This window comes from Pedobacter sp. MR2016-24 (assembly GCF_026239655.1).
GTDB lineage: Bacteria > Bacteroidota > Bacteroidia > Sphingobacteriales > Sphingobacteriaceae > Pedobacter.
This window is the reverse complement of sequence record NZ_JAPIVO010000003.1, coordinates 57,672-115,342: the sequence shown is the minus strand read 5'-3', so window position 1 is coordinate 115,342 and position 57,671 is coordinate 57,672. Positions and strand designations below refer to the sequence as shown.

General features: G+C 41.9%; 47 protein-coding genes and 2 tRNA genes (2 of these 49 cut by a window edge). 22 read left to right on the top strand and 27 right to left on the bottom strand.

What is annotated here, in order from left to right:
• The 6 genes from OQX62_RS08235 to OQX62_RS08210 all read right to left on the bottom strand — a co-directional run.
• On the bottom strand, positions 1–286 hold the beginning of the coding sequence (locus OQX62_RS08235) for a GumC family protein (RefSeq protein WP_265830991.1). 2,024 nt of this gene lie to the left of the window's left edge; only the first 286 of its 2,310 coding nucleotides appear in the window; it begins with the start codon at positions 284–286; its stop codon lies beyond the left edge, outside the window.
• A gap of 38 nt (positions 287–324) precedes the next feature.
• On the bottom strand, positions 325–1,080 hold the full coding sequence (locus OQX62_RS08230) for a polysaccharide biosynthesis/export family protein (protein ID WP_265830990.1): 756 nt from the start codon (positions 1,078–1,080) through the stop codon (positions 325–327).
• Between the two features lie 302 nt (positions 1,081–1,382).
• Positions 1,383–2,795: an efflux transporter outer membrane subunit gene (locus OQX62_RS08225; RefSeq protein ID WP_265830989.1), complete on the bottom strand. Its 1,413-nt coding sequence runs from the start codon at positions 2,793–2,795 to the stop codon at positions 1,383–1,385.
• A gap of 28 nt (positions 2,796–2,823) precedes the next feature.
• On the bottom strand, positions 2,824–6,039 hold the full coding sequence (locus OQX62_RS08220; protein WP_265830987.1) for an efflux RND transporter permease subunit: 3,216 nt from the start codon (positions 6,037–6,039) through the stop codon (positions 2,824–2,826).
• A 6-nt stretch (positions 6,040–6,045) separates the two neighbouring features.
• Positions 6,046–7,206: an efflux RND transporter periplasmic adaptor subunit gene (locus tag OQX62_RS08215; protein ID WP_265830986.1), complete on the bottom strand. Its 1,161-nt coding sequence runs from the start codon at positions 7,204–7,206 to the stop codon at positions 6,046–6,048.
• 254 nt (positions 7,207–7,460) lie between these two features.
• Positions 7,461–8,129 (bottom strand): GDSL-type esterase/lipase family protein, encoded by a 669-nt coding sequence (locus tag OQX62_RS08210; protein WP_265830985.1) that lies wholly within the window; start codon positions 8,127–8,129, stop codon positions 7,461–7,463.
• Between the two features lie 267 nt (positions 8,130–8,396).
• Between OQX62_RS08210 and OQX62_RS08205 the strand changes: the two genes are divergently transcribed.
• The 3 genes from OQX62_RS08205 to OQX62_RS08195 are packed head-to-tail and all read left to right on the top strand — an operon-like array spanning position 8,397 to position 10,981.
• Positions 8,397–9,203: an MlaE family ABC transporter permease gene (locus OQX62_RS08205; protein ID WP_265830984.1), complete on the top strand. Its 807-nt coding sequence runs from the start codon at positions 8,397–8,399 to the stop codon at positions 9,201–9,203.
• A 5-nt stretch (positions 9,204–9,208) separates the two neighbouring features.
• Positions 9,209–9,982 (top strand): ABC transporter ATP-binding protein, encoded by a 774-nt coding sequence (locus tag OQX62_RS08200; protein WP_265830983.1) that lies wholly within the window; start codon positions 9,209–9,211, stop codon positions 9,980–9,982.
• Complete coding sequence (locus tag OQX62_RS08195; protein WP_265830982.1) at positions 9,983–10,981, top strand: MlaD family protein; 999 nt, start codon at positions 9,983–9,985, stop codon at positions 10,979–10,981. It abuts the gene before it with no gap.
• Between the two features lie 235 nt (positions 10,982–11,216).
• Here the strand turns inward: OQX62_RS08195 and OQX62_RS08190 are convergent, their stop codons facing one another.
• From OQX62_RS08190 to OQX62_RS08175, 4 genes are all read right to left on the bottom strand, one after another.
• Complete coding sequence (locus tag OQX62_RS08190) at positions 11,217–11,747, bottom strand: ferritin (protein ID WP_265830981.1); 531 nt, start codon at positions 11,745–11,747, stop codon at positions 11,217–11,219.
• A 109-nt stretch (positions 11,748–11,856) separates the two neighbouring features.
• The gene (locus tag OQX62_RS08185; RefSeq protein ID WP_265830980.1) at positions 11,857–12,222 is read right to left on the bottom strand and encodes a hypothetical protein; all 366 of its coding nucleotides are present in this window, start codon (positions 12,220–12,222) and stop codon (positions 11,857–11,859) included.
• A 128-nt stretch (positions 12,223–12,350) separates the two neighbouring features.
• Positions 12,351–13,208 carry an SDR family oxidoreductase gene (locus OQX62_RS08180; protein WP_265830979.1) on the bottom strand — a complete coding sequence of 286 codons (858 nt, stop codon included), beginning with the start codon at positions 13,206–13,208 and terminating at the stop codon, positions 12,351–12,353.
• 80 nt (positions 13,209–13,288) lie between these two features.
• The gene (locus OQX62_RS08175; protein ID WP_265830978.1) at positions 13,289–14,191 is read right to left on the bottom strand and encodes a helix-turn-helix domain-containing protein; all 903 of its coding nucleotides are present in this window, start codon (positions 14,189–14,191) and stop codon (positions 13,289–13,291) included.
• Positions 14,192–14,418: 227 nt separating this feature from the next.
• Between OQX62_RS08175 and OQX62_RS08170 the strand changes: the two genes are divergently transcribed.
• The 5 genes from OQX62_RS08170 to OQX62_RS08150 all read left to right on the top strand — a co-directional run bounded on the left by OQX62_RS08170 (position 14,419) and on the right by OQX62_RS08150 (position 17,910).
• Positions 14,419–14,505, top strand: a tRNA-Ser gene (locus OQX62_RS08170).
• A gap of 285 nt (positions 14,506–14,790) precedes the next feature.
• Positions 14,791–16,002, top strand: coding sequence for an ImmA/IrrE family metallo-endopeptidase (locus OQX62_RS08165; protein WP_265830977.1), 1,212 nt, complete (start codon positions 14,791–14,793; stop codon positions 16,000–16,002).
• A 2-nt stretch (positions 16,003–16,004) separates the two neighbouring features.
• The gene (locus OQX62_RS08160; protein WP_265830976.1) at positions 16,005–16,499 is read left to right on the top strand and encodes a hypothetical protein; all 495 of its coding nucleotides are present in this window, start codon (positions 16,005–16,007) and stop codon (positions 16,497–16,499) included.
• Positions 16,500–17,230: 731 nt separating this feature from the next.
• Positions 17,231–17,485: a hypothetical protein gene (locus OQX62_RS08155; protein WP_265830975.1), complete on the top strand. Its 255-nt coding sequence runs from the start codon at positions 17,231–17,233 to the stop codon at positions 17,483–17,485.
• Between the two features lie 203 nt (positions 17,486–17,688).
• The gene (locus OQX62_RS08150) at positions 17,689–17,910 is read left to right on the top strand and encodes a hypothetical protein (protein ID WP_265830974.1); all 222 of its coding nucleotides are present in this window, start codon (positions 17,689–17,691) and stop codon (positions 17,908–17,910) included.
• Positions 17,911–17,931: 21 nt separating this feature from the next.
• Here the strand turns inward: OQX62_RS08150 and OQX62_RS08145 are convergent, their stop codons facing one another.
• Positions 17,932–18,633 carry a hypothetical protein gene (locus OQX62_RS08145; protein ID WP_265830973.1) on the bottom strand — a complete coding sequence of 234 codons (702 nt, stop codon included), beginning with the start codon at positions 18,631–18,633 and terminating at the stop codon, positions 17,932–17,934.
• A gap of 637 nt (positions 18,634–19,270) precedes the next feature.
• Between OQX62_RS08145 and OQX62_RS08140 the strand changes: the two genes are divergently transcribed.
• Genes OQX62_RS08140 through OQX62_RS08115 form a run of 6 tightly spaced genes read left to right on the top strand, consistent with a single transcriptional unit; the run spans position 19,271 to position 31,303 of the window.
• On the top strand, positions 19,271–22,390 hold the full coding sequence (locus OQX62_RS08140; protein WP_265830972.1) for a SusC/RagA family TonB-linked outer membrane protein: 3,120 nt from the start codon (positions 19,271–19,273) through the stop codon (positions 22,388–22,390).
• A 10-nt stretch (positions 22,391–22,400) separates the two neighbouring features.
• On the top strand, positions 22,401–23,936 hold the full coding sequence (locus tag OQX62_RS08135; protein WP_265830971.1) for a RagB/SusD family nutrient uptake outer membrane protein: 1,536 nt from the start codon (positions 22,401–22,403) through the stop codon (positions 23,934–23,936).
• A gap of 56 nt (positions 23,937–23,992) precedes the next feature.
• Complete coding sequence (locus OQX62_RS08130; RefSeq protein ID WP_265830970.1) at positions 23,993–25,072, top strand: glycoside hydrolase family 43 protein; 1,080 nt, start codon at positions 23,993–23,995, stop codon at positions 25,070–25,072.
• The gene (locus OQX62_RS08125; protein ID WP_265831614.1) at positions 25,002–26,117 is read left to right on the top strand and encodes a glycoside hydrolase family 43 protein; all 1,116 of its coding nucleotides are present in this window, start codon (positions 25,002–25,004) and stop codon (positions 26,115–26,117) included. The genes OQX62_RS08130 and OQX62_RS08125 overlap by 71 nt, the downstream gene beginning before the upstream one ends.
• A gap of 20 nt (positions 26,118–26,137) precedes the next feature.
• Complete coding sequence (locus OQX62_RS08120; RefSeq protein WP_265830969.1) at positions 26,138–27,211, top strand: cellulase family glycosylhydrolase; 1,074 nt, start codon at positions 26,138–26,140, stop codon at positions 27,209–27,211.
• A gap of 45 nt (positions 27,212–27,256) precedes the next feature.
• Positions 27,257–31,303, top strand: a complete 4,047-nt coding sequence (locus OQX62_RS08115) for a hybrid sensor histidine kinase/response regulator transcription factor (protein WP_265830968.1) — start codon at positions 27,257–27,259, stop codon at positions 31,301–31,303.
• A 37-nt stretch (positions 31,304–31,340) separates the two neighbouring features.
• On the opposite strand, the gene OQX62_RS08110 is transcribed toward OQX62_RS08115, so the two are convergent.
• Together OQX62_RS08110 and OQX62_RS08105 are read right to left on the bottom strand one after the other, a co-directional pair.
• The gene (locus OQX62_RS08110) at positions 31,341–31,952 is read right to left on the bottom strand and encodes a hypothetical protein (RefSeq protein WP_265830967.1); all 612 of its coding nucleotides are present in this window, start codon (positions 31,950–31,952) and stop codon (positions 31,341–31,343) included.
• The gene (locus OQX62_RS08105) at positions 31,943–32,452 is read right to left on the bottom strand and encodes an RNA polymerase sigma factor (protein ID WP_265830966.1); all 510 of its coding nucleotides are present in this window, start codon (positions 32,450–32,452) and stop codon (positions 31,943–31,945) included. The genes OQX62_RS08110 and OQX62_RS08105 overlap by 10 nt, the downstream gene beginning before the upstream one ends.
• Positions 32,453–32,617: 165 nt before the next feature.
• Here OQX62_RS08105 and OQX62_RS08100 point away from each other — a divergent pair, with 165 nt between their 5' ends.
• A complete protein-coding gene (locus OQX62_RS08100; RefSeq protein ID WP_265830965.1) occupies positions 32,618–32,980 on the top strand; it encodes a glyoxalase in 363 nt (120 codons plus the stop codon).
• Here the strand turns inward: OQX62_RS08100 and OQX62_RS08095 are convergent.
• The 5 genes from OQX62_RS08095 to OQX62_RS08075 form a co-directional block, all read right to left on the bottom strand.
• Entirely contained in the window at positions 32,973–33,362 is a 390-nt protein-coding gene (locus OQX62_RS08095) for a RidA family protein (RefSeq protein ID WP_265830964.1), read from the bottom strand. The two genes, OQX62_RS08100 and OQX62_RS08095, sit on opposite strands and share 8 nt — an antisense overlap.
• A 130-nt stretch (positions 33,363–33,492) precedes the next feature.
• A complete protein-coding gene (locus tag OQX62_RS08090) occupies positions 33,493–34,062 on the bottom strand; it encodes a Crp/Fnr family transcriptional regulator (protein ID WP_265830962.1) in 570 nt (189 codons plus the stop codon).
• A 46-nt stretch (positions 34,063–34,108) separates the two neighbouring features.
• Positions 34,109–34,891 (bottom strand): hypothetical protein, encoded by a 783-nt coding sequence (locus tag OQX62_RS08085; RefSeq protein ID WP_265830961.1) that lies wholly within the window; start codon positions 34,889–34,891, stop codon positions 34,109–34,111.
• A complete protein-coding gene (locus OQX62_RS08080; RefSeq protein ID WP_265830960.1) occupies positions 34,878–35,750 on the bottom strand; it encodes a hypothetical protein in 873 nt (290 codons plus the stop codon). The genes OQX62_RS08085 and OQX62_RS08080 overlap by 14 nt, the downstream gene beginning before the upstream one ends.
• Positions 35,751–35,809: 59 nt before the next feature.
• The gene (locus tag OQX62_RS08075; RefSeq protein WP_265830959.1) at positions 35,810–36,418 is read right to left on the bottom strand and encodes an alpha-ketoglutarate-dependent dioxygenase AlkB family protein; all 609 of its coding nucleotides are present in this window, start codon (positions 36,416–36,418) and stop codon (positions 35,810–35,812) included.
• A gap of 293 nt (positions 36,419–36,711) precedes the next feature.
• Between OQX62_RS08075 and OQX62_RS08070 the strand changes: the two genes are divergently transcribed.
• A tRNA-Ser gene (locus tag OQX62_RS08070) sits at positions 36,712–36,801 on the top strand.
• Positions 36,802–37,057: 256 nt separating this feature from the next.
• Here the strand turns inward: OQX62_RS08070 and OQX62_RS08065 are convergent.
• From OQX62_RS08065 to OQX62_RS08040, 6 genes are all read right to left on the bottom strand, one after another.
• Positions 37,058–37,615 (bottom strand): hypothetical protein, encoded by a 558-nt coding sequence (locus OQX62_RS08065; RefSeq protein WP_265830958.1) that lies wholly within the window; start codon positions 37,613–37,615, stop codon positions 37,058–37,060.
• Between the two features lie 285 nt (positions 37,616–37,900).
• Complete coding sequence (locus tag OQX62_RS08060; RefSeq protein WP_265830957.1) at positions 37,901–38,089, bottom strand: hypothetical protein; 189 nt, start codon at positions 38,087–38,089, stop codon at positions 37,901–37,903.
• A gap of 6 nt (positions 38,090–38,095) precedes the next feature.
• Entirely contained in the window at positions 38,096–39,496 is a 1,401-nt protein-coding gene (locus tag OQX62_RS08055; protein WP_265830956.1) for a radical SAM protein, read from the bottom strand.
• A gap of 3 nt (positions 39,497–39,499) precedes the next feature.
• Positions 39,500–40,234, bottom strand: a complete 735-nt coding sequence (locus OQX62_RS08050; protein WP_265830955.1) for a prolipoprotein diacylglyceryl transferase — start codon at positions 40,232–40,234, stop codon at positions 39,500–39,502.
• Positions 40,235–40,260: 26 nt separating this feature from the next.
• Positions 40,261–41,907, bottom strand: a complete 1,647-nt coding sequence (locus OQX62_RS08045; RefSeq protein ID WP_265830954.1) for a RagB/SusD family nutrient uptake outer membrane protein — start codon at positions 41,905–41,907, stop codon at positions 40,261–40,263.
• Between the two features lie 13 nt (positions 41,908–41,920).
• Complete coding sequence (locus tag OQX62_RS08040; protein WP_265830953.1) at positions 41,921–44,998, bottom strand: SusC/RagA family TonB-linked outer membrane protein; 3,078 nt, start codon at positions 44,996–44,998, stop codon at positions 41,921–41,923.
• A 306-nt stretch (positions 44,999–45,304) separates the two neighbouring features.
• Between OQX62_RS08040 and OQX62_RS08035 the strand changes: the two genes are divergently transcribed.
• Positions 45,305–47,413, top strand: coding sequence for a M48 family metallopeptidase (locus OQX62_RS08035; RefSeq protein ID WP_265830952.1), 2,109 nt, complete (start codon positions 45,305–45,307; stop codon positions 47,411–47,413).
• A 138-nt stretch (positions 47,414–47,551) separates the two neighbouring features.
• On the opposite strand, the gene OQX62_RS08030 is transcribed toward OQX62_RS08035, so the two are convergent.
• Positions 47,552–48,442: a glycerophosphodiester phosphodiesterase family protein gene (locus tag OQX62_RS08030; protein WP_265830950.1), complete on the bottom strand. Its 891-nt coding sequence runs from the start codon at positions 48,440–48,442 to the stop codon at positions 47,552–47,554.
• A 270-nt stretch (positions 48,443–48,712) separates the two neighbouring features.
• Between OQX62_RS08030 and OQX62_RS08025 the strand changes: the two genes are divergently transcribed.
• The 5 genes from OQX62_RS08025 (at position 48,713) to OQX62_RS08005 (ending at position 54,277) form a co-directional block, all read left to right on the top strand.
• Positions 48,713–50,125, top strand: a complete 1,413-nt coding sequence (locus OQX62_RS08025; RefSeq protein WP_265830949.1) for an NAD-dependent epimerase/dehydratase family protein — start codon at positions 48,713–48,715, stop codon at positions 50,123–50,125.
• Positions 50,103–50,531 (top strand): M67 family metallopeptidase, encoded by a 429-nt coding sequence (locus tag OQX62_RS08020; protein ID WP_265830948.1) that lies wholly within the window; start codon positions 50,103–50,105, stop codon positions 50,529–50,531. Before OQX62_RS08025 ends, OQX62_RS08020 begins: the two co-directional genes overlap by 23 nt.
• 27 nt (positions 50,532–50,558) lie before the next feature.
• The gene (locus OQX62_RS08015) at positions 50,559–50,837 is read left to right on the top strand and encodes a MoaD/ThiS family protein (protein WP_265830947.1); all 279 of its coding nucleotides are present in this window, start codon (positions 50,559–50,561) and stop codon (positions 50,835–50,837) included.
• A gap of 21 nt (positions 50,838–50,858) precedes the next feature.
• Positions 50,859–52,013, top strand: coding sequence for a molybdopterin-synthase adenylyltransferase MoeB (gene moeB, locus OQX62_RS08010; RefSeq protein WP_265830946.1), 1,155 nt, complete (start codon positions 50,859–50,861; stop codon positions 52,011–52,013).
• Between the two features lie 215 nt (positions 52,014–52,228).
• Positions 52,229–54,277 (top strand): M13 family metallopeptidase, encoded by a 2,049-nt coding sequence (locus OQX62_RS08005; protein WP_265830944.1) that lies wholly within the window; start codon positions 52,229–52,231, stop codon positions 54,275–54,277.
• 123 nt (positions 54,278–54,400) lie between these two features.
• On the opposite strand, the gene OQX62_RS08000 is transcribed toward OQX62_RS08005, so the two are convergent.
• Entirely contained in the window at positions 54,401–56,041 is a 1,641-nt protein-coding gene (locus OQX62_RS08000; protein WP_265830943.1) for a carboxylesterase/lipase family protein, read from the bottom strand.
• Positions 56,042–56,231: 190 nt separating this feature from the next.
• Positions 56,232–57,671: the 3' portion of a RagB/SusD family nutrient uptake outer membrane protein gene (locus tag OQX62_RS07995; RefSeq protein ID WP_265830942.1), read on the bottom strand. It continues 189 nt past the right edge of the window; 1,440 of the gene's 1,629 nt are visible here — the last part of the coding sequence; its start codon lies off the right edge, out of view; its stop codon occupies positions 56,232–56,234.

Sequence of the window (57,671 nt, the reverse complement as noted above, 5' to 3'; positions counted from 1 at the left end):
GTACTTCGGCCTCTGTCTCCACCGCTGTGCCCGAGCTGGTACTCAATTCTCCCAGCTTCTGCACATCGGAAGAGGCTGCTCCTTTTTTTGGATCATTGATCAGTACGGTGGAATGAATGACATGGACGGGTGTCTGACTATTTGCCAGATAAAATGCGAACGCTCCGCAGACAATAACAGCTATTAAAAACCAATACCATTTTGCACGGAATTTCTTCAGCAGATTTTCAAGTCCCAAATCCTCATCAAACTCATCCATAACCTGGTTATATTTATTTTTACTCATACTATTAGGTGTTGTTTAATGAAAAGCGCTACTGTGAATCAGTTCAGCCGCGTGAATATTAACACGATCGTTGATATCGCCGATATCAGTACCGCTGCAGTTGTTCTTGCCCCGGCATTTACAGAGATGACCTTAGCTTTATTCGGTTCTACATACACGATATCATTCTGCTTCAAATAGTAAAAAGGGTTATTAAAAATATCAGTTGTATTCAGGTTCAGCCGGCCAATTTCCTTTTTGTTATTCAGCTCCCTGATTACCGTGATGTTTTCCCTTTTACCATATATGGTTAAGTCGCCCGCCAAACTCAGCACATCCAGAATATTCACCTTCTCATTCGATACATTATATGATCCCGGCCGGTTCACCTCCCCCAGTACAGATACTTTGAAATTCGCGAACCTGACCGATACCGCAGGATCCTTTAACTCTTTACGCGCCAGCTTCGTAATTCGCTCACGTGCTTCAAATGTGGTCAGTCCGCCTACTTTTACTGTTCCCAGCTGTGTAATTTTGATTTCGCCATTTTTATCCACTATGAAACCCGTGATATCCTGCCGGAAGGTTCCATAGGTCAATATCGTGGTGCTGGGCTGGTTAACTATTGCCGTGCTTTGCGGATCTGTGGTGTTAATAGTAATCGACAAAATATCATCAGGCTGGATAATTGGCTCAGTAAATTTCGCCACAGTTTCCAGTTCTGAGCGTTTTGCGGGCGATAAATCCTGAAAATAGGTGACATTTTTTGTACTTACACAAGATGAAATGAGACAAATTCCCGTTATTCCTATCATTATTTCCCGGATTCTTTTCCTATTGAAGTCATGTATCATGCAATGCTGTATTTATATAAATGTTTGAGGTTAATTCTTCAATAAAAGGCCCTGTGTTTGCCGTTATTCGGTAAATATTAACTGTTATACTCTTTAAAATTAGGCACTACAGCACAGAGAAAAGAAGGAATAATGATTGTGATGACCAGATTGAGTAATGGTGGGAAATATTGAGAAAAATTCTGGCACATAAAAAAAACAGCTGATTCCTTTGGTTAAAATAACCCGGGAATCAGCTGTTTGAAAAGTACTTATAAAGAAGCTTACTGTTTCCAGCCACCTCCTAACGCGCGGTAGAGATTGACCACCGCCTGTAACTGCTGGAGTTTGTCACTCACGCTACTCAATTGTGCGGCAAGGAGACTTTGCTCGGAGGTCAGTACGTCCGTATAATTTGTTGCAGAACTGAAACGCAGTAATTCCTGCGTATAGTCCACCGCCTTAACCAAAGCCGCAATTTGTTTGGCTCTCGACTCCTGTTTTTCTACAGCTGTCTGGTATGCATACATCGCATTGGACACTTCCTGACCCGCTACGCGCAAACTTTGCTGAAAGTTATTCAGTGCCTGTAATTGCTGTGATTGTGCAGTGGTGAGCCTCGCTTTGTTCACACCCTGGTTAAATAAGGGCTGTGTTAAACCACCCACCAGGGAATAAAAAATAGAATGATCAAAAAAGTCCTTCAGCTCCAGATTGGAGAAACCACCACTTGCCGTCAATGTGAGGCTGGGGTAAAAATAAGTCCTGGCCAGGTTCGTATTTTCAAAAGATTCCCTGAAGGCAAACTCTGCCTGTTGTACATCAGGCCTGTTCTGTAACAGTTGCGCGGGAACACCTGTGGCCAGTGTTGCCGGAGCAACCTGATCCGCTAAGCTACTGCGGTCGATGCCCCCTGGTGCTTCTCCCAGTAAAATGCTCAATGCATTTTCAGTTTCACGAATGTCCCGTTTGAGGTCCGGAATGGAAACCTCTGCCGCATATCGGTTAGCCTCACTTTGCACCACAGCCGCTCCGGTAACCACAGCACCTTCTTTCAGCGCCTTCATGGTTTCTACACTCTCGATCCTGTTTTTGAGGGTTTCCTGCGTGATGGCCAGCTGCTTGTCCAAAGCCAGCAGATTATAATAGTTGTTGGCAATGTCTGCAATCAGCTGTGTTTGTACTGCTCTTTTTGCAGCGTCCGTCCCCAGGTAACTGGCCAGGGCAGCGCGTTTCGTACTGCTCAGCTTACCCCAGATATCTGCTTCCCAGGTAGTATTGAGCGCGAGTCTGTAGGTATTGGTCAGCGTATTGATATTAATTCCTGCCGGGAAGTTAAGACCTGCCTCCGACTGCTTATTGCGGGTTACATTCGCTTCCACTGCCAGTGTAGGCAGATAGGCCAGTTTTGACTGACGCAGGGTGGCTTGCGACTGTATAATATTCTGTATCGCGTTCTTCAGATCTACATTCTGGTCTATCCCACGCTGAATTAATGCTTTTAGTTTTGCATCAGCAAACAAACTCTGCCATGGCATATCTGCTATAGTCGTAGAATCTGCAGAGGCCTGATCACGGTATAGTCCCTCAGTTTTAACCTCCTCCGGCCGCCTGTAAGTTTTTGTCACCCCACAGGCACTTAAAAAAAGTGCGACGGTCAGCAGTGCAAAAACCTGTTTATTATATTTATGGGTCATCTTATTCTGTTCTAAATTTAAAAATCAGCTACGCTTTAGGCGGTTCAATTAATTTATGTTCCTCTGCTCCTTCGATCCTTTTGGTTTCTTTCACAGTATCATCTTCTTCCTCTTCCTCATCATCTATATCATAACTCGCTTTAGCCGGACCACTGATTTTTTCCTGCAGCGTCTGGAAGATCACAAACAATACCGGAATAATGAATACACCCAGTATTGTACCGATCAGCATACCACCTACTGCACCGGTACCAATTGATTTGTTACCCACGGCACCTGCACCGGTAGAGAACATCAGCGGTAAGAGACCGAAGATAAACGCGAACGATGTCATTAAGATAGGCCTGAAACGTGCTACAGCACCCTCAATGGCCGACTGTACAACTGGCATTCCCTTTCTTCTTCTGTCCAGTGCAAATTCCACAATCAGAATCCCGTTTTTTGCCAGTAATCCGATTAACATGATCAGTGAGATCTGCAGGTAGATATTACTGTTCAGTTTAAAGATGATAGAGAAGAAATAGGCTCCTGCCAATCCGAAAGGTAAGGACAGCAATACTGCAAATGGCAGAATATAACTTTCATACTGTGCACTGAGCAGGAAGTAAACGAAGATCAGACACAAGATAAAGATGAAGATCGTTTCGCTGCCCGAAGCTAATTCTTCCCGCGTCAGACCAGAAAATTCATAACCATAACCCGCTGGCAGTGATGTTGCCGCTACTTCCTGAATCGCTTTAATTGCATCACCGGAACTGAAACCCGGGTTCGGTGCACCCGTAATCGCAATCGAGCTGAATAAGTTGAACCTTGAAATAGATTCCGGGCCAAATACCCTGGTCATTTTCACAAACTCTGTAATCGGCGCCATGGCACCTGCACTGTTTCTCACGAATACCTTGTTCAATCCTTCCGGATTTTTCCTGTATTCCGGACCTGCCTGGATCATGACCCTGTATTGTTTACCAAACTTGTTAAAGTTGGAAGCATATAAACCCCCATAATAACCCTGCATGGTACTCAATACGGAGTTGACAGTTACTCCCGCATCTTTACATTTCTCCAGGTTGATGTCCATCATGTACTGAGGAAAGTTCGGGTTAAATGAAGTCGTACCATACTGGATTTCCTTACGCTCTGCCAGTTTAGCCAGAAAGGCGGTGTTTACTTTAAAAAACTCATCCGTAGTATGTCCACCTTTATCCTGCAACTGGAATTCGAAACCACCACTCTGTCCAAACCCCTGTAAGGTTGGCGGAGAGATGAAGAAAATACTCGCTTCGCGAATTCCTGCTGTTTTGATAAAAAGCTGCTGGATCACATCATCCACACTCCCTTTACGGTCATCCCAGGTTTTCAATTTCAGGATGACCATACTGTAGGCACTACCTGCACCTGCAGTAAAGTTTTGTCCCACGATACGTAAGGTATTCTGCACTTCAGGAATGGTATGCGCAATGCTGTCTACCTGTTTGGCAATCGCCGTAGAGCGCTCCATAGAAGCAGAGGGCGGCAAACTGATGTTTGCAAAAATGGAACCCTGATCTTCTGCCGGTACAAATGCGGAAGGCGTGGTTTTCATCATATAAAACAGCGCGAAACCTGCTATGGCTATTGAAGCCAGTACGATCCACTTTTTGATGGAAAGAAACTCTACCGAACGTTTATATTTATTCGTGATCTTATCAAATGATACGTTAAATGCAGTATAAAAACGCTGCAGGAAACTCTGGTGTTTATGGTCGTCCTTATGCGGTTTTAATAACAATGCACAGAGCGCCGGACTCAGCGTTAAGGCATTAACCGCAGAAAGGATAATGGCCACAGCCAGGGTAATCCCGAACTGCTTGTAAAATACCCCCGTAGATCCGGTGATGAAAGTTACCGGGATAAATACAGCCGCCATTACCAGCGTGATGGAAATAATTGCTCCGGAGATTTCATCCATTGCATCAATCGTTGCCTTTTTAGCAGATTTATAGCCATTATCCAGCTTGGCATGGACGGCCTCCACCACCACAATCGCATCATCCACCACAATACCAATCGCCAGCACCAATGCAAACAGCGTTAAGAGATTGATCGTAAATCCAAAGAGGTTCAGGAAAAAGAAAGTACCTACAATCGCTACCGGCACAGCAATAGCCGGAACCAGCGTTGACCTGAAATCCTGCAGGAAGATGAACACCACAATAAATACCAGTATAAAGGCCTCTATTAAAGTATGGATTACTTTATCGATAGAAGCATCCAGGTTCTCGTTCACATCTACCAGCGTGGTATATTTTACACCTACCGGGAAGCTTTTCGCAGCTTCTTCAATAATTTTTTTCGAATCATTGATCACATCCCTGGCATTGGAACCTGGTGTCTGACTTACCGCCATACCCACGGATTCCTTACCATTGGTACTGATGGTTGAAGAGTAACTTAATGAACCCAGTTCTACTTTAGCCACATCCTTTAAGCGTAACAGCTGACCATTCCCAACTGCTTTGACGATGATGTTCTCAAACTGTGTAGCCGTAGTCAGCCTTCCTTTATATTTGATTACATACTGAAATGCCTGGTCGCCATTTTCACCAAATTTGCCCGGAGCTGCTTCAATATTCTGTTCCGCTAAAGCTGCGGAGATATCACTCGGTATTAAACTGTACTGCTGCATCATTTCCGGTTTTAGCCAGATGCGCATCGAATAATCTTTGGAACCAAATACCGTAGCGTCTCCCACGCCTGTTACCCTTTGAATCTGCGGAACCAGGTTAATTTTCGCGTAGTTTTGCAGGAAAGTCTGGTCATAAGCCTTATCATCACTGTAAAGCGAGAAAATCAATAAGTTACTACTCTGACTTTTCGTTACCGTTACCCCAGCCTGAGTTACCTCAGCAGGCAGGAGGCTGGTCGCCCGCGAAACCCTGTTCTGCACATTTACTGCCGCAAGATCCGGATTGGTTCCTACCTTGAAAAAGATTTTGATACTCGCCGAACCATCATTGGTTGCAGTAGAGGTCATGTAGGTCATGTTCTCCACCCCATTGATCTGCTCTTCCAGCGGGATGACCACACTCTTTAAAACAACATCAGCATTTGCTCCTGTATAGGAAGCAGATACGTTTACTGTTGGTGGTGCGATATCAGGATATTGCGCTATTGGCAATGAAGTAAGTCCCAGTACCCCAAGAATCACGATAATCACCGAGATTACCGTAGAGAGTACTGGTCTCTGTATAAATATTTTAAACATCTGTTCTTATTTTAAATCGGCGTAAACACTCTCTGCCTCCTGCGGCGCTGCCTTGATCTGCGAACCATCTTTCAAAGTCGCCACCCCTTCCAGCACAACCTGGTCGCCCGCCTTTAATCCGCTCTCCACGACAAAGAAATTTCCCGCTGTATTTTGCATGACTGTTACGGTTACATTTTTTGTCTTTCCGTCTTTTCCGACTACCACAGCAAAACGTTTATCCTGTAATTCGAAAGTTGCGCTTTGAGGGATCAGTAAAACATCCTTTAAGTCGTTCGGAATCCTTACTGTCGCGCTGCTACCACTTCGGATAATTCCCTTTGGATTAGGGAAACCTGCCCTGATATTTGCGGAACCGGTTTCGGTATTAATTAAACCATTTACCGTTTCTATTCTGCCCTGCTCAGCATACAGCGAGCCGTCAGACAATAACAGGGAAACCTTTGGCAGTTTCGCTATTTTCTGTGCGAATGAAGTCCCGCTGCTATCCTTTGTGAAGCTCAGCAGTAATTTTTCATTGATTGCAAAATACGCAAATACATTACCTATACTCGATACGGTGGTCATCGGATCTGTGGTTGTTGCGCTCACCAGACTTCCCAGGCGGAAAGGAATAGATCCTACCACACCATTTACCGGACTTTTCACCGTAGTATAACCCAGGTTAGTTTTGGCATTCACCAGGCTGGCATTGGCCTGAGACAAACTTGCCAGTGCAGACTGATAGGTATACTGTGCCGATTCCAGTTCGTATTTACTGACGATGTCTTTTTCTACCAGTGGTCTTACTTTGTTCACCGCCAATTTTGCAGCACTTACTTCTGCCTGTGCACTTTTAATGCTCGCAGCAGCTGTTCTTACTTCCTGTTCGTATTCCGGCGCACTGATTTTAAATAAAGGCTGACCAGCTTTCACTACTGCACCTTCATCGACATATATTTTATCGATATAGCCCTGCACGCGGGGCCTGATCTCTATATTCTGTTGCCCCTGGATACTTGCCGGATAATCTGTGTTCAGTGTGGCAGATCTGGGCTGCAGTGTGAGCACTTTGTATTCCTTCACCTGAGCTGCAGCTCCAGCCTGTGCAGCTTTATCCTGATTATTGCCACATGAGGCAAGAGTTAGTCCTGCAAGCAGAACACCTAAATGTATTGTTGTTTTCATATTTACGCCGCTGGCTGATCTTTTACTTTAATACGTTTTAATGATGTTAACAGATTCTTTGAAAATTAAACCTGATTACCAAACGGCAAAATAGGTACAATTGTGTTCTTATTTGGAAAGAAATAGATGAGCAAGCCAAAATAACCGACGAAGCTCCGGTTTCTTTCGCCCGAATTAATGTGAAAAAGCCCCGGTTGCGGTCTACAATCGGGGCTTCATTATCATATGTATTACAAAGAATTTAATCAGGGGAATTAATCCTTCAGCAAATGCGGGATTAGCAGTTTGTTCCAGATTTTATATCCATCCGCATTCATATGTAACATATCTTCTTTAAATAACTCTGGTCGCATTTTTCCTTTTTTGGTTAACATCGGACGGTATACATCCAAAAAAACAATGTTGTCTGCCGTTTCAATATAGGTTTTGATCAGGGCATTGGCCTCTACTACTTTTGGTAAATGTTCTGCTCTGGAAGGACTGCCTTTGATCGCTATATAAATTACCGGCGTATTTGGCAATCCTGTTCTCAGATGTGTATAGAGTTTTTTGAAGTCTTCAAAGATCTCTGCACCGCCATTAGCCTTGATCACATCGTTCTCTCCTACATAGATCACCACCTGTTTTGGCTGGTAAGGAAAAACAAGATCCTCCAGGTAGCGGTCGGTATCATTAGTCACGGCTCCACCTATTCCCCTGTTCAGCACTACATATTTATTGAAGGTCTTCGCAAAATCTACCCATAAACGGATGGAAGAACTGCCGATGAATAAAATAGGATGCTGAGGCGGACTGTAAACTTTGTCATATCCTTTAATTGCCTGTACGTCGTCATAAAAAGGGGGCTTCTGCTGTGCGCCTGAACTGCCATGCAGGATAAATAATAATGCAGCAATCAATTGCAATTTGTATATCGCTTTCATTCGGAGATCATTTTGGTAAATAGATCTTCAAAGTTATCATTTTTAACAGAAGGCACAATGCACTGTCCGCATACATTTAGCACACATCATACTTTTGTCATAATGAGGTCAGGCGGACATGTTCTATTTCGCTTAAATAGTACATTTGACCAATATGTGGTTTTAGTCAGCGAATAAAAAAAACAATTTCGCTTTTTTTTACTTTGGTATAATATAACAAATAAAATTGCTGATTTAAATTATATTTGGCCGCATCAATAAAAAAGAATGGATCCTAACACAGAGAATCAGAATATCCCGCCGGCAAAACATGTTATCTCCAGGACCCTGGATGACTTTTTTTTCACCGTCTATCATGTATATCAATTTGTACTTCGCTTTTTCAAAGAGGTTTTTCTACCACCATACGAATTTAAAGAGATCATCCACCAGTGTTATGAAGTAGGTTTTAAGTCGCTGCCCCTCATTTCCCTTACCGGTTTTATTACAGGAGTTGTTTTTACCAATCAATCCCGACCTTCACTGGCTAATTTCGGCGCGACGTCCTGGTTACCTTCCCTGATTTCCATTGCCATTGTTCGTGCATTGGCACCTCTGGTTACCGCATTGATTGCCGCAGGTAAGGTAGGTTCCAATATGGGTGCAGAATTGGGCTCCATGAAAGTAACCGAGCAGATTGATGCCATGGAAGTATCCGCCACTAACCCTTTTAAATATTTGGTTGTCAGCAGAATATTAGCTACGACCTTTATGATACCTTTATTGGTGATGTACACTGCTTTTGTGGCCCTGATGGGTGCATTCTTAAGCGTACACAGTAATGAGCAAACCAGTTTTGCGATGTTCTTTTCGCAGGTATTTGATTCTTTGAGTTTCCTGGATCTGTTTAGTACTTCCTTTAAATCTACCGTATTCGGCTTTACCATTGGTGTGGTGGGTTGTTACTGCGGATATAATTCTTCCAAAGGGACTGAAGGTGTGGGTAAGGCAGCCAATGCAGCTGTTGTTGCCGCCATGTTCCTGATCTTTGTAGAAGAAATCGTAATTGTAGCTATTGTTAATGCTTTCCGCTAATTGATATGTTAAAAACTAAGAAAGCAATAGATAAAAATAACTCGGTCATCTCTATCCGTGGATTGCAGAAGGCATTTGGTGATCTCCATATTCTTCGCGGTGTGGATCTGGATGTGTATCAGGGTGAGAACCTGGTGGTCTTAGGACGTTCAGGTACCGGTAAATCTGTACTGATCAAAATCATTTCAGGCCTGCTCCTGCCCGATGAAGGTCAGGTAAATGTGCTCGGAGAAGAAGTAGCGCTGCTGAAATCCAGGGAGCTGATGGCATTACGCCTGAAAGTAGGTTTCTCTTTTCAGAACAGTGCCTTATATGATAGTATGACTGTTCGCCAGAACCTGGAATTTCCTTTAGTCAGAAATTCGAGAAACCTGAAGCGCAGTCAGATCAATGATGAAGTGGAAAGTGTACTAGATGCCGTGGGATTATCACAGACTATCGAGCAGATGCCTTCAGAACTGTCAGGCGGACAACGTAAACGTATAGGTATCGCTAGAACCCTGATCTTAAGGCCAGAAATCATGCTTTATGATGAGCCCACCGCCGGCCTGGATCCTATCACCTGCATTGAAATCAATAGCCTGATCAATGAGGTCCAGGAAAAATATAAAACAACATCTATTATTATTACACATGATTTAACCTGTGCAAAGGAAACTGGCGACAGAATTGCTATGTTATTAGATGGTCAGTTTGCTATACAAGGTACCTTTGATGAGGTATTTGCAAGTGACGATGCACGTGTTCAATCTTTTTACAACTATAATTTCACACAATAAATGAGCGCTTCAGAAAACAAAAGGTCAATCATAGTAGGGTTATTCATCTTTATAGGAATTGTCATTTTCATAGCAGGTGTACTTACCCTTGGCGGAAAACAAAAACGTTTTGTCAGCAGTATCACTTTAAAAGCTATTTTCAACAATGTAAATGGAATACAAGCAGGTAACAATGTCTTCTTTTCAGGAGTAAAAATCGGAACAGTGAGCAAAATTGCCTTTTATGGCAATGCACAGGTGGAAGTGACCATGCATATCGAAGAGGCTTCACAGAAATATATCCACAAAAATTCAATGGCTAAACTGAGCTCTGAGGGTTTTATCGGTAATAAGATGATTGAGATTCTGGGCGGAACAGCCGATGCTCCTGTTGTTGAAGATGGCGACCGTTTAGCTATCGCTGCAGCTTTGGCACCAGAGGATATCATGAAAACTTTGCAGGAGAACAACAAAAACATTCTGGCCATTACAACAGACTTTAAAGAAGTCAGTACAGGCATGCTGCATGGTAAAGGTGCTTTAGGGGCGGTGCTTACAGATTCACTGATGGCCAACCGTTTACGTCAGATGACGATTAACCTTGAAAATGCTTCAGCAAGTACTGCGAGGGTCACAGCTGCTGTGTCTCAATATACCAATAAGCTGAATAACAAAGGTACACTCGCCAATGAGTTACTGACTGATACCGCGGTTTTTGCCAATCTGAAATCAGCCGTAAACAGTTTGAAACAGACTGCTTCTTCTGCAGCACAGATGACCAATAACCTGAACGCGACCAGTAACAAACTGAATTCAGATAAAAATGCCGTAGGCGTATTGTTGAATGATGAAGAGACCGGTGCAAGATTAAAAAGTACAGTAACCAATCTGGAATCGAGTACCAAAAAGCTTGATGAGAATATGGAAGCCTTGCAACATAATTTCCTGCTCAGAGGATTCTTCAGGAAAAAAGCTAAAGCAGAAGCGAAGGAAAAAGAAAAAGTACAGGAACAGAAATAGTTCCTATCAATTTATACTTATACAGCGGCAGCCCGATATTCATCTTATCGGGCTGTTCTTATTTTACAACCGAGTTATCACGATCATTCATCAATTCCTATGAATCAAAATTATAGACATAGTGCAGAAACGAAAATTGTCTGACTGATCCTGGCGGCTGAGAAATATTCTGATATAAAAAAACAGGATGTTATTACTAACATCCTGCCGATATAATTGGTGTGTTTGGTGTCGGTTAAGCTTCGCTGTTGTAAACGATTTTACCAACGTTTTTGTCGATCTGCCATCTTCCTGTACCTTCTTCGCCGATAACTTCGAATAGCTCCAGCGCACGTCTTGCTTTGTATTCTTCTTCACGTTGTTCTTTGAAGAACCAGTTAAGGAATTCGATAGTTACAAAATCCTGCTCTTTGTAGCAATTAGCCGCAATATTTTTCAAAGATTGAGTTACACTGATCTCCTGATCCAATGCTTCTTCAAAAACTTCTTTGAATGAGTTATATTCAATTTTGATGTTTGTTACTTCAGGAGATATAGCAGAACCGCCCATATCCAATACGTATTTATAGATTTTCATCTGGTGCATTCTCTCTTCTTCAGCCTGAAGGAAAAAATAGTCAGATGAGAAATCATAACCGTTTTGATTACACCATGATGCCATTGCTAAATAAGCAGATGATGATTGAGCTTCTTTTTTTATTTGTTGATTCAAAAGCGCTTCAACCTCTGTAGAGAGTAAACACTTTACGCGAATGATATCTTTCATATGCTTGATATTAAATTATTGTCGATTTATCTATAACAAAAGTAGTGCTATAAATTAATATACAAGAATTAAGCAGAAATATGGAAAGATTCTAAATCTAAAGAAAGGATTATGCGCTAAGACGATATACCCTGTCGTGCAGTATGCGGTTCAGTTCGAGCATGACAAAAGTGCCTTCAAGCAGCTCTTTAAAGGCTATAATTTCTAACAATGTTAATACATAACAATGATCGCAGGCGCAGATAAAAACAATTTCAAGATCAGGCGTTAATTCTGAACTTAACAACAATGCTTCGATATCTATATGGTAAACCGCCTTTCTCAGCTTCATCATGCAACGGTAATCAAAACGTGCCATTTTACCTGCAAAATCTACATACCAGCAATTTTCTCTGTCAGATTGAAATACAGCACCATTAACGGTCTGAAAAACTTCTACGAAATCAACTAAAGGTGCGGTAGCTATGTTTTGCATGTATTGATATAGATTATAATGCAAATATTAGCATTATTTAGACTTGCTACAAATAAAATGCAAAATAATTTATAATAATTAAAGATAAGGCCCGCATGCCCTGCTCAACACACGGACCCTTATCTGATTTAAGCATTTACCTGCTCAAAAGCTGTTGAGGTTGCCAGATTTTCCCATGCATCCATATCCTGTTGCACAGTCAGTATTTTCTGATCGGCCAGATCATAGGCATCCTGACCTAAGAATAAATGTACAGGCGGATTTTCAGCATCAGCTACTTTGATCAGTACAGCTGCCGCTTTTTCAGGGTCGCCCTGCTGATTTCCATTGATACCTTCCTGATGTGCATTTTGTGATGCTCTTACAGCAGCGTAGGCAGTGATAGGATTTTCAGGTACGCCAAGCGATCCGTTGGTCAGGAAGCTGGTTCTGAAATACCCTGGCTGCACTACCGTTACCTTAATGCCAAATTCTTTAACTTCCGCAGCGAGTGATTCTGATAGTCCCACGACCGCAAATTTCGTGGCGCAATAGATACCGAAACCCGGAAAATCGCCAAAGAATCCCCCCACTGAGGCAATATTGAAGATGTGTCCTGATTGCTGTGCTCTCAGGTAAGGCATTGTTGTTCTGATTACATTTAATGCACCGAAAACATTCACTTCAAAGTTTTCTCTCGATTCTTTGTCGCTCAGTTCCTCGAGACTTCCAACCAAACCATAACCGGCATTATTGACTACAACATCCAGTTGACCAAATGAAGCTACTGTAGCATCGACAGAAGCTTTCACACTGGTTTCATCTTTAAGGTTTACAGCTAAAGGAAGAAAGTTCGGCAGATCCTCTCCTACTGCTTTTTTCAGCTCATCAATGTTTCTTGAAGTTGCAGCGACTTTGTGTCCTGCCGTTAATAATTGTTTTACTAAACTTAATCCCAGGCCTTTAGAGGCACCCGTGATATACCATACTTTTTGTTGCTTGTCCATATTTGTTTGAATTTATAGGACAAATTTACGCGCAGTGGATACCCTTTAAATTACAACATTCAAGCGTATGATTGCTAAATTCAAACATTCCTGAAATAGCCTGGAGTAATTGATGTTTGCTTTTTGAAAAAATTATTGAAATGAGCGGCTTCTTCAAAACCCAGGCAATATCCGATCTCCGAAACGTTCCAGTCTGTATGCTTCAGTAAAGACTTTGCTTCTGTCACCAAACGCTCTGAGATCAGGTGTGTAGTGGTTTTTCCGGTCGTTTCTCTGACAGATCTGTTCAGGTGGTTAACGTGGACGGCCAGTTTGTCTGCGAAATCTTTAGCAGAACGCATGGAGAAGCGCTGCGATGGTGTTTCAATCGGGAACTGTCTCTCCAGCAATTCAGTAAATACAGCAGTGATACGTGATTTTGCATCAGGGTGCTGATAAAGGTTTTCTGAGGGTTGAGATTTTAATGCATAATGTGTAAGTTCTGTTACATAATTTCTCAGCAGATCATATTTAAAGGCATAGTCTCCATTGATTTCTTCCAGCATTTTTTCAAATATGCCGGAAACAGCTCCTTCCTGCTGGTCATTCAGTACGAAAGCAGGCTTTCCGCCCGGGCTGAACATAGGTAGCTCATTCAGGCTACCACGAATCTTTTCAGTGAAAAATGATTCTGTAAAGATGCAGAAATAACCAGAGCTCTCTCCTGAGAGCGTTTGAAAAGTATAAGGTACGTTGGGATTGAAAAAGATAAGCGTTGTTCCATTCACCTCCAGTGTTTTATCAGCATAATGATACAGGTGATTACCACGGATCAGACAGGTTTTATAATAGTCCCGGCGGCTATAAGCTATTGGCTGTGCGCCGGGCTGTGCACAATCTTCTAAACGGAATACGTTAAAGTGGCCTACACCGTCCGCCAGATTTTCCGGGACTGCATCAAACTTCTGCTGATAAAAATTCTCCAATGTTTCTGTCTTTTTCATGGCAATGAAATTAAGGATGGCTTTGTGATATAAGATCACAAATTTAAACGTATCGGGCGTAATATAATTACAGCAATCAAACCATTCATTGTAAAATTCAAACATTATGCGATCTATGAGCTGCTTAATAAGGTATCAAATAAAAAAATCTCCTTCATAATGAGTGTTTTAAGCGATTTCTCTGAATCCGGCTTTGCAGGAATGCACTTTAATTGTACTTTTGTCGCGGAGAGTTGGCAGAGTGGTCGATTGCGGCAGTCTTGAAAACTGTTGACTTGTAACAGGGTCCGCGGGTTCGAATCCCCCACTCTCCGCTGGTTTCATCAAAGAAACAATGAAAAACCTGCAAACGTAAGATTGCAGGTTTTTTTTTGATACTAATCTGTATCGTTCACTAAATCCCCGGAAACGTATGCACCCATTGATGGAATTTCAAATTATTCATAATTATGTTTAGATTATTATTTGAAGCATTATAAAATAAGGCATCTTTTACATCTATATACCCCAATCTGCCGTCAATAAATGTTATGTAAAATTACATAACATTTATTTAATACGCTCTTTAGTTACTATATTTGCTCTGTAATTATACATATATGAGCGATCAAGGTTTTATTAATGAATTTTATAAACTACTGAATCCGGCCGATCCATGGACTGAGTCAACAGACAGTTTAAAAGCAATTTTCGAGACCAAACTTCAGCAATACGGATTGACAACTAACCAAGCAGAGAAATTATTGTCTATGCAAAAAAGAACACTTGAAGGCATATTGGATAGATCTGCAAAAAGAGTAGATGTTGTGAGTTTGCTCAAACTAGGACAGTTTCTAGGATTGAATACAGATACCTTATTCAAGATCTTCCTCAAAGAAGCCCCACATGATATCGTTGGCGAATTGGAAGATGCAAAAAGAAAAAGCTTTATTGTTTCAAATTTTGATGTAAAAAATCTTTATAAATCCGGTTTCATCAAATCAAAGAGTGATTTTGATGAAATTGAAAAAAGGATCGTCAATTATTTCGGGTTTAACTCAATTTACCAATATGCGACAAAAATTTATATACCGGCCTTCAGTAAAACAAAAAGGAGCGCCAACCTTTTGATGAAAAAATTCTGGGTACGCTCCGCATATTCACATTTTGAAAAGATAAACAACCCAAACCCCTTTAACCGTACGGCACTAGTTGACCTGATCCCCAAGATTAGGCCTTACACGATGAATGTAGAATCAGGCCTAAAAGTTGTTAGCCAAGCTTTATTCAACGCTGGAGTAACCGTAATTTACCAACCACACTTACCTACTACCCAGGTACGGGGAGCTACTTTTGTGATCAACGGAAAACCAAGTATAGTACTTACTGACCTCAACCAGCGTTATGCCAGCATCTGGTTTGCACTCATGCATGAGCTATACCATGTATTGTATGACATGGAAGAAATTGAGAAACAAATCTTTCACCTGACAGGAGAGCCGGATTTATTCCTTTTACAGGAAGACCAGGCAAATGACTTTTCCAGAGAATACCTGTTTGGCAAAGAAAAAGTCAAATACATAAGAGCTTACATCGACAGCCCTGTGGTAGTAGAGCAATTCGCTAAAAAAAATCAGGTTCACCCTTCATTAGTCTATACCTACTATTGTTACGACAGTGAAGCGGAGGGAAAAGGAAGTTATTGGGCAAAATACTATAACCATCAACCCGACGTGAAGAAGGCTCTTCACGAACTCAACGTCAATACTTTTGATAAGGAGAGTATCGATGACACCGTTAAATATTTAAATGAATTTGTTTTCAATATCTAGATATGGCAAAAAAAGACAAGAATACCGGCAAAAAGTCTAAGGCAGAACTAGCCAAGGAAGAAGAAAAACTCAGAATATTAGCCAGAACTGATGAAGTTAAGGGCGAGCAGATTGTATTTACAAATGAGGGTGAAACCAAGACGCAGCCGGAAATTAAAGACTTCAGTAATCTAAATACTGAAAATCCGGAACATAAGTTTGATCTATATTACAAAGGGATACAGCGGTTACTAATTATTAATCTGCCGAAAGGAAAGCTACATGAGACATCGAGAAAATATATCTACGAAGAAAAGAATACTTTTTTGACGCGGGGCAAGCGGATTAATAAAAAAGGAATTCGTGGAGCCGATGGTCGCATGGGTTACATAAGTGATGCAGAAGAAATGCTGCAGATCGTGATGGACTGGATAATGCAAAACGGATCAATGGTTGAATTGTATAATACCATACGGGATTTGAACGTCAGCAAGGGATATGGTACTCCGCTTCCATAAAGCAGAAATGGAATTAAACCTTACTCACAATAAAGCCATTCATAAACGGATGGCTTTATTTTTAATAATTAATTAACACAACTAAATTAAATGGAGCGTCGTAAATTCTGCAATTTGCTTCTATCAGATTCTGATAGAATGCTTTGATTTTCCATCAAATAAAACGAATAGAGCAGTAATAATAAAAGATACTCATCAGAGCATTATATCATCAATTATTTCTAGTATTTTCTAAGTATTATGCTGGTATTCGTTTCGTTCTACACCTAACCAGTCTCGAAGTATAGCTTTATATATCATTTTAACACTTAGATATTGATTACTTATATATCTTTGAGAACCATCAAATTTATAAAGTAGTACAATACATTCTTTTCCATTCAACTTAAGTTTGGTATAATCTTCAAATTCAAAAAATTAAATACACCGGGATTAAAATGCCATCTAAGCATAAATTGATAATTTTAATACTTCACGTGATAGGATTATTCTTCGCCTACGGCAGCTTAAGTATATTCATGTTTCTATTAGTCCAACTACGGATTCCCATGTTTATGATTATGAACAGCAACGCTTACTCAGCAGGAGTATTAATAGGTTTGCCAATAATCGGGATCACAATTATTTATAGCAGTAAATACTTGTTAAGTACAGTCTTAGTTTATTTGTATTTATTATTGTGGCTGGCGACGGTTGTTAAAATAATATTCTTCACCTGGTAACTGAAACTTATGAATAAACAATTGACTATTTACAACGATTGGATCGAATTATTAGAGCTTGCTGACAATGGGGTCAATACGGCCCAATATGAAGTCGCTAACAATTTTGATTTTGGACTAGTCATAAAGGAAAATAAGATTGTTGAAGAAAATCATACAATGGCATTTAAGTGGTATCATAAGGCTTGCGTAAATGGAAATACTGACGCGATTATACGCCTCGCTGATTTTTTAAGTGAAGGAATTTATTGTAAACAAATTTAGAATTAGCAATTGAACTTTATAAAAAAGGAATTAATAATGGTCAGGGTTTAGCTGCAAATAATCTGGCTACGCTGTATAGAGATCAGCAAGATTGTAAAAAAGCATTTGAGCTTTATCAGGTTGCACCGCGCCTTGATAATTCTTGTTCATTGTCTTTAACCATTTGCTATTATTTTGGTATTGGAACAGAAAAGAATGTCGGTATGTCATTTGAACTATTAAATAATATCTCAAATGATGTACCGACAGCAGCAAATTGCCAATACGACATCGACGAGGCAAACTATTTCTTGGCTAAAATCTATTTAGATGGAGAAATAGTCGAAAAATCTATTCACATGGCACGTGCCTTTTTGAAGCTTGCAAATACAGATGATGATCACCGTTCAGCCCAAAATCTTTTGGTAATCATTGGAGAAATTTAGATCCCTTACTTAAACATCAAGCTATAACCACCAAAAATTAATTGCGGCTCCTTTATTCTCAATAATTACAGGATCTTGCATTTTATTTTTTAAAGCAACATCCAACCAACCATTCCTCCAGTATTTTTTCGAGACATTAAAATGTTCAGCACCGATATCAAAGTCACAATTTGAGCTTGGAACACGGTAATCTGCCCAGTTACATTTTTTAATAACCTTTCCTTCATATATCTTCCATAATCCTACAAAGGCGTTATTAAAATAACCATCCGAAGTAATATCTATATCATCATAGACTATTATATTGCTGTTATCCAGATACCACTTTGTCTTGACTACGCCGTAAAAGGTACCGGCATGTTTTTCGTTTTTATCCTCAAAAAACTCATATTTGGCAGTTAAAATTCCCTGAGTTTTTGACTCGCCTTTAAATTCGTCATTTATACCAAAATTGTTTCTTTTGGATTCTTTTATATTGCCAATTGTAATCTTCCCTTTAAAGGTACAAACATTTTCCTTCACACTAGATTTGCCTGTTATTAGATATTCCTTTGGATTATTGGGGTTCTTAAGAGCCGTTAAGATTTTGATTAAGATCCTTTGATGTTCATCGCCGATTATTCCGTAAACAAGTTCATTATTCGTCTTGAGCCAAAGATCGGAAAAGTTATAGCTAATGAACTGTTGAGTTCTGTCTGCGGAAATAATCTTTTCATTATTCATAATATCAGTTCGACAAATTGTCTGCGCCCATGAATGAATTGATGACAACATGAATAATAAGATTAGGTTATATTTCATACTAATAGCCCTTTGTTAATGCTTTAAATATAAGAATGTCGATTAAAATATACAACCAGATTTATTCATCATCAACGAAAATAACCCAGACCATTTGCTATGTAAACATTCCTTCGCTAAAGCAGAAAAAAGAATTATACCTCCTATTTATTTAAGCACCTACTGCAATTAAACCGTCAATTCAAATCACCATATATTTTATTCCCTATTTAAAACTATCAGTGCTGCCTGGTGTTGCGATTTTATTAAAACACTGGCAATCAACCATTGTATCAATCAACGATTTTACGCATGTCCACAATTCTTACAGTTTTAGCTTCAATTTTTATATCCGGGCTGCATTGATTTAGCCAAATTTGCCTTAACCATTAACAGCAATGTGATGGCAGGAACTAACCAGACATTAAACAAAAAAGAAACATGAAAAGGGTAACCTAAACGTCTCCATACGCTATTCCCCGGCGTACACTTTTACTATTTATTCTAACCAACCAAATGTAAATCAATTATGAAACAAGAAATTTTACTCTGTGTAATTCGGATTCATCGCGTCATAAATTTGAAGAAATTCCTATTTATGCCGCTCGTATTAGCCTTCATCCTGCCGGCATATGATGGGCGCGCTACCGAAAACAAAACCCTTAAACATTACCGGCAACAAGCCGACATTGTAGTGACCGGTGTTGTCAAATCTGCCACGGGAGAAACCCTTCCGGGTGTTTCCGTAAGTATTAAAGGAACGACCAAAGTTGTCACGACCAACGTAGACGGGAGGTACAGTATTTCCGCTCCGGAAAACGCTACCCTAATATTTACCATTATAGGTTTCACCACTAAAGAATCGGCCGTAAATGGCACAACTGTCATTAATGTAACATTGGAAGAGTCGAACACCGCACTGAACGAAGTGGTGGTAATTGGTTACCAGACTGTTCGCAGACGGGATTTGACTGGTGCAACAGGCCTGATCAACACCACCAATACGGACAGATTAGTTGCGAGATCATTACCAGAAGCCTTACAAGGCCAGACACCTGGTGTGACGGTCAGAAATGGTGGTGCTCCGGGACAGGAAGCGGTAGTGAATATCCGGGGACTGGCTACTTTTGGGAATGCCAATCCATTATATGTGATAGATGGTATGTTTGCTGATCCCAATACTACAGTAAGCCCGAATGACATCGAGAGCATTCAGGTGTTGAAAGATGCGTCCGCAGCAGCAATTTACGGATCCAGAGCGGGTAACGGTGTGGTGATCATCACCACGAGAAAAGGAAAATCAGGTCCTGCCAAGATCTCAGCAAGTTCCAGATACAGTATTGCCACCATACCCAAAAGGTATGAAATGATGAATGGTCCTGAATATGCAGCAACCAATGCGCGTGCTTATCTCGCCTCAGGTCTGGCGATGCAGCCGGGAGTTGTTGGCTATAACGGTAGTGTAGATACCAACTGGGGCGATGAATTACTCAGAACAGGATCTGTACAGGATTATAATGCCAGCATCTCCGGTGGTGGAAATAACTCTAATTACCTGGTTTCCGCAGGATATTTCAGGGACGAGGGAACTTTGATTGGCAGAAGCTTCGAACGCTTCTCTATGCGGATCAACACAGAAGCCACAAAAGGACGATTTAAATTTGGGGAAAACATTGCGATATCTTCTTCAACTGCACAGGCACCTTTCCAGGGTGGTTTTGCTGAAGGCAATCCATGGTATGACATGTGGACCAGTGCTCCGATAATCCCGGTGCAAAGCAACAGCCTGATCAGTGCCGGTAATCCGGGTGGATGGGGTTATGGACAAAATGGAAATATCAATACATTTTCCCGTAATCAGGTGGCCATAGCTAATATCACTTCGTCAAAGTCGAACTATGCTAAGATCATCGGTAATGCGTTTGTTGACTTTAAGATCATTGAAGGCTTAAATTATAAGTTCAATGTGGGTCTGGAAACAAGCTTCGATAAGAATAAATCAATCAGAAGGGACGGATCATGGTACCAGGGTCAATCGCCTGATTTTAGCAGGCTGACGGATAACCGTAACCAGTTTCTGAATTATCTGCTGGAACATACGGTGAACTTCAACCGTACCTTTAATAAACACAGTATCAATGGAGTGGTGGGTTATACGGAACAAACCACGCAGATTGACAATACCCTGGGTAGCGGATTGAAATTAGCTCAGTTTGGGGGTAATTATTTCACTACACTCAACTCGACCAGTGGCATCAGCGGAGACAGATCTTCGTCAGGAAGCCTCACCAGATTTTTATTAAACTCTTATCTGGGCCGTGTAAATTATACTTATAATGATAAATACCTGGCAACTTTTACTTTCAGGGCGGATAAGGATTCCCGCTTCTCTCCTAAGTACAGAACAGGGTATTTCCCTTCGGCGGCATTAGGATGGAGAATTTCTAAGGAGGATTTTTTCAAAGTTGATTGGATTTCAGATTTAAAACTTCGTGGTTCATATGGCGTATTGGGTGTAAACACTTTGGCGGCTTATCAGTTTACAGGCTTCTTAAACCAGGCACCATTGGCCGTTTTCGGACCTGGTCAGCAGGTATATGCCGGTGCCACACAAGCCAAGCTTGCATTTGAAGACCTGAGATGGGAAAAGAAAAAAGTAACCAACATCGGTCTGGATGCTGCAATGTTCAATAATCGCTTCACGGCTGCAATTGATGTATTCAGGTCTGTATCCAGCGATGTATTGGTTGGACAACCCCTACCGCAGTACCTCGGCAATCTGCAGGGTGACCCTATCGTGAACATCGGATCAATAGAGAACAAAGGTTTTGAAATTGCTTTAGGTTATAAACCTGCTGCGAGCGGCAAGTTTAAATGGGATGTTGCGGCAAACCTGAGCGTGATCAGAAACAAGGTGCTGGAGTTGGGTAATCTGGGCGTTGATCTCGCCACAGGATTACAGCGGACTTATATTCAATCCGGAAACACCAGAACGCAGGTTGGTCGTTCCATAGGTGAATATTATGTGCTGACAACTGACGGAATTTTCCAGAATCAGGCAGAGATTGACGCACATAAGGCACAGGCAGCTTATGCAAAACCAGGAGACATCAGGTACAAGAACCTGTCTGACAGAGGTACGAACGACGATATCAATGAGTTCGACAGAACTTATGCAGGATCGCCTTTCCCTAAATTCACCACAGGACTGCAGTTCAATTCGAGCTACAATAATGTAACCCTTTCTGTTCAGTTGTATGGGTCATTCGGACAAAAACTATATAATGATGTGTTGCGCGAATTAGATAGTTACGGGGATGCCAATTACAGAAAGGAAATCAATCCCTGGACACCCACAAACACAGACACTGAATTTCCAAGACTGGGCTATTTATCTTCTCCTGACAGAGGGATTAATTCCAATGCCAGGGGAGACAGCGACAGATGGATAGAGGATGGTTCGTTTTTAAGGTTAAGAAATGTGGAACTGGGCTACAGCCTGCCTTCCAAATGGTTATCAAAAGCGAGCGTTGGCAATGCGCGTGTATATGTAAGTGCACAAAATTTATTCACCATCACCAAATATAAAGGACTGGATCCCGATGTGGTTGGCGCCAATGTAAACCTCGAACCGGGGGTAGACAATGGCAATTATCCAGCCTCACGTATTATTTCATTTGGTCTAAGTGTAGGTTTTTAATCATCAAAATATGAAAAGATATATTATTACAATTTTACTTGGCTTTGTCGTTGTATCAGCATGTAAGCGGGATTTCGATGCTGTCAACCCTAATAGTCCGACCATCGCTAGTTTTTGGAAAACATCTGATGATGCCGTAAAGGGAGTCAATGCAATTTATAGCACATTCCACCGTACAGCATCGCTGTATTCGCGGTGGATGTTTTACCATGGTATTTTGAAATCTGATGAAGGTTTCGGTTCTGGAGGAGACGGCGGCCTTAATAACCTGATGCGCTTCAACCAAACAGATTATAATGACGGATTAACATCGTTAACCTGGGAAACATTGTACGTAGGTGTATCCAGAGCCAATCAGGTGATTGCAAATGTGCCGAAAATTGAGATGGATGCTGCGCTGAAAAGCAGACTTATTGCAGAAGCCAAATTTTTAAGGGCATTGTATTACTTCAATCTGACTTTATATTTTGGTAATCCACCATTAATGCTTCAGCCTTCGCAGCCGCTGGATACCCCGCCAAATGCAACAACGGCAGAGGCTTACGCACAGGTGGCTAAAGATTTAAATGAAGCACTGATAGATTTGCCTGTGGCTTACACGGGCAATGATTTAGGAAGGGCGACCAAAGGTGCCTGTTATGCACTTCTGGGTAAAACTTACCTTCAGCAAAAACAGTATCAGCAAGCGCTGGATGCATTCAGCTGGTTAGTGACAGGTCCGGGTAATGGCATCTACAAACTGACCACCAATTATCGTGATAACTTCATCATTACGAGAGAAAATAATGAGGAATCGGTATTTGAGGTGCAGTTTAGTGAAAATCCTGCCGAAAGTACTGATGACGATGTGGATGAAAGCAGGGTAAGCAATTCAGGCACTTCAATCTCTCAATTTTTTGCGCCTCCGGGTGTAGGCTTCAGTGATGGTGCGGCAAGAAGATGGGTAGTTGACGAGTTTTTACAGGAAACTACAGTGGGCGGAGCACAGGATCCGAGACTGGCAGCCTCTTTCATTTTTAACAATGCCGATCCGGCGGGCCCCACTGCTACAATGGTGTATGGGCAAACGTTTGCAAACAGGTATGGCGATGGACCAAATGCAAATGGTGTATGGTTTAGAAAGCTGTTGAATGACCACTGGAAAAATGAGGAGGGTTTCAGATCACCAAATAACTATCGGCTGATCCGTTATGCAGATGTATTGTTGATGTATGCAGAATGTTTAAATGGGCTGGGCAGAACAGCAGAGGCTTATCCTTTGGTTGACAGGGTAAGACAAAGAGCAGGCCTGGCAACTTTAACCCTTGCCAAACCAGGTTTATCTCAGGCAGCATTTCTAACACAGTTGAAACACGAACGTCTGACCGAATTAGCGGGCGAAGGCTGGCGCTGGGCAGATTTGTTGAGATGGGGCGACCTGAGTAAAGCGCTGGCGAACAGGGATGCGGATTTTGCAAACTTCGTTGTTGGTAAACATGAGTTATATCCTATCCCGCAGCGCGATATTGATTTAAATCCAAACTTAAGACAAAATCCAAACTATTAATCCATGCAGGGAGATGACAGCTATTTCCATCATCTCCCTTTTTATACTTATAAATTATGAAGACTAATTCAGTACTCAGAAAATCGATATTCATTGCCACTCTCGCGGTCAGCACGGGTATCACCGTATTGTTGTCCTGCGGTAAACCATACTTCCCTCCCATTGACACCACAATTCCTTCAAGCCCTACGTTCAGCAATCCACTGATGAACGGGGCTGATCCTTCGGTATTCCAGAAGGACGGAACTTATTATTATATGCAGACCAATGGGACCAGCATTAATTTATGGTCCACTAAGTCGATGTCGAAACTTGCTGCTGCCACTCCCAAAACTGTTTACACTCCGTCTCCGGGAACTGCGAATTCCAGCAATGTATGGGCACCGGAAATGTTCTTTATTGATGGAAAATGGTACATCTATTATACTGCCGGTGATGGTAATGATATCAACCAGCGTACCTGGGTTTTGGAGAACAGCAGTGCCGATCCGATGACGGGCACCTGGGTAGAAAAAGGTAAGATATCCAGTGCCGGGGCAGACTTCTGGGCAATTGACGGCACAGTGATGGAATACAATGGAAACAGGTACTTCGTTTGGTGCGGTCGCCCGGATAAAACAAATATTAACCTCACCCAAAATATCTATATCTCAAAAATGACCAATCCATATACTCTGGAAGCGACAGCGACAATGCTGAGTACACCAGAGTTTAACTGGGAGAAAAATGGTTTTGGCGTAAACGAAGGTCCTGAAGTGATTGCTAATGGAAGTAAAACTTTCTTAGTGTATTCGGCCAGTTTCTGTGGTACAGACGACTATGGCCTGGGAATGCTGAACTTAAAAGAAGGCGGCAATCCTTTGGTGAAAGCGGACTGGACAAAAGCAGCTGACCCTATCTTCAGCAAAAACCCTCAAAATAATGCATACGGACCAGGTCACAATTCATTTTTTAAATCGCCTGATGGCAAAGAGAACTGGATCATTTACCATGCAAATTCCGGCACCAATCAGGGTTGTGCAGACCGGAGAAATATCAGGATGCAAAAATTCGGCTTCAAGGCTGATGGCAGCCCTGACCTCGGAACACCTGTTGCCGCAGGATTACAAATCACTAAACCATCAGGAGATTTATAATATGATTAAAAATTTGAAGTTTTTTAAAATAGTCCTGCTACTTACTTTTGTGTTCGCAGGTTCAGGTAAAGCACAAACTTTTAGCAATCCTCTTTTGCCTTCCGGAGCAGATCCCTGGAGTATTTATAAGGATGGTTACTATTATTACATGCATACCATTCAGGATAGTCTGGTACTATGGAAAACGAAGAACCTGGCAGAGTTAAAAACAGCAGAACGGAAAACCATATTTATCCCACCCGGTGGCAAAGCCTGGTCAAAAGAACTATGGGCGCCGGAAATACATACCATCAATGGGAAATGGTATGTTTATTTTGCGGCTGATAATGGCAATAACAGTACCCACCGGATGTATGTGCTGGAAAATGCAAATAAAGACCCGATGCAGGGAAATTGGGTCTTCAAAGGAAAGGTTGGAGATGCGACAGATAAATGGGCCATTGATGGTTCAGTTTTTCGCTATAAAAACCAATTGTATATGATTTGGGCGGGCTGGGAAGGTGATGTAAACCGCAGGCAGGAAATATTCATTGCGAAGATGAAAAATCCATGGACCATCAGCGGAAAGCGCTATAAAATATCAAGCCCGCTGTTTGACTGGGAAAAACACGGCGATTTAAATGATCCGAATAACCCACCGCATGTAGATGTAAATGAAGGTCCGCAGATCTTAATGAATAAGGACAAAGTTTTTTTGATTTATTCTGCAAGTGGCTGCTGGACGGATTTTTATGCACTGGGTATGCTGACCTTAAAAGGTGATAACCTATTGGCACAAAAATCATGGGTAAAGAACAAACAGCCTGTCTTTAAGCAATCGCCAGAAAATGGCGTTTACGCCCCCGGGCATAACTCGTTCTTTAAATCTCCGGATGGCAAAGAAGATTGGATTTTATATCATGCAAATTCAGCGCCTGGTCAGGGTTGTGGCGGATTCCGCTCACCCCGGGCACAGAGATTTTCCTGGAATCAGGATGGAACACCAAATTTTGGTTTACCAGTAAAAACTGATCAAAGGTTATCCCTCCCATCAAAGAAAAACTAATTATATTTAACTAGAATCAAATGAAAAAGACGTATTTTAATTATGTGCTGCTGCTGGGCTTATTATTTTCTACAGCGGTTCACGCGCAAAACGCAACTCCCGCTAAGGTGTGGTCAATAGAAAAAGCAAACGAATGGTACAAAAAACAAGCCTGGATGACAGGCGCTGATTTTTTGCCAAGCACGGCAATTAATCAGCTGGAAATGTGGCAGGCTGCTACTTTTGATACGGCTACGATAGACAAGGAATTGGGCTGGGCAGAAGGAATTGGCTTCAACACCATGCGGGTGTATTTACATAGTCTGGCCTGGCTGCAGGACCAGAAAGGTTTCAAAAACAGGATGGATAAATACCTGGCCATTGCCGACAAACACCATATCAAAACGATCTTCGTGTTTTTTGACGACTGCTGGAACAAGCAGGGCAAAATTGGCAAACAGCCGGCGCCAAAACCTGGTATCCATAATTCCGGCTGGCTGCAGGATCCGGGTGATCCGAATTCCAAGGAGGAGGCCAACTTTCCGGCACTGGAAAAATATGTTAAGGATGTACTGACACATTTCAAAAACGATCAGCGCATTTTGTTATGGGATTTATACAATGAACCGGGCAATTCAGGCAAACTGACAAGTTCTTTGCCCTTGCTGAAAAGTGTTTTTAGCTGGGCAAGAGCGGTAGATCCTTCACAGCCGATCAGTGCGGGCATCTGGGCATGGGATTATGAAGAACTGAACGCTTTTCAGGCGCTGAATTCTGATGTAATCACTTATCATGATTATGAGGAACCGCAATGGCATCAAAGAACTATTGATCTGTTAAAATCTCACGGGCGACCAATGATTTGTACAGAGTATATGGCCAGAACCAGGAATAGCCGGTTTGAAAACATCCTTCCGATGTTGAAAAAGGAGAACATTGGTGCAATCAACTGGGGTTTAGTCGACGGTAAATCAAATACCAAATATGCCTGGGACACCCCTCTTCCTAACGGAGCAGAACCAAAGGAATGGTTCCATGATATATTTCACAAGGATGGTACGCCCTATAAAGCTGATGAAGTGGAGCTGATCAAAAAGATAAATAATATAAAATAATTGATAGCAGGATAGTTATATTCGTTTCCCTTTTCCTAAGAAATTATGAATACCAGAAAGTTTAACAGGGCGTTAGCCCTGTTATTGTTTTTTACATTTTGGCTAAGCAGTTCAACTTTTGGACAGCATATCTTTTTTAGGCATTATACGGTTACGGATGGTTTGTGCGCCAATACCGTCTGGGATATCGAGCAGGACGCTCAGGGATATATGTGGTTCGGTACCAAATATGGCCTGAGTAGATTTGACGGTTACAGCTTTAAGTCTTTTCAACATCAGAAGGATGTTGCCGGCAGTATTGGTAATAATTTTATCAGGAAAATATTCAAGTACAACGCAACTACCTTTTGGATCGGTACGGAAGAAGGTATCTATACTTTTGATCTGGAGACAGAAAAATTTAAGCTTTTCGCTCCGCTTAAAAAGCTGTTTATCAATGATATTATTAAAGTAGCCTCTGGTGAAATATGGATCGCTACGAAAGAAAACGGGATTTTTGTCTATCAGCCGAAGACGAATAAGTTGAGTAATTTCTCTACTGCATCTAAGATCAGCATCTCCTCAAATGAAGTCACTACTTTATTGCAGGATCGTACAGGAAAAATCTGGGTAGGCACTTACGGACAAGGTATTAATGTATATGATGCTGCTCAAAAAAGCATGCAGGTATATAAAGCCGGCAAAGGAGGTTTATCCAGTAATGTGATAGCAGATTTACATGAAGACGGCAACGGGAATATCTGGATCGCAACGATGGCCGGGGGACTCAATGTCTGGCTCAGACAATCAGCTTCGTTTAAAGTCTACCGCAAGTCGGCCGGCAACGCTATCAGCGATAATATTGTCAGGGCAATCCGTGAGCCGCGACCAGGATTTTTATATCTGGCAACAGAAAAGGGTCTGAATATCCTGGACCTTAAAACAGATCGTTTTACAGTCTACCAGAATAAAAATAACGATCCTTTCAGTATAAATGATGATGCGGTGTACAGCATTTTCAAAGATAAGGAAGGGGGGATCTGGCTGGGCACCTATTTCGGCGGATTGAATTATTATCATCAGAATAGTCTGAGTTTTGACTATTACTATCCTTCCGGAGTCCAAAATTCTTTATCAGGCAATGCAGTAAGTGCTTTTCTGGAAGATAAACCGGGCAATATGTGGGTAGGTACCGAAGATGGCGGCTTAAACTATTTCAATTCCCGGGATAAAACTTTCAAAAAATATCCCTTTTCATCCAACCAGGACAGCCTGTCTTATCACAATATTCATGCGCTATACAAAGATAAGAACGGTAATATCTGGGTGGGTATGTATACGGGCGGAATTAATATACTTCATCCGAAGACAGGGAAAATAACGCGTTTTACCAGTGATCCTGCCAATAGCAACACCTTAAGCAATAACAGCGTTTACGCTATAGATGAGGACCGCCAAGGCAGGATTTGGGTTTCCACCATTGCCGGACTGAATTTGTATCAGCCGGAGCAGAATAATTTTATCAGAATAAAAGGTAAAAATCTGGATAAGAGCTGCATTTACCAGGTCTACCAGGATAAGGATCATATCCTGTGGATTGCGACCTACGACAATGGGCTGATCAGGATGGACAAGAACAATCGGCTCACCCAATATGCTTACAGTAAACAATCCGGATCACTCAGTTCTAACAAGATTATCTGTATACTGGATGATGAAAGGGGCAATTTATGGCTCGGTACAGATGGCGGCGGACTCAATGTGCTGAACAAGAAGACCGGCAACATCAAGGTTTATGACGAAGGCAGCTTAGGTAAAAGTGCCGTGATCTATGGCATCATTAAAGATGATGCCGGTAAATTATGGTTTTCTACCAACAGTGGTATTTTTGAACTTGATCCCCAATCCAGGCAGACCAGGAGTTTTGGTAAGTGGGATAATTTGCAAAGTCAGCAATACAATTATAAAGCGTTTTATAAAACTGCGTCGGGCAAGATGTACTTCGGAGGCATTAATGGTTTTAACACATTTTTCCCTGATCAGGTACAAGCTAAAATCACCGGTTCTCCAATTTCCTTTACGAACTTTCAGCTGTTCAATAAAGATCTGGCGGTTAACGACGAGCGTAGTCCTTTAAAAAAAGCCATCAACTATTCTAAAGAATTAGTATTGAGCGCTAATGAATCTGTACTGAGTATTGAATATGCCGCGCTAAGTTTTGTTGCACCCAATAAAGTTCAGTATGCTTTCAAAATGGAAGGATTTGATAAAAACTGGAATAATGTGGGGAGTCAGAGAAAAGCAACTTATACAAACCTGCCAGCTGGAGATTATATTTTCAAAGTACGGGAAAGTGATGGCCCAGGGTTAAATCCCGAAAGCATTTCATCCCTCCGGATTAAAATTCTGCCACCATTTTACCGGACTACCTTTGCCTATATTCTTTATCTGATTCTTTTTATAACCATAGCCACTTTGCTTAGGCGATACGCTGCCGATAAGCAGCGTAAACGCAACGAAATGAAGCTGGAAAGGTTAAAAAACAAAAGCGAACAGGAATTTTACAAGCAAAAAATAGAGTTTTTCAGTGCGATGGCACATGAGATACGTACACCGCTGTCGCTGATCATCGCTCCCCTGGAGAGACTGATGATGAAAAAAGCAGGCGACCCCGAAAGTCATGATCAGCTGCAGGTGATGGATGAAAATGCAGATCGCCTGCTGACCCTGGTCAATCAGTTACTCGACTTCAGGAGAATAGAAAGTGATATTTTTGAAATCCACCTGGAAAAAATTGAATTGATTTACCTGATCAACAGTATAAAGAACAGGTTTGTTCCCATATCAGAAAAGAAAGAATTAGCATTTACGCTGGTTACAGAAATTAAAAAACTAGCGGTGTATGCCGATCCTGAAGCCTTGATGAAAATCATGAGCAATCTGCTGATCAATGCCGTTAAGTTTGCGCGGCACAGCATACAAATCAGGATCAATGACATTTATACCAACGCCGAAGGTACCGAGATGCTCTCTGTCAGTGTGGAAGATGACGGTATAGGCATACCTGAAAATCAACTCGATTCTATATTTAAAAAGTTCTTTAAAGTGGCCACCGAAGAGCATCAATATAGCAATTTGGGTGGAACAGGAATTGGCCTGGCGCTTGCCAAATCTTTGACTGAAAAGCATGGCGGACAACTCCTGGTAGAAAGTGAGGAAGGTGTAAAAACCATATTTACAGTCCTGATTCCATATATTAAAGACGAAGAAATTGTTACCGATGGTTTTGAACCCATCGATGATGCGGAAGGATTACAGACAGTTTTACTGGTAGAAGACGACGTTTCGCTCCTGAAATTCCTGTCTCAGAGTTTTGTAGCTGAGGGATATCGCATCATCAAGGCAAAAAATGGTGCTGAAGCGTTAAAACAGTTAGATAAACACCAGATTGACATGGTGATATCGGATGTAATGATGCCCGTGATGGATGGAATCACACTGTGTAAGGCTATCAAAGGAGATATCAATTACAGCCATTTGCCTGTAGTACTGCTGACAGCAAAAACAAATACCGAATCGGAAATATTAGGGCTGGAAAGTGGCGCTGATGCCTACATTGCCAAACCCTTTAAATGGAAGCAATTGTCGCTCGTAATTAAAAACTTACTCGAGCTTCAGCATAATTTAAAACAACGTTTTGCGCAAAATCCATTTGAGGGAGTGGACATTTTAACCGCCGGTGGCGGCGAGAAAAAATTTTTGGATAAAATCACTAAAATAATTGAGGATAGGATTTCGGATCCCCAGTTATCGGTAGAAGATCTAGGCAAAGAACTGGGATTGAGCAGATCAAGTTTATATAAAAAGATAAAGGCTAAAACAGGACATGTACCCAACGAGTTTGTGCGCTTAATCCGGTTAAAAGCTGCTGCCAGATTGCTGGTACAACAGGAATACAACATTTCCGAAATCGGCTATATGGTTGGCTTCAGCTCCCACTCCTATTTCTCCAAATGTTTTTTCACGCAATTTCAACTGACACCCACAGAATTTTTGGAGAACTATATTAAAAAGAACAGGGAAAGCAGGACTGTTGATAATCATCTGCCATAAAAATGACCAGCAACAGTCCTGCTTCCCCTTTTAATAATCAGGAATTAGCTGTTGTCTCTTTGATTTCCCTGATTAATTCTTCAGCCTGATTTAAAGATCTGCCATAATACCGGCTCATCAGCCTGGAAAAAACCAGCAGAAAAATATATCCAAAGGAGAATGCAAAAGTCCAGAATGCCTTATTGATCACAAGATCTTTCCCATAAAAGAACTTTGGCAACAGGATGATGATTGCAACCATCAGTAAATAACAAAGCGTTACATTCATTTTCTGATAGCGCTGAAAACGCAACCGGTCAATGGCAAATTGCTGTAAAACTTGTACATGGGATTCACTTACAGCAGATTCAAAATTTAACTTCGACAAGCTTAAAAAGCTCAGTATGGGTAATAAGATTAACAGCAGGATCGCAATTGCGCCCGTAGATCTGGTCACGGCTGTATCCAGTTGATTAAAATTACAGGCTATAAAAACGATTGCGATTGCACAAACCAATCCACCGCCTATCTCCGGATACCTTATTTTGTTAAGCTTTGCGTCGTATTTTGTTTGTATCATCTGATCAATCATTTTAGCAGTTAAGCTGTTTTGATTTGCGGGTCTGTTATTGCTATTTTCCCAGTTACTTTTCAATTCGTCTAGTTCCATGCTGTTTTTTGATTTTGATTATTTACCTGTTGTCTTAATTTTTGTTTTATTCTGGATAGTTTGGTACCCACATTGCTTTTTGAAATACCAATAATTTCCGCTATTTCGGTGTGACTTTTATCTTCCAGGTACAGCATTAAAATACCCTTATCAAATAAATTCAGGTCATTCATCAACTTCCTTAATACCTGTAGTTTTTCCTCATTGCCATCAAAACCTGTTTCTGCAAAATTTAAGGCACCCAGGTCAATTGGCACAGCCGGTACTTTTCTCTTTCGCTGTTTTAAGTGGAGAATGGCCACATTCATGGCCACCCGATACATCCAGGTGCTAAAACTGGAGCGTTGCTGAAAAGTATCAAATGATTTCCATAAGTTATAAATGATATCCTGCACCAGGTCATCTCTGTCATCTTTGGAGTCGGTGTAAAAAGAAGCGACTTTGAAAATCAGTCTTTCGTTTTCCTGTATGGCTTTTATGAATGTGTCTTTTTTTTCCAAAATGAATTTCTCCCTAAAATAAAATGTTATTGCGCTATTAGTATCACTAATAAGAAAAAATCACAGGTTAAAAAATTATTTTTTTGTGATGGCTGTAACATAACCTGAATAATAGCTATTTTTTGAATCGTATTTTACTATTTTTAGGGGAATTGTTATTTAGATATGAATCTACCTGCTAAATCATTACGGCCTTTTATCGGATCCAAAGATTTTGATGTATCGAGATCTTTTTACACTGATCTGGGATTTAAAGAATCAGTAATTGACCATCATCTCTCACTCTTTGAGCTTGGGGCCACTGCTTTTTATCTGCAACGGGCATATGTAAAAGACTGGATAGAAAACACTATGCTTTTCATGTTTGTAGATGATGCATACGAATTTTTTGAACATCTGCAGGGACTTCAGCTGGATCAGAAGTATGCAGATGTGAGGGTGCTTCCTGTTAAAAAGGAAGTTTGGGGCGAAGAGTGTTTTGTGATTGACCCTTCAGGAATTCTTTGGCATTTTGGCCGTATTATCTAACAACGGTTGCTTCCAGTTCAACTTTCAGCGTTTCAAACAGGACCCTTACTTCCAATAAGGTAGTTGCCTGTTGAATGCCATGTTTGGCTATCCAGTCCTGGAAAATATGGAAACACGGCCAGAGTTCTGCTGAGGAGGTAGTATACACATTCAGGCGTACAATGTTTTTGCACTCGTAACCAGCCTCACTGATTACCTGTTCAAGATTTTGTATTGCTTCCAGTAACTGGGTTTTCATATCAGCATTGCTGGATACACCTGCTGCACTGATTGCGGTTTGTCCGGCACAATATAGTGTACCGGCTACCTGTGTAACTTCTACTGCCTGTACGTAACTACGCTGATCCTGCCATTTCCAGGGATTGATTACTTTTTTTTCCATCGTTGATTCTCTTTATAAGCCATTTAAGGCATAAGGATTAATAAATTGATGAATCAAAGATGCGTATGACCGGTATTTATTTTGTGTGACAAAGCTCACTATTAAAAAATGGCTACCGATCGATATATATTTAAGAAGAGCTCCAGAGCCTGCTCAAGGTCTCCCGTGAAACGCCCAGATAAGAAGCGAGCTGAGTTTTAGGCACACGTTGATACAGTGAAGGATATCTTTTGATCAATTGCTCGTAACGTTCCTTTGCATTAGACGTTAAAAAAGATAAAATGCGGCGCTGTGAACCGATATGCCCGCCTGTTGCTTTCTCCAGGAAAAAACGTTCCATCTTTTGGAGTTTTGTACACAGATTCTGATAACCTTCCAGTGTAAGGCAAAACACTTCAGTATCTTCAAGGCACTGTAAAGACATCGTGGCTTTAGTTTGCGTATAAAAAGCGTGAAAATCACTCTCCCACCAGTCCTCCATCGCAAAAGAAACGATATGTTCCTTTGCTGTATCGTCAAGGTGGATCAGCTTTAACAATCCGGATACGACGAAATAGGTATATCTTACATCTTCAGCCTCCTCAAAAAGGAACTGATGTTTTTTGTAATTCCCGGGAGTAAACTGGCTCATTACAAAAGTAAATTCCTCATCACTGAGTGGTATGATTTTTTCTATATGTTCTCTCAGTATATGTTGCATGCGATGGGATGGAAAAGGGATCCGGACAAATTTAAGTTATTCCGGATCAATTTTTATTTATCAAATGATAAAGACCATATAAGTATATTCCAGCTATGGCTATTAAAAAGATGCCGGCCATAATGACTAACCAAATGACCGCAGCACGCGCCAGTGAGAAGGGCTTCTTCCGCACTTTCCTTCCTACGTTTGGAAAATATTTTGCCGATATGATTACGGAAAGGATAAACAGCGCAAAAAACGCCCAGATCCACCAGTTTCTAGACCACCAGTTTTTAAGATAAGCTTCTTTGGCTGCCCACATTTCGGCTGAAGAATGCTCAAAATTAGTGATATAATAGTTTCCTCCATAGGATACCCCGATGTTCGAATTGATCTGTTTTTTATGCTCCAGTAAAAAGAAATTGCTGCGACTGGTTTCAAATTCTATATTCCTGCTGCCATAAAACACGGTGACCTTAGTATGGTCAAATGATTTTTTAACATAACTTTTCCTGACCGATATAATTGGAATGGTTACCGTTGTGGAAGGCCTGAGCAGATAACTGACCAGCAGATCCACTTTCATCAGGGAAAAATAAGTGATGAAAATCAGCACCGCATAACTTATGATAAAATTCCCCGCATATCTGTACCAGATTTTACCCTGCACATTCGTCATTCTGACGCAGTAATAGATTGAAACCGGAAAAATAAGGAAAAGGCAGGACCAAAACACCGGGGCCAAGTCCCGGCTTGTATACATCTCGAAAGCAAGGATGCCTGCGACATAGATAGCTACAACAATTACAGCATAAACGGTGAGTATTAACTTTTCAATTGGTTTCATCTGATATCTTTTTCGTGGAGCCTTCGCTCTTCAGAAACATTCGCCCATTCGCATCTGCAATCCAACTGAAATAATCATAGGGCCAGGTTTTATTCTGATTACGCATTTTTTTAGCCAAATCAAGATCATCTATAGCTTCACTATATATTTTACCACTGGGATAATGACATTGATACAGTAAGTGGTTTGTCGTGAATGCTACGGTTTGCTGGTCAGGTGATAACGCTGCAAAATCTCCGCGAATCCTATCTTTACCCTGCCGCGTTATTTCAAAAGCCTGACCAGTTTTCTGATTGAAAATATAGTCATTATCAACCATCAGCAGATCAGGCCCGATCCGGAGCATCCCGCGGTTTTCCCATTCGCGGTCGCCTTCTATAATTGCCGGTCTGTCTATACTATACACTTTCAAACCAGCAACTTGCGCAGTAAATAAATAATACCTGTTGCCAACATTATTTGGTCCGGAGATCCGCGCAATAAAACTTGTTTTGGCTGGATTGATAAAGGTAACATCGTAGAAATCAAATTGCGAGCGCTCAGCGGAAGGATAGGCTGACGACCAGGCATCATAAGGCGCTTCAACCTGAGGGTCTATCCTGATCACCGTATCCTTATACAACACCTCATTCCATTCCGGCAATTGATGGTGTCCCAGGATACCCCCCACCCACTCCTGTTTATTGCTTTTCAGGTGTCGCTGAGAGAATACAGGTTTTGAATTTTCGGGAAGAGCATTCAAATTAATGCTGACCTTAAATTGTTCTGCACGATAGATTCTATCCTGGCTGCAAGCACAAAACAGGAAAAGTCCTGAGCACAGTAGCAGCTTATTACCTGAGGAACGGAGACTTATCATATTCCATAAAGATAATTATAAAATATTAATTAATTTAACCGTAATTGACCAGATTGATGTTAAACCACAGTTCTGAAGGTCAGATTTATACGCTCTTTCATTATACGCGTGGACTTCGCAATGCGATGATCCCATTTCGCCTGTAAATCACCTTTCATGATCATCAGCGAACCATGTTCCAGCCTGATCGCGTATTTCTCCCGATGATCATTTTTGTTGCGGATATCAAAGTTCCTCACTTGTCCCAGACTTACAGATGCAATAACAGGATATTTCCCCAGCGCAGTTTCATTGTCACTGTGCCACGCCACTGAATCATTTCCATTTCGGTAGTAATTCAGCAGCACACTGTTGAATGTGATACCTGCCTCCTCCTCTACCCTGCTTTTCATTGATAATAATTCCGGCGTCCATAAATTAGGTGCCGACCTGCGCAGAGAGGTGTAATCATAGGTATCTGCATCAGCATACCAGGCCGTTAATCTTGGTGTAATCACCTCTTTATCATACATTTTGACAATTTTCTGCTGCCATGGTGTTTCACTGATGAACTGCTGTAAAAGCAGGTATGCTTCCGCATCGGTGAATATCCCCGGATGATACGCCAATATATCTTTGGGTATACCAGGAGTTTGTCCGGATTCTTTAAAAAAGCTTAACTGTTCCATTTTAAATGCGTTCAGACACCGAATAGGCTAGATAGTGCAGCCTGTTGGGTTTGCAAATTTAACTAATATTTAGTTTTGACAGATGCTAATATACTAAATATATTAGCATCTGTCAAAAAGGAAGCTATATAATGATATTCAATTGTGCCCATTCCGTCTGTTAACCTATAAAATTATATCCTCAAAAAATTATTCTTGCTTATAATCTGTGAGTTATGCTGTTTAAAGGCATAATCCGTTAAAATACTTGCTTTGGTATTTGCAAAATCGACCTGAGTTCGTACTTTTGCGGCGGAGAGTTGGCAGAGTGGTCGATTGCGGCAGTCTTGAAAACTGTTGACTTGTAACAGGGTCCGCGGGTTCGAATCCCCCACTCTCCGCCAATCAAAAATGCTACCCTTTTCGGGTGGCATTTTTTGTTTTAAAAAATGTTCTGCACTCTTCAGTGCAAGGCATTTTTAAAACAAAAAATGACAGGAGCGCAGCGACAGCATTTTTGATTGAAGCCTCCTCCCTCAGGGATCAGCGAGAGTAACGAGCTAATCCCGATACCTAATCCCGATATCACCACTTTCGGTCAACTAAAGCTTTGAATAAAATCTCACCACACAGAGATCAGCTAGTATAACCGGCTGATCTCTAAAACGCCTCATTATATTTACCTGTCAACGCTTTATTTTCAATGCTTTTTGCAAAATTAGGTGTTTCCTCATGGTTGTGTGCATCAGAAGCAGCCTGTCTCGCAGCCGCAGCGTCTTGTAGATTTATGCCGTGCGCTTTGAGAAATCCGAACATTTCAGGAGTCGCTGTCGCGTGAATTTCATTGGTATAAAGCGTAGTACTTTCATCAATCCTGGTTGCTTTGAGTTCCCACAAAACCTGAACCCTGGTACGGCCAGCCTTAGTAATTGAATCGGAAATAGATAACATACGGCAATAATCCGGACGATAAATATCGGCAACATAATGCTGAACCATCAAAGCATCACCAATAGTTTCTACATTTAAGGAGAGCGGCTGACCGTCAAATGTAGTGCTTATCGCTGCACCGATATGCTGGGTAGAGCAACGCTGATATTCTGCATCAGGCAAATTTAAAAGCCAGTCCGCAATGTCCACTTTTTCTAAAGGTGCATTGATGATAGCGGTCACTGTTGAATGAGATAGTGCATTTTCGGGTGTTTGTTGGATTTCCATGATCATATTATTTAAGTCGTTTTTATTTAACGACCTAAATCTAGCTCCCAGACCTCAAAGGGCCATTTGTTAACCGTTGAAGAGGTTAAAAGAATCGTTGAAAAGACAAGAATTATCGCTGTACGGGAAATTAGGGTACGCTATTAATCAGTGATAGTCTAACAGACACCAACTACAATCCCGACAGTAAAACGGCACATGCCCCTGCACCAATAACGAACATAATGACAGCACCAACGACCATTTTGAGCCCTGGTTTAGTGGAAGTCTGCCCGATAACATCAATCAGTTTATCTTTAAGCCTGACAGCATTACCGCGCAGGCACCGGCTCCGATTACAAACATAATCACGGCACCAATCATCAATTTCAACCCCGGTTTAGTTGATTTTCCATTAATCGAAGCAACAATAATCCAGATCAATCCGATGAAGAAAGCGGCGATTACAGCGAACCAGTAAAACAACAATCCCATAATTATCTATTTAGCTAATGTAAAATTCAGTTTTGCCCTAATATTGTCAATCTTATTGTCGCGATAAAAGATATTCATCGTTTCAAATGGAATGATCTTCATTTTATCACTTACGATGTGTACACATGATTTCTTTACGGCTCTGACGTCGAAATCCAGCGGATCCATAAAATTCATAATGATAATGCGAAAAAGATTATTATAATTCAGGTGATCTGATTGCACCCTGGGCAGGCAGCACATCAACTCTCCAAAAGTATCTTCCGCACAATCCACTGAAACACCAGTACTAAAAAGATTAAGCATATGCTGCTTCAATTGCTCATCATGTTCAAATACAATAGTATTCTTGGAGTTGTTGAGCAGGTCATCCGGATTGATCAGATGCGTCATTGGAATGACCTGATCATCCAGTTTTAACGCATAGGCCATACATAAGGCATCCGGATTGCAAGGTACGGGAATCAGGTCTTCAGGCGTAAACAGCGGATACTGCTCATAAATTTTACGGCGCACCTCAGTCAGTGTAATTCTGCCCGCCTGATCGCTATAGTTATCATTCCTGCCAGCTACCTGCGTAGGTTGAAAGGTAACTCCCCTTACGCATTTCTGTTTCAATGCAAAATCCAGGATATCACCAATCTCATGGTCATTCAATCCTTTCTGGAGGGTTACAACCAATGTGGTAGAAACATTAAACTGATTTAAATTTTCCAGCGCTTTTTTTCTTACTTCGGTAAGGTCCTCTCCTCTTAGTTTCGTCAGCACCTCCGGACTAAAGCTATCGAACTGCAGATAGATCTCAAAATCAGGCATGTAAGAAGCAAGTTTTTCTACAAAATTGATATCTTTTGCTATCCTGATCCCATTGGTGTTGACCATCAGGTGTTTAATAGGCTTGGTTTTAGCCAGGTCGAGTATCTTAAAGAAATCCGGGTGTACCGTAGGTTCCCCGCCAGAAATCTGGATCACATCCGGTTCTCCTTCATTTGCGACCACCACATCCATCATTCTATTGATTTCGTCCAAACTGCGGTGGCGACCATAATTGGGGGATGACATCGCGTAGCAAGTCGGGCAACTCAGGTTACAACGATCAGTCACTTCAATAATCGTTAAACAGGAATGCTGCTCATGATCTGTACATAAACCACAGTCGTACGGACAACCATAATGAACTTTAGAATTGAATTTTAAAGGCATTTCGGACTGTTTGTTGAAATTCCTGATCTGCTTATAATATTCCACATCATCCGCAATCATTACCTTACTGTCGCCATGGGTCCTGCAATATTTCAGCATAAATACCTTTGCATCCTGAAAGACTATTTTGGCATCGCATAATTCGAGACATTCCGGACACAGGCTCTTCGTATAATCGTAATAGATATAATCTCTCGTTTTCATAGCTTACAGCGATTTAAATAATCTAATGATGAATCTATAATAATACAACAATATAAACAAAGCAGATAAATGTATACTGCTAAAAGTTAAAAATAACGGATGATAAGGTTTGATAAATTCGATCAGGAAGCGATAGAGAAAATAAAGGACCATAAACAGTTTGAAACGATCTCCATTTATCATGTCTTTCTGCCTGATGAGATAAAATAACAACAGCAGCAGCACCATATAGATCATTTCATACAGTGCGACCGGATGCCTTTTCAATCCATCACCGAGGTCCATGCCCATAAAGAAGTTCGTCACATGTCCATAAACAGGTTCATCTATTCCCATAGAAAAACAGCCTATCCTGCCGATAAACAGCGCGATGATGATCGGAACCACGTAGAGATCGCCCGATGCAATATGTACACCTATCAGCTTTTTAACGCCCTCCACGCCAAACAATCCCCCAAGCAGTCCGCCGACTATAGTTTTACTCTGAAAAAGTATCATAAAACTGAGCTGCTGCAGTTTTTCCGGCTCTTCAAGTATAGCCACTACCCTGGAACCGATTAATGCGCCTGCCATTGCCCCCAGCATGATCCAAAGTCTGTTGAGATCAGAAATAGGATCATTGGTGTTTCTCTTTAAATAATAGTATACCCTTACACCGATGAAGAATGCAAGGACTTCAAATATATAATGCCAATGGTATAACTTGCCAAAAAGCTCAAACTGTATAGGGAACGTCATTGATCACCAGGTTTTGCTAAAGATAATTAATAACCCGGATTCTGCGGAAAAGCAGCAATTCCGCCATCTGTCCTGTCAATTTGCGACTGAGGAACCGGCCTCAGCATATGAAAATCTTTAATATTGGGTGCACCCAGCGAATTGTATAATTTCACCCTGTTGACCAATTGTTTTGTACGTACCAGATCAAACCATCTTTGGTGTTCCCCATTCAACTCGCGCATTCTTTCATCCAGAATGAAATCGATATTCAGCTGGGCAGCAGTAATTTCCATCGCGGTTTTATTGGCCGCAGTCGCTGCTGCAGTAATTCCTGTCCTGGCAGCCCTGCGCCGTAGCGTATTGACAAATACCAGCGCTTCATCGGGTCTGCCTGCCTTTAGTAAGGCTTCTGCTGCGATCAGGTATGTCTCTCCTAACCTGAACAGGATAAAATCACGGTTCCCCGCTTCTACGCTTACATCTGTTCTTAGGGGATCGAGGTATTTAGTTAATGTAGGATAAGTTGTTTCAGTCACTTTACTCGGTGGATAAACGTTATAGTCTTTTTTTGCTATTTCTGCGGCAGTAAGTTCCACGTCAGGAAAATAAATAGCAGTATCACCAACACTCATATTCACCTGATGACCGTTGATGGAATAAGTGCCGGGATTATTACAGTAATATACACGTTTGAAGGTCTTGTCAAAGCGGCCATCAATCTCATGGTTGTAGACCGTATTGAGGTTATAGGAAGTGGGTTTAAAACGAATGAATGGTCGCCCGTTAGCCAGATCCCTTTTCATTCCCGGCTGCGCATCATAATTAAATATAAAAAACAGGTGCAGCTGATTACCCGTACTGTTAGTCAGCACGTTACCACTATACTGAACAGAAAAAATAACCTCACTGTTTCTTTCTCCTGCTCCCTGTGCAAATACGTCTGCAAAATCGTCAAGAAGTTTGAAGGAGTAATTGGTAATCAGGCCATTGGCCAGTGCTGCCGCTTTCAGGAAATCGGCCTGGTCATTGTTCAGGCTACCCCGCGTTAAATATACTTTTGCCAGTAAATGTTCTGCTGCGGGTTTGGTAGCACGACCATAATCGGAAGCCACAACAGGCAGGTTTGCAACTGCGAAGTCCAGGTCTTCAAGGATTACCTTATAGATCTCCGCAACAGGAGTTCTGGATGCGGTAGTCACAATCGTCTGGGTTTCTGTAAGCGATAAATGTACAGCGCCATATAACTGCACCAGCATAAAGTAATTATAAGCACGCAGGAAACGGGCTTCAGCAACCCTGGTTGTTTTTAATGTCTCGTCAATACCGCTGATCCCGGGAGCTCTGCCAATAACCGCATTACAGTTATTGATTGCAGCATAAAAGTTATTCCAGGCGGTAGTAAAATGCAGCTTTGTAGGGTTTAAATTTGTACTGTAGCTGTTATAATCCCGGTCGGCCGATGTTCCGGCAGTATACTCATCGGTACCGCTGATGCTGAGGTTCCCGCCAAGTTCGGTTCCATAATAAGTGCGCAGGAAACTATAGGCACCATTTACAGCACTCTGAAATCCGTCCGGGGTATTCAGGTATTCGTCTGTCACCTGACTACGACTGTCTTCATTGAGTTCTTTTTTGCAGGATGTAATCAATACCCCTGCTGATAAGATGATTGTGATATATATATTTCTCATGGATGGCTATAAGTTAAAAGGAAACATTGAGTCCGACTGTATAAGTTACCAGCGCTGGTCTGCCGGGAATTTCAGGGTCAGTTCCCCTGTAATCACGCACATAAGGTGCAAACACAAAGGGATCCTGTACACTGGCGTAGATTCTTAAGCTTTTAGCCGCAATCTTCTCTGCGATTTCCGGTGCGAAAAGATAAGCCAGGCTCAGGTTTTTGATCTTTACGAAAGAGCCGTCAAAATACTGAAGTGAGCTGGCAAATAATGGTGTCGAATTCGCAAAATTTGGTCGCGGGAAATCATTTGTGGGATTTTGCGGCGTCCAGTAATTGACGTTCAGGTTATTATACCTGCCCTGGAGGGTCATGGTATTATTCGATGAGGTATACAGCTGGCTGGAGAAAAGGTTACCAAAATTGGCAATTACCAATGCGGAAAAAGTGAACCGCTTATAGCTGAACCTGTTTGTGATTCCACCCGTCAGGTCCGGCAGCTGTGTGCCCAAGATCACCCTGTCATTCGCATCTATTTTACCATTACCATCCGTATCCTGCACTTTCACCTGCCCTACTGCTGAGGAGTATTGTGCTGCCTGTGCCTCTTCACCCAGCTGCCAGATGCCGGTCTTTTTATAATCATAGAAAGCTGTGATCGGCTGACCAATAAATCGGAGGTTACCGATATCATCTAATCTTCCCTGAGATAATGAGGTGATCTTTTCTTTGCTCGCTGCCAGGTTCAGGTCTGTGCTCCAGGAGAAGCCATTTTCATTTTTAGGGACGATATTCTGCGTAGAGATCGTGAATTCAATACCCCTGTTTTCTGTAGATCCAATATTTTGCAGCACCGAACCAAATCCTCCTGATGCAGGCAAAACTTTTTGCAACAGCAGGTCGCTTGTTTTAGATCGGTAAAGCTCAATAGATCCTGAAATTCTGTTACTCAGCAAGGCGAAATCAAGACCCAGATTTAATGAAGCAGTAGATTCCCATCTCAGTTCATTATTTCTTAAGGAAGACAGCTGGTAACCAAATGCATCTGTTCCGCCAAAATCATACTGACTTCGTGCAAGCAGTCCCTGCGTCTGATAAGGATCAATACCGGTGTTACCCGTTTTACCATAACTCAGGCGGAGTTTCAGATTGTTCAGCGCTTTTACGTTTTTCATGAAACCTTCATTGGTGATGTTCCATGCCAGCGCAGCAGAAGGGAAATACCCCCACTTGTTATCCGATCCAAAACGGGAAGAACCATCGGCCCTCATGGTAAAAGTAACCAGGTATCTGTCATCAAATGAATAATTTGCACGTCCCATATAAGAAAGGATAGACCATTTCTGATAAGAACTATTGATACTGGTAATCGTTTTCGCTGCCCCAAGGTTATAATATTCGAAGGACTCCAGTGGCAATCCTTCTGCTGCAGAACCTGTAATTTCCCGTGTCTGAGACGAAATACTATATAAACCCGTCAGGTCAATCCTGTGCTTTCTGGCAAATGTCTTTTTATAAGTCAGGATATTTTCCCAGGTATAAATCATCGTGAAATCATCTTCCACGCCGGCGCTTGATTGTCTTAAATTCCTGTAAGTGGTATTTGGACTGAAAAAGTTCCCTGATCTGCTTTCCGATAAATCCGGACCAAAGTTCATCCTGAAGGTCAGGTCATCTGTAATTTTAGCTTCTCCATAAATGCTGCTCAATAATCTCAGACGCTTGTTTCTGCTGATCACCGCACCATCTACAAGATCTGAAAGCGGATTCGGCAGTAACGCATCTATAGTCGGCAGAAATATCAGGTTCCCGTTTGCGTCATAAGGCTGAGCCAGCGGATTGGCAATTAGAGTATTGTTATAGGAATTGGCAGTGTTGGCCTGCGAAAAGGATCCCAGCATGGAAATCCCTACCTTAAACCTTTTGCCCAAATCCTGATCTATATTGATACGCGTGCTGTAACGTTTGAAGCTCTGCGTAGGATTATACCCTTTATCATCATTGAAACCCAGAGAGATAGAATACCTCGTTGTTTCTGTTCCTCCATTCACGTTCAGCTCATGGTTTTGTCTGAATTCATTTTTCAGCATCAGGTCCTGCCAGTCGGTCGTACTTCCATTTGCAATAGCATCAAGTTCTACAGGTTCAAAAATACTGCTTTCTGCGCCAGGTGCGCCATCCACATAAGTACCCGCAGCTCTGCGTGACTCTCTTTTGTAAGCCGCGAATTCGGGGCCTGTCATTACATCTACATAACGGTTGATTGCCCCTATAGCGGCATAAGCATTATAACTCACTACTGCGGGTCCGTTCGTTCCTCTTTTGGTCGTCACGATTACCACCCCATTTGCGCCCCGCGATCCGTAAATCGCTGTCGCGGATGCATCTTTTAATATATCTATGGACGTGATATCATCTGTATTGATATCATTTAACCCACCATTTACAGGAATTCCATCAATGACATATAAGGGATCATTTCCTGCAGCAATGGAACGTTTTCCTCTGATAAAGATCGAAGGTACTGATCCGGGTTCATTTCCATTGTTGCTCGGGTTACTGGTAGTCACATATACCCCGGCAGCCTTTCCCTGCAGTGCCTGTACCATATTGGTGACCGGACGTTCATGCAGATCTCGGTCCCTTACAGAAGTAATCGCGCCGGTAATATCTTTTTTAGCCTGGCTGCCATAACCGACTACCACCACTTCTTTGAGGTCTTTTTCGGCTGAGGCCAGCTTTATATTGATCACCTTTTTATCACCTGCCTGGATTTCCTGACTGGTTTTTCCGGTCAGGCTAAATAGAATTACGTCCGTTGCTTTTGCGCTGGTCAACGCATAGTTGCCGCTCGCATCTGTCACTGTTCCGCCGGATTTTCCTTTTATTTTAATACTCACTCCCGGCAAAGGTTTAGCTTTGTCGTCGGTCACTTTCCCGGTAATGATTGAATCCTGCCTGCTATAAACTAAGGATTTATCAGCTGCAGCCGCTGGTGTTAAAAAGCTGATTGTCAGTCCGGATGTCACCATCAAAATCAGGACAAACCGTTTTGTACTCCGCCTTGTACAGGGGAATAATGTAATCTGATACAGGTTACGCATTCACAAAATTTATAAGATGAAAGGGGATTTCCTCTGCGTCGAAAACTATGTCCGCAAAGAGATTAAGGATACAGGTAAAAGCCAATTGTATGATCATTCACAATAAGGTTCTTTTATTATACAACATAATGGCATGATTTGTTTTTATTTGGTAAAATAAATGATTGCTGCAATTAAGTTTTTGTATCCCGAACAGCCTCCATTCCGAGAAATATTTAAAACATGACGTCCAAAAATAGTCGAGATTAATTATACCAGCCATTACACAGCCTTTTGTCTCAATAATGATTTAATTATCAGGATAAAATGTTATTTTACGTTCTGTTTAACACTTTCCTCTCCATGAATAAAATCGGCGTTTCAAAGAACTTTAAATTAATGGCTATTAAGGCGGTGCTCGCTATTCTCGCTTTTTTTATGGTCTATACCCTACTCATGTTGCTGGCGATTGCTTTCACAGCGCTTTGCGCTTACGGAGGAATTATGATGATTTTTTTGCAGCCAATGGCTATCACAGTGATGCTGGGGATTGGCCTGATCAGTCTGGGGTTTCTGATTTTATTTTTCCTTATTAAGTTTATCTTCAGCAAAAAAGGTCCGGATGACTCTAACCTGTTGCAGATAGATAGTGTTACGCAACCCGAACTAATGAAACTGATCCTGGAAACAGCGGCAGCTGCAGGAACGCGATCTCCGGGAAAAGTATATTTAACTGATAATGTAAATGCTGCAGTGTTTTATGACTCTGGTTTCTGGAGTATGGTTATGCCTGTAAAAAAGAATCTGAAGATAGGATTAGGCTTGATTAATAGTTCATCAGTGGCCGAATTGAAAGCTATACTGGCACATGAGTTCGGACATTTCTCGCAAAGAAGTATGAAGGTTGGCAGTTACGTTTATAATGTAAATAAGGTATTACATAATTTGCTATATGATAATGTAGGTTATCGAAATGGAATTGAGAAATGGGCTAACATCAGCGGTTATTTTGCCATTTTTGTACGCATTGCAGCTATCATCATTGGAGGGATACAATGGGTATTGCTCAAAGTTTATGAATGGGTAAACCTCAATCACCTTGCCTTGTCACGAGAGATGGAATTCCACGCGGATGAAGTGGCAGCGGAAATAGTTGGATCGCAGACATTTATCAATGTGTTGCTTCGCCTGGATATGGCTTCAATAGCGTATAACGCTGTACTGGAGCACTATAATGAAAAAATACCCCTGGCCGAAAAAACGGATAACTTGTTTCCTCAACACTACTTCCTTTTAAATTTTATAGCTGGGAATCACCGTATACCAATTATAGAGGGACTTCCAAGAGTTGATTTGCAACATATCCAAAAAATTAACGGATCGAAACTCATACTGACGGATCAATGGTCCTCACATCCGGATACTGAAGTAAGGATTGCCAAACTGTTGGCGCTGGATCGCCAGGAGCGTGAATCCATATCAGGTCGAGCCAGCAGTTTACTAAATAACATCACCGACATAGAAGGGCAACTTACCGCTATGCTCTTTAATGAGATTTCTTTCAGCGAGCCTCCTGTGATCACAAACGATCAGCTTTTTATCGCCGAGTTTCAGAAGAAACATAATGAAACATCGCTACCAGCTCTTTTTTTGGGATATTATAACTATAAAGAGCCATTAGCATTTGTTAAAGATGCATCCTCATATCTTTATGAAGCTGATCAGATCACTTATACGCAATTTTTCAATGAAGAAGCTATGGCCATGCTCTCCACTGAAACCTGCCTAATAAACGATATTGCCGACTTAGAAGCCATAGCTGAAGAAAAATTAAATTTTCCTACCTATATATATAATGGGAATACTTATCATCGTTCCGACAGCGATGAACTATTACATCTGTTAAAGAAAGAGTTAAAGGAAGTTCAGGACAAAGTTGCAAAACATGATCACAACATATTTATTTACTTTTTATCTCTGGCAACATCAATTCAGCAATCAGAAGTCTATGTAGATCATTATGACCTTTACCTGTCGGTGCTGAGTACCAGCCTGGCAGCAACGGAGTCATGTCGGGAATTCACTGAGGCGATGAATTTTCTAAATGATGGAACAGGTAGTGAATTCATAGATGACAAGCTGAAGCTTGCTGCTGAACCCAGCCAAAGGTTTAAAGAGCAACTTCAGTTCATCCTCGCAAATCCGATTTATAAAGTAAATGTCACACCAGAGATGGAACTTACTTTTCAAAAATTTCTGGACACGGATCTTAAATATTTCACCGGGGAACCATATTATCAGGAACAGACTCAAGCCTATTATCAGGCCGTGTATGACTTTCCACAATTGCTATATAAGACTGATTTCAAGGCAAAAAAAGCATTACTGGTATTCCAGCATGAATTGATCGCACCGCAACAACAATTAACTGCTTAAGATTCTGATCGAATAAATCACCCTATAGAATTATCAAAAGTTTCTCCGGAGACGACTCTGCATGCCTTGAATGGTATAATAAAGACCGCTAATCTCACGATTGCGGTCCTTAAAAAATTGAGCGTTAAATGTAAAATCTTACTGTGATTTGCCGAATACTTCAATCAGCAGGTTGGGATAATCTGAAATGATACCATCTACTCCCAAAGCTTCCATTTTCCTGATTTCATCGATAGTATTCACTGTCCAGGGAAGCACAATCACTTTATCCCGATGTGCTGCATCTACCATTTCCCTGTTCACCATCAGGTAATACGGGCTAAATGCATCCGGGGTAAAACCTAGTTTTTTGATATTATCAGCATATGAATCTTTGTTCGCGACAAGGAATGATACCTTTTGCTTTGGATATCCCTTATGCAGAACCTGCAAAGGACGCAAATCGAAGGACTGAATGATTAACCGCGTGCTTAATTTCTTTTGCAATACGATGTCCATTACCTTTTTTACGAATACCTCTGGTACCGGGTGAGCTGTTCCATCACCATCAGGACTGCTTTTGATCTCTACGTTATAATATACCGGTTTCAAATGCTTTGCTTTGATATAGCTTTCTACGCTGTCAATTAACTCCCTGAATAAAGGCCTGTATGTTTTAAACTTCTTCTGATCCGGAAACTGGGGATGCGGTTTCGTGCCGGCATCATAACTTTTGATCAATTGATAATCCATTCCGTAGAGCAGCAAACTTTTCTCCTCTTCTTTTTTGATCAGTGAACCGTCTGGTTTCAACATAAAATCAGCCGCCATATAAGAATCATGTGAGACAACAACCTGACCGTCTTTAGAAATCCCTAAATCCATTTCCATGGTAGTTACTCCCATGTCCAACGCAGATTTCATCGCTGCGATGGTATTTTCAGGCATTAAGCCGCGTCCGCCTCGGTGGGCTTCCAGATCTATTTTATGTTGCGCACTGGCATGTATAACGCCGAATAAGGATGCCGTAAGTACTATTTTCCTGATCATAGATCTGTTTCTTTATTTATTCGCAAAGTAAAGACAACAATGTTAACTCAGTGCGGGAATAGATGAATTTTGTGTTAACAATAACTTCAGTTTTAGTTTCCGTTCTATCGCAAAAACAGGTTTTTATCCTGCACAGTTGGTGTGAAAAATGTGATACAAACTGTGCATCTGCCTCCTTCTGAATGCCGAAGCATGTCTCTATATTTATAATATCAACTACATGAGGGATTAAAAAAACAACAAGATGAAAACCATTTAACACTCTTCTGTATGAACATAAAACATCTACCTGAACCTGCCAGCATCTTTGAAAAAATATGGGAATTATCGCCCGAGAGACATATACCGGAAGCATCTGCAATGCTGCTGCAACTGACAAAAAAACTCATCAGCATCTATGATGCTGAAGGCCGGCTGGATGAAAATCCATTTACCCCAACCACCAAAAGGAAACTCAATCTTCCTGTGCACAAAATACAAGCACTGTTGAGTAATAGCACATGCCTGGTAACGGGCGGTGCAGGTTGTGTGGGCAGTACCCTGGTCAAACGGCTGGTCGAATTGGGTGCCGGAAAAGTTATCATTGCAGATCTTATCGATAAGAGCCCGGACAGCAGCTCGGCTCATCAAAATGTGATCACCGTACTGGCAGATGTGAGAGACCGCGATGCGCTGAATGATGTGTTTGAAAAATATAAACCGGATTATGTTTTTCATACAGCTGCTCAACGTGACCCTGGCTATGCAGAAACCCATATAGAGGAAACAATCAGTTTAAATATCATGGGTACCCTGAACCTGGTAAATATCTGCGAAAGCCATAAAAGCGTGAAACAATGCGTGTTTTCGTCGACCGGCAAAGCGAGCAGATATTATACCAGTGAAGTTTATGCGGCTACAAAAAAGATGTGCGAATATATCTTTGATACTTATGCCCAGCAAAGTTCCGTACGCTATTCGATGGTACGTTTCACGCATATTCTGGAGAATAGCCTGATGAACTCCGAATTACAGCACCCGCTTGATAAAGACTATCTAGCGATACACAGTCCCGGAAAATATGTCACTGCGCAGAACGTACGCGAGGCGGCTGATTTAATGCTGAATGCGCTGCTCAGTTCAAAGGTAGGCCGATGCAATTTTTTGATTGTAAAGAACCTCGAATGGCCTGTAGAAAGCCTGGAAGTTGCACTTTATTATATTAAACAATCGGGCGCTAAGATACCTGTCATCTTTAAAGGCAATCCTCCCGGTTATTGCGAGAAATTCTTCAGGGGACAAATGGATTGGGCCCATCCGCTGGAAATGAACTTACTGATCAATGTATATGAACAGCGCTACAGATATGAAAATGAAGAAGCTGATATGATCATCTCCGGGATTGTGCCGACCAATAAATATATCCTGCAAAATGCACTGATTAAGCTCAGTCTGGTTAAGGGTGAGAAAAAGAGTAAAGAGTGTTTGCTGTTGCAGCTAAAAAATATTGTCAGGGCAAGCTTAGACAATGTTGAACAAAGCGATACAGTCAATATCTTACAATGGGGTTTGAATCCGCAATACCTCGCTGCCGAGGGCACCATTGCGGCAGATTATGAACCAGCGGTATCCATACTTAACGATAGTTTAAATCCACACAACTCCTCCAATTCTGCGATCTATGGACAGTACATTAATTGTTGAACCGGCGGCCTGGCTGGTTATTGCTGAAAGCAGTAAAAGTGCTTTCCCTGAAGAGTGCTGTGGATTTATTTTCGGCAGGATGTCAGCAGATCAAACCAAAGTGGTGACGGCGATGACTGTCTCCAATGCAACTGCGGCAGATAAAAACGACTATTTTGCCATCAGCCCGGCTACCTATACGGAGGCCGAAAGCTATGCGGAAGACAACCAGCTCGAGTTAATTGGCATTTATCATTCTCATCCCAATCAAATCGCGCTTCCTTCCATCTCAGACTATCAATTCGCACTTCCCGACTTTTTATACCTGATCGTTTCGGTCATTGAAACTGAAATAGAAGATGTGAGAGCCTGGCTGATCGACGAAGAATACGATCGTTTCAATGAACAGCGCTTACAATTAGTATAATCAACTCATCAAAAAATAAATTTATATATGGCCACCATTCTAATCCCAACGCCTCTGAGGAGGTTTACCGGCAATAGCCCTAAGGTTAACATTTCCGGGAATTTATTATCCGAGATCATTGCCAACCTGGTTTATGAATTTCCGGAAGTGCAAAGGCACCTGCTTGATACCAGCGGTGAAGTACGTCCTTTCCTGAATATATTCGTCGATCAGGATGATATCAGGGATCTTAATCACCAGAATACGCCGATTACTTCAGCATCAGTTATCAGTATAGTGCCAGCTATTGCAGGCGGAAAAATATAAGATTATAAAATAAATCATCAGATGGATCAGTTTATTTTCTCCGCAGCGGAGATTGCCCGTTATAACAGGCATATCATTATTCCCGGTTTCGGTATGGAAGCACAGGAAAAGCTTAAAAAAGCTAAGGTACTGGTTGTCGGTGCCGGTGGTTTGGGCAGTCCGGTGCTTTTATACCTGGCCGCTGCAGGAATAGGAACTATTGGCATCGTGGAATGTGATGTGGTGGATGACAGCAATTTACAACGCCAGGTATTATATGGCACAGCGGATGTAGGTACAGCAAAAGCGGAGGCAGCTAAAAAACGGCTGCTGTCCCTGAACCCTCATATTCATATTATCATTCATGATACGGAACTGCGCAGCAGCAATGCGATGGACATCATCTCCGCCTACGATATTGTAGCGGATGGAACAGATAACTTCCCTACCCGCTACCTCGTAAATGATGCCTGTGTATTAATGGATAAACCAAATGTTTATGCTTCCATCTATCAGTTTGAAGGTCAGGTTGCCGTTTTCAATTATGTTGACAGCAGCGGGGAACGCGGCCCGAACTACCGCGACCTGTACCCTGTTCCACCAGAGCCGGGTGAAGTCGCCAATTGTTCTGAAGCAGGTGTATTGGGTGTGTTGCCCGGAATCATCGGCAGTATGCAGGCTTTGGAGGTGATCAAAATAGCCGCACAAACCGGGGATGTACTGAGCGGGCGACTCTTCCTGTTCGACGCGCTGAGTTTTGAAACGCGTACATTTAATATCAGCAGAAATCCGGAGAATCCGATCAACGGATCAAATCCGACACTCCGGGCGCTGATCGACTACGAACAGTTTTGCGGCGTTCCGGCAATGGAAAAAAAGATAAAAAATGTAAGTCCTGAACAGCTACAGGATTGGCAGGAGGAAGGAATTGTTTACCAGTTGATCGATGTAAGGGAACAACAGGAATACGATCTGGTCAATCTGGGTGGATTACTGATTCCGCTCGATACCATTGGTGACTTGCCTCAAAAAATTGACAAGGATAAAAAGGTAGTGATCCATTGCAAATCTGGCGGCCGGAGTGCCAAAGCTGTCCGTCTTCTTGAAGAAAAATACGGTTTCACCAATCTGTATAACCTGGAGGGCGGCCTGATCGCCTATATTTATGCGCTGGAACTTGATCTCCCGGTGTATTAACCCTAACAAAATTTACGCTTCCGGTTAAAATATACTTTTTTCTACTTCTGTTTGCTTAGATTTATTCCTTAATCAATACAATTGAATTGATGAAACCATCATGATCTTTCATCATTGTAGCGTGAACGATTAAGTATGATAGCCTCATCACAATTAATAAAATTATAAACAGATGAAAATCATGAGCGCTTCATGAATTAAAAACAGAAAAACGAATGAAAACCAAATTAAGTTTATCACTTACCGGGCTGGCCTTTATTGTTGCTTGTCAGCAAAAACAGACAGGAGAATCAAGTGCCGGTAAAAATGTAAGAACGGAGTTTTTTGATAAATCCGGAATTGACACGACCGTTAATCCCGGTGACAATTTCTTCCTGTATGCCAACGGCGCCTGGATGAAGAAAACAGCGATTCCTAATACGGAGACAGGATGGGGATCTTTTTATACCTTGTATAATGACAACATCAAAAACCTGGAAACAATCCTGATCAATGCTTCGAAGGAAGAACACGATAAAGGTAGCCTGGAACAAAAAGTGGGCGATTTCTTTGCCAGTGGTATGGATACAGTGGCGATTGAGAAACGCGGTTACGATCCGGTTAAACCCTGGCTGGCGAAAATCGATGCCATTAAAGATTATAAGGAACTGATCAGTTTTGTGGCTGATGGTTATAAAAATGGTACTGGTGATTTGCTGGGCTTTTATGTAGGTCCTGATGATAAGATCAGTAATAAAAATGCAGTCAACTTTTCACAGTCGGGCATTACCTTACCAGAACGCAGTTACTATTTTAATACCGACGCGCAGACAAAAAAGATAAGAGAAGAATATGTAAAGTATATCTCTAAATTATTTGTGCTGTCAGGTATTACCAAAGCAGAGGCTGATAAATATGCCGCTAATGTATTGAGCCTGGAAACAAATATTGCGAAATCACATGCTACCCCGGTAGAGTTACGTGATCCCCAGAAGAATTACCACAAATACCTCGTTGCTGATTTTCAAAAGGAAACACCTGATATAGACTGGAAAACTGTCTTAGGCAAACTGGAACTGAAAACAGACACGATATTAGTCGCCCAACCTGCCTATTACAAATCCTTAAATACATTACTGAAAAGTCAGCCTATAGAAATATGGAAAGAAAAGCTGAAGTTTGACGCCCTGAACAATTCAGGCAATTCGCTGAGCAAAGGTTTCAGAGATGCTAAGTTTGAGTTTTTCGGTAAAACACTGAATGGATTAAAAGCGCCTAAAGAACGCTGGAAATCTATTGTAAGCAGCACTGATGGCAACATCGGAGAATTGCTTGGTCAGCTGTATGTGAAGGAACATTTCACACCAGAGGCAAAGAAAAATATGCTTGAGCTGGTGGAAAACCTGCAAAAGGTATATAAAACCCGCATTGAAAAGCTGGACTGGATGAGTGCCGCGACGAAACAGCGGGCAATTGATAAACTGAACGCATTTATCAAAAAAATCGGTTATCCTGATAACTGGAAGAAATATGATGATGTCGAGATATCCAGAGATAAATATTTCGAAAACCTGCAGTCGGCCGACAAACATGCCTACAAAGAGATGGCCGAAAAACTGGGAAAACCGGTAGACAAAACAGAATGGGGAATGACCCCTCCTACAGTAAATGCGTATTATAACCCGTCTATCAATGAAATCGTATTCCCTGCTGGAATCCTGCAATGGCCATTCTATGATTTCAATGCAGATGACGCCATTAACTATGGTGCTATCGGTGCCGTAATTGGTCACGAAATGACGCATGGTTTTGATGATCAGGGCAGACAATATGATAAAGACGGTAACCTGAAGGACTGGTGGACGGCAGCAGATGCAACACAATTTAAAAACAAAACTAAAAAGGTAGTGGACCTGTACAACCGTTTCACCTTACTGGATAACCAGCATGTAAATGGAGAACTGACCTTAGGCGAAAACCTCGCAGATATTGGTGGTTTGGCGATTGCTTACGATGCATTCAAACTGACTGATCAGGGTAAAAGCGATAAAAAGATTGATGGATTTACTCCTGATCAGCGTTTCTTCCTGAGCTTTGCACAGGTATGGCGTATCAAAACCAGGGATGAGTCTATGCGTGTACGTTTAAAAACTGATCCGCATTCTCCGGAAATGTTCCGCGTAAACGGACCGGTATATAGCATGGAAGCATTTTACAAGGCCTTCAATATTCAGCCTACCGCTAAGATGTATGTTGCTCCGGCAAACCGCGTTGGTGTATGGTAGTTTGAACAATCAATACAGGTAATAAATAAGGGGTGCGACACAATGTCACACCCCTTATTTATGATCAACATCTTTATTTGAATACATTTTACCCTGGCCTGCATAGCCGCCATTCGCCCTGGATTATTGGGCGTAAATCTTATCCAGGAACAAGTACCGTGCACGGTTAACTTCTTTCTTCTGTTTACTATCTGCATTGATATTCATATAAGCTGCACTATCCGGCTGTATAGGTTCCCAAACAGGCAAAGCATCGCTATTTGGATTTCCCGTTTTGATGAAGTTCGAAAAATAATCGCGCATATAAGAGGAAACCCGGTGGTCATCCAAAGTCCAGGCATACATCTTATTTGAGTCCAAATTTCCCATTGCATATTCTATTTCAAAAGCATGCGGTGCACCGGCAGGCGCAGGTGCCACTGCCGCTGCCGCTGTTTTAGCATCTGCTTTTTTTACGCCGCCGGCAAGCCCGGGAACCACACCCTTCATGGCATCAGTTACCGGAGGTTTGCCCTGAGAAAAGATATAACTGTAAACAGGTTTGTTACCCGTTTTGCGATGTAAGTCCAGCCATTTCCAGGTGCTGTAGACAATAAAACGGTCGCTTGCCAGCGCAGTAGCGGCTTCTACTACTTCAGCGTCAGTCGCTGCCGGATACAACTTCAACACCTCCTCCGCCTGCTCCGGATACAATTCCTTTAATTTATTTTTGTAATTGACAAGCGTCGGCCCCGCCTCTCTCAACAATGCCTGATAGGGCACTTCTGCAGAGTTCCAACCTGCCAGTAATGGGACATTTGCCTGCTGACCTTTTGCAAAGATGGTCGCGGGCAGCTCCGGTAAAAAGTAACCGTCAACCGTTGCCGCGGTACTGAAAGCGCCCGGTTTAGACGCAGCCTCCAGCAAAACTGCTGCCGGCATGGCACGTAAATCTGCAAGCGACTTTGCTTTTACGCTACCTGCAAAAGCCACTCCGTTCTCTTCTCCTTTTTTCAACGTGACCGGTGCCAATGTAGGATTTATCATCGCACCGCTTTCGCCTATAGCTCCGGCTATGAGCGACTTTGATAAAGGAGAAGCCATTTGCGCGGAAACCGAAATAGATCCGGCAGATTCTCCGGCAATAGTTACCCTTGAAGGATCTCCTCCAAAAGCGGCAATATTATCCTTCACCCATTGCAATGCAGCCTGCTGGTCCAGCAAACCGTAGTTTCCGGACGCATGGTGCGCAGATTCTTTGGTCAGTTCAGGATGGGATAAAAAGCCAAATACCCCCAAACGGTAGTTCACCGTTAAAGTCACGATTCCCGTAGTGGCCATCGCCTCACCATCATAACGCCTTTCGGAACCATCACCGGCGACATATCCCCCGCCATAAAAATAAACCAGTACGGGTAATTTCTCTGCTGCAGATTTTGCAGGCGTCCATACATTCAGGTAGAGGCAGTCTTCACTCATCCCGGAAGAACGAAAACCCATATCACCAAACACAGGTTTCTGCATCCCATTTGATCCGAAATGATCTGCCTTCAACACCCCTTTCCAGTTTTTAGCCGGTTGTGGCTCCTTCCATCGCAGGTTGCCTACCGGTGGCTGAGCAAAAGGAATCCCCTTGTAAGCACGCACACCAGATTGACTGATAGTACCTTTGAGTGCGCCGTTACTGATCCGGATAACAGGTGTTTCTCCTGACGCATTTTTTTCCTGCGCAAACGTATTAGCCGTCAGTGGAATCAGGAGCGTTAATAAAATAAATGCTTTCATATTTAAAATTTGTTTTTGATTAGCGATTTATCACCAGCTTTTACATTTTAGCAGCGCTATTTTTTTACTATACCAGCACAAAAATACAGCCATACCAATTATTGATGATACACCAAGATATACATTTTTGGCTACAAAAAAGGCACCGTTTCCGGTGCCTCTTCTGCTGTTTGAATTCAATGGGTATGGATTAATAGCCTGGGTTCTGGGCCAGATTCGGATTCAGGTCCCTTTGTTGTTGTGGTATCGGGAATAATGCCCGTACCGGTGATGAAGGTGTATGATCCCACCATACGCCGGTGTTGAATTTACCAAAACGGATCAGGTCTTCCCTGCGGAAACCTTCAAAGATAAACTCACGTCCGCGTTCTGCTAATAACTCATCTAAAGTAAGCGTGCTGGTGGTATAAGCACGGCCTACCCAGTCCGCCGCAGTATAAGCACGTTTTTTAGAATCGTTAATTAACTGCACTGCCACAGCATCTGCAACTCCGCCATTTTTACGCATGATTGCTTCTGCCTTTGCAAAATAGATCCAGGTTAAACGGTAGATGTTCCAGTCGGTATTGTTATAATTAGGATTAACCCCGATGTTGCCAGGTCCCTTTACACTGTTACCCAGTTTGTATTTATTGAAACGGATACCACTGTTTTCCTCACCTTCGCTCATATTGGAAACAGCAGATCCCTGAGAGTTCTTCTGGATATTGTCGACAAAAACCAGTTGTTTGCCATTGTATTCTTCAGAACCCAATGCGGCTGTGCTGTCCGTAAATTTGATCATCGGACCGGAATAAAACCATTCTTTTTTACGCAGATCAGTCTCTTCATATTTGCTCCACACCCCGGGAATTACAACTACGCCGTTGTTACCATTCCTGCCGCCACCATAGATATCACTCTGTTTGAAATGATAAAATTCCGCCGGCCATTTTGGCTCGAAATTACCACGCGTATAATCGTAAGCGATAGAAAAGATCACTTCTTTTGAAAGGTTATTGTCCGGCTTAAACTGATCCGTGATGTTTGGATCCAGGGCCATCGTTCCATTCTGTGCACCACCCAATCCTGAGATCAGCTTATCCGCATTCGCAATACAGTCATCCCATCTTGGGGTGCCCGACCATACTTCGGCATTCAGGTACAGTTCTGTGAGCATCGCATAACCACTGGCCTGTGTCATCCTGCCAATCATGCTGCCTGACAATAAAGGCGCTTTTGCGATATTTTCTTTGATCTCCTTTTCAATGAATTCGAAAACTTCTTTCCTGCTGGTATTTGTCGGGTTGACGGGCACACCTACCTGTGTTGATATTGGTACGTTACCCCAAAGGTCCATCAGTTTGATATAATGGAATGCACGGTTCAGCTTTAGTTCCGCGATATACTCATCTTTTTCTTCCTGAGTAATCCCCATGGCATTTAATTCCCGCAGCTCAATATTGTCGATTGCGTAATTACACTGGCCCATTCCTTCGTAGATCAAAGCCCAGGCGGAGTTCAGGCCCACTTCATCAGTCGTCCAGCTGTGGTAGTGTAATCTTTTCCATTTACCGCCATCTTCACCATGGCGACCTTTTGTCGGCCATGCCAGCTGATCGCCTGAAAGTTCCGCCAAGCGCCACCATCC

What these genes read in the sequence shown, in the direction of transcription:
- OQX62_RS08110 (WP_265830967.1), bottom strand. Translation starts at nt 31,952, where the DNA reads ATGGAACTAGACGAATTGAAAAGTAACTGGGAAAATAGCAATAACAGA.
- OQX62_RS08020 (WP_265830948.1), top strand. Translation starts at nt 50,103, where the DNA reads ATGGACAGTACATTAATTGTTGAACCGGCGGCCTGGCTGGTTATTGCT.
- OQX62_RS08100 (WP_265830965.1), top strand. Translation starts at nt 32,618, where the DNA reads ATGAATCTACCTGCTAAATCATTACGGCCTTTTATCGGATCCAAAGAT.
- OQX62_RS08045 (WP_265830954.1), bottom strand. Translation starts at nt 41,907, where the DNA reads ATGAGAAATATATATATCACAATCATCTTATCAGCAGGGGTATTGATT.
- OQX62_RS08115 (WP_265830968.1), top strand. Translation starts at nt 27,257, where the DNA reads ATGAATACCAGAAAGTTTAACAGGGCGTTAGCCCTGTTATTGTTTTTT.
- OQX62_RS08120 (WP_265830969.1), top strand. Translation starts at nt 26,138, where the DNA reads ATGAAAAAGACGTATTTTAATTATGTGCTGCTGCTGGGCTTATTATTT.
- OQX62_RS08095 (WP_265830964.1), bottom strand. Translation starts at nt 33,362, where the DNA reads ATGGAAAAAAAAGTAATCAATCCCTGGAAATGGCAGGATCAGCGTAGT.
- OQX62_RS08210 (WP_265830985.1), bottom strand. Translation starts at nt 8,129, where the DNA reads ATGAAAGCGATATACAAATTGCAATTGATTGCTGCATTATTATTTATC.
- OQX62_RS08220 (WP_265830987.1), bottom strand. Translation starts at nt 6,039, where the DNA reads ATGTTTAAAATATTTATACAGAGACCAGTACTCTCTACGGTAATCTCG.
- OQX62_RS08230 (WP_265830990.1), bottom strand. Translation starts at nt 1,080, where the DNA reads ATGATAGGAATAACGGGAATTTGTCTCATTTCATCTTGTGTAAGTACA.
- OQX62_RS08135 (WP_265830971.1), top strand. Translation starts at nt 22,401, where the DNA reads ATGAAAAGATATATTATTACAATTTTACTTGGCTTTGTCGTTGTATCA.
- OQX62_RS08035 (WP_265830952.1), top strand. Translation starts at nt 45,305, where the DNA reads ATGTTATTTTACGTTCTGTTTAACACTTTCCTCTCCATGAATAAAATC.
- OQX62_RS08085 (WP_265830961.1), bottom strand. Translation starts at nt 34,891, where the DNA reads ATGAAACCAATTGAAAAGTTAATACTCACCGTTTATGCTGTAATTGTT.
- OQX62_RS08025 (WP_265830949.1), top strand. Translation starts at nt 48,713, where the DNA reads ATGAACATAAAACATCTACCTGAACCTGCCAGCATCTTTGAAAAAATA.
- OQX62_RS08190 (WP_265830981.1), bottom strand. Translation starts at nt 11,747, where the DNA reads ATGAAAGATATCATTCGCGTAAAGTGTTTACTCTCTACAGAGGTTGAA.
- OQX62_RS08030 (WP_265830950.1), bottom strand. Translation starts at nt 48,442, where the DNA reads ATGATCAGGAAAATAGTACTTACGGCATCCTTATTCGGCGTTATACAT.
- OQX62_RS08150 (WP_265830974.1), top strand. Translation starts at nt 17,689, where the DNA reads ATGTCATTTGAACTATTAAATAATATCTCAAATGATGTACCGACAGCA.
- OQX62_RS08000 (WP_265830943.1), bottom strand. Translation starts at nt 56,041, where the DNA reads ATGAAAGCATTTATTTTATTAACGCTCCTGATTCCACTGACGGCTAAT.
- OQX62_RS08090 (WP_265830962.1), bottom strand. Translation starts at nt 34,062, where the DNA reads ATGCAACATATACTGAGAGAACATATAGAAAAAATCATACCACTCAGT.
- OQX62_RS08050 (WP_265830955.1), bottom strand. Translation starts at nt 40,234, where the DNA reads ATGACGTTCCCTATACAGTTTGAGCTTTTTGGCAAGTTATACCATTGG.
- OQX62_RS08185 (WP_265830980.1), bottom strand. Translation starts at nt 12,222, where the DNA reads ATGCAAAACATAGCTACCGCACCTTTAGTTGATTTCGTAGAAGTTTTT.
- OQX62_RS08180 (WP_265830979.1), bottom strand. Translation starts at nt 13,208, where the DNA reads ATGGACAAGCAACAAAAAGTATGGTATATCACGGGTGCCTCTAAAGGC.
- OQX62_RS08125 (WP_265831614.1), top strand. Translation starts at nt 25,002, where the DNA reads ATGGCAGCCCTGACCTCGGAACACCTGTTGCCGCAGGATTACAAATCA.
- OQX62_RS08055 (WP_265830956.1), bottom strand. Translation starts at nt 39,496, where the DNA reads ATGAAAACGAGAGATTATATCTATTACGATTATACGAAGAGCCTGTGT.
- OQX62_RS08200 (WP_265830983.1), top strand. Translation starts at nt 9,209, where the DNA reads ATGTTAAAAACTAAGAAAGCAATAGATAAAAATAACTCGGTCATCTCT.
- OQX62_RS08195 (WP_265830982.1), top strand. Translation starts at nt 9,983, where the DNA reads ATGAGCGCTTCAGAAAACAAAAGGTCAATCATAGTAGGGTTATTCATC.
- OQX62_RS08005 (WP_265830944.1), top strand. Translation starts at nt 52,229, where the DNA reads ATGAAAACCAAATTAAGTTTATCACTTACCGGGCTGGCCTTTATTGTT.
- OQX62_RS08130 (WP_265830970.1), top strand. Translation starts at nt 23,993, where the DNA reads ATGAAGACTAATTCAGTACTCAGAAAATCGATATTCATTGCCACTCTC.
- OQX62_RS08015 (WP_265830947.1), top strand. Translation starts at nt 50,559, where the DNA reads ATGGCCACCATTCTAATCCCAACGCCTCTGAGGAGGTTTACCGGCAAT.
- OQX62_RS08145 (WP_265830973.1), bottom strand. Translation starts at nt 18,633, where the DNA reads ATGAATAATGAAAAGATTATTTCCGCAGACAGAACTCAACAGTTCATT.
- OQX62_RS08075 (WP_265830959.1), bottom strand. Translation starts at nt 36,418, where the DNA reads ATGGAACAGTTAAGCTTTTTTAAAGAATCCGGACAAACTCCTGGTATA.
- OQX62_RS08155 (WP_265830975.1), top strand. Translation starts at nt 17,231, where the DNA reads ATGAATAAACAATTGACTATTTACAACGATTGGATCGAATTATTAGAG.
- OQX62_RS08225 (WP_265830989.1), bottom strand. Translation starts at nt 2,795, where the DNA reads ATGACCCATAAATATAATAAACAGGTTTTTGCACTGCTGACCGTCGCA.
- OQX62_RS08175 (WP_265830978.1), bottom strand. Translation starts at nt 14,191, where the DNA reads ATGAAAAAGACAGAAACATTGGAGAATTTTTATCAGCAGAAGTTTGAT.
- OQX62_RS08065 (WP_265830958.1), bottom strand. Translation starts at nt 37,615, where the DNA reads ATGGAAATCCAACAAACACCCGAAAATGCACTATCTCATTCAACAGTG.
- OQX62_RS08215 (WP_265830986.1), bottom strand. Translation starts at nt 7,206, where the DNA reads ATGAAAACAACAATACATTTAGGTGTTCTGCTTGCAGGACTAACTCTT.
- OQX62_RS08080 (WP_265830960.1), bottom strand. Translation starts at nt 35,750, where the DNA reads ATGATAAGTCTCCGTTCCTCAGGTAATAAGCTGCTACTGTGCTCAGGA.
- OQX62_RS08040 (WP_265830953.1), bottom strand. Translation starts at nt 44,998, where the DNA reads ATGCGTAACCTGTATCAGATTACATTATTCCCCTGTACAAGGCGGAGT.
- OQX62_RS08205 (WP_265830984.1), top strand. Translation starts at nt 8,397, where the DNA reads ATGGATCCTAACACAGAGAATCAGAATATCCCGCCGGCAAAACATGTT.
- OQX62_RS08160 (WP_265830976.1), top strand. Translation starts at nt 16,005, where the DNA reads ATGGCAAAAAAAGACAAGAATACCGGCAAAAAGTCTAAGGCAGAACTA.
- moeB (WP_265830946.1), top strand. Translation starts at nt 50,859, where the DNA reads ATGGATCAGTTTATTTTCTCCGCAGCGGAGATTGCCCGTTATAACAGG.
- OQX62_RS08060 (WP_265830957.1), bottom strand. Translation starts at nt 38,089, where the DNA reads ATGGGATTGTTGTTTTACTGGTTCGCTGTAATCGCCGCTTTCTTCATC.
- OQX62_RS08165 (WP_265830977.1), top strand. Translation starts at nt 14,791, where the DNA reads ATGAGCGATCAAGGTTTTATTAATGAATTTTATAAACTACTGAATCCG.